General features: G+C 36.8%; 43 protein-coding genes. 33 read left to right on the top strand and 10 right to left on the bottom strand.

The genetic code is table 11. From position 1 onward, the window contains the following. The 12 genes from rpsE to rplQ all read left to right on the top strand — a co-directional run. Positions 1-423: 30S ribosomal protein S5 (gene rpsE, locus B3I52_RS05025; protein ID WP_293299352.1), on the top strand; the 423-nt coding region annotated here is incomplete at its 5' end. Positions 424-427: 4 nt separating this feature from the next. Next, positions 428-607: a 50S ribosomal protein L30 gene (rpmD, locus tag B3I52_RS05020; RefSeq protein WP_097132832.1), complete on the top strand. Its 180-nt coding sequence runs from the start codon at positions 428-430 to the stop codon at positions 605-607. Between the two features lie 104 nt (positions 608-711). Next, entirely contained in the window at positions 712-1158 is a 447-nt protein-coding gene (gene rplO / locus B3I52_RS05015) for a 50S ribosomal protein L15 (RefSeq protein ID WP_293299351.1), read from the top strand. A gap of 1 nt (position 1159) precedes the next feature. Beyond that, positions 1160-2500, top strand: a complete 1341-nt coding sequence (gene secY, locus B3I52_RS05010) for a preprotein translocase subunit SecY (protein WP_293299350.1) — start codon at positions 1160-1162, stop codon at positions 2498-2500. Then, on the top strand, positions 2500-3285 hold the full coding sequence (gene map / locus B3I52_RS05005; RefSeq protein WP_293299349.1) for a type I methionyl aminopeptidase: 786 nt from the start codon (positions 2500-2502) through the stop codon (positions 3283-3285). The genes secY and map overlap by 1 nt, the downstream gene beginning before the upstream one ends. 71 nt (positions 3286-3356) lie before the next feature. Further along, positions 3357-3575, top strand: coding sequence for a translation initiation factor IF-1 (infA, locus tag B3I52_RS05000; RefSeq protein WP_010599888.1), 219 nt, complete (start codon positions 3357-3359; stop codon positions 3573-3575). A gap of 84 nt (positions 3576-3659) precedes the next feature. Next, positions 3660-3776 (top strand): 50S ribosomal protein L36, encoded by a 117-nt coding sequence (rpmJ, locus tag B3I52_RS04995; protein ID WP_113638047.1) that lies wholly within the window; start codon positions 3660-3662, stop codon positions 3774-3776. A gap of 73 nt (positions 3777-3849) precedes the next feature. Then, the gene (gene rpsM, locus B3I52_RS04990; RefSeq protein WP_293299348.1) at positions 3850-4227 is read left to right on the top strand and encodes a 30S ribosomal protein S13; all 378 of its coding nucleotides are present in this window, start codon (positions 3850-3852) and stop codon (positions 4225-4227) included. Positions 4228-4380: 153 nt separating this feature from the next. Then, positions 4381-4770, top strand: a complete 390-nt coding sequence (gene rpsK / locus B3I52_RS04985; RefSeq protein WP_138721993.1) for a 30S ribosomal protein S11 — start codon at positions 4381-4383, stop codon at positions 4768-4770. Positions 4771-4837: 67 nt separating this feature from the next. After that, the gene (rpsD, locus tag B3I52_RS04980; RefSeq protein WP_293299347.1) at positions 4838-5446 is read left to right on the top strand and encodes a 30S ribosomal protein S4; all 609 of its coding nucleotides are present in this window, start codon (positions 4838-4840) and stop codon (positions 5444-5446) included. A 78-nt stretch (positions 5447-5524) separates the two neighbouring features. Further along, positions 5525-6517, top strand: a complete 993-nt coding sequence (locus B3I52_RS04975; RefSeq protein WP_293299346.1) for a DNA-directed RNA polymerase subunit alpha — start codon at positions 5525-5527, stop codon at positions 6515-6517. A 128-nt stretch (positions 6518-6645) separates the two neighbouring features. Further along, positions 6646-7200 carry a 50S ribosomal protein L17 gene (gene rplQ / locus B3I52_RS04970; protein WP_293299345.1) on the top strand — a complete coding sequence of 185 codons (555 nt, stop codon included), beginning with the start codon at positions 6646-6648 and terminating at the stop codon, positions 7198-7200. 61 nt (positions 7201-7261) lie between these two features. Here the strand turns inward: rplQ and B3I52_RS04965 are convergent, their stop codons facing one another. Beyond that, positions 7262-7819, bottom strand: coding sequence for a GNAT family N-acetyltransferase (locus B3I52_RS04965; protein WP_293299344.1), 558 nt, complete (start codon positions 7817-7819; stop codon positions 7262-7264). 11 nt (positions 7820-7830) lie between these two features. Further along, positions 7831-8526, bottom strand: a complete 696-nt coding sequence (gene pepE, locus B3I52_RS04960) for a dipeptidase PepE (protein WP_293299343.1) — start codon at positions 8524-8526, stop codon at positions 7831-7833. A 118-nt stretch (positions 8527-8644) separates the two neighbouring features. Between pepE and B3I52_RS04955 the strand changes: the two genes are divergently transcribed. Both B3I52_RS04955 and dnaK read left to right on the top strand, forming a co-directional pair. Then, a complete protein-coding gene (locus B3I52_RS04955) occupies positions 8645-9847 on the top strand; it encodes a class I SAM-dependent methyltransferase (RefSeq protein ID WP_293299342.1) in 1203 nt (400 codons plus the stop codon). A gap of 393 nt (positions 9848-10240) precedes the next feature. Beyond that, positions 10241-12148, top strand: coding sequence for a molecular chaperone DnaK (gene dnaK, locus B3I52_RS04950; RefSeq protein ID WP_293299341.1), 1908 nt, complete (start codon positions 10241-10243; stop codon positions 12146-12148). A 256-nt stretch (positions 12149-12404) separates the two neighbouring features. On the opposite strand, the gene B3I52_RS04945 is transcribed toward dnaK, so the two are convergent. Further along, entirely contained in the window at positions 12405-12665 is a 261-nt protein-coding gene (locus B3I52_RS04945; RefSeq protein WP_293299340.1) for a helix-turn-helix transcriptional regulator, read from the bottom strand. A gap of 235 nt (positions 12666-12900) precedes the next feature. On the opposite strand from B3I52_RS04945, the gene B3I52_RS04940 reads away from it, so the two are divergent. The 7 genes from B3I52_RS04940 (at position 12901) to B3I52_RS04910 (ending at position 21212) form a co-directional block, all read left to right on the top strand. Then, positions 12901-14484, top strand: a complete 1584-nt coding sequence (locus B3I52_RS04940) for a vitamin K epoxide reductase family protein (protein WP_293299339.1) — start codon at positions 12901-12903, stop codon at positions 14482-14484. A 159-nt stretch (positions 14485-14643) separates the two neighbouring features. Next, complete coding sequence (locus B3I52_RS04935; RefSeq protein WP_293299338.1) at positions 14644-14874, top strand: hypothetical protein; 231 nt, start codon at positions 14644-14646, stop codon at positions 14872-14874. Positions 14875-14917: 43 nt separating this feature from the next. Continuing rightward, positions 14918-15958: a TlpA family protein disulfide reductase gene (locus B3I52_RS04930; RefSeq protein ID WP_293299337.1), complete on the top strand. Its 1041-nt coding sequence runs from the start codon at positions 14918-14920 to the stop codon at positions 15956-15958. A 343-nt stretch (positions 15959-16301) separates the two neighbouring features. Then, positions 16302-16529: a hypothetical protein gene (locus B3I52_RS04925; protein WP_293299336.1), complete on the top strand. Its 228-nt coding sequence runs from the start codon at positions 16302-16304 to the stop codon at positions 16527-16529. A 53-nt stretch (positions 16530-16582) separates the two neighbouring features. Then, complete coding sequence (locus B3I52_RS04920) at positions 16583-17701, top strand: TlpA family protein disulfide reductase (RefSeq protein WP_293299335.1); 1119 nt, start codon at positions 16583-16585, stop codon at positions 17699-17701. 11 nt (positions 17702-17712) lie between these two features. After that, on the top strand, positions 17713-19911 hold the full coding sequence (locus tag B3I52_RS04915) for a peptidase domain-containing ABC transporter (RefSeq protein WP_293299334.1): 2199 nt from the start codon (positions 17713-17715) through the stop codon (positions 19909-19911). Positions 19912-20054: 143 nt separating this feature from the next. Then, complete coding sequence (locus B3I52_RS04910; protein WP_293299333.1) at positions 20055-21212, top strand: HlyD family secretion protein; 1158 nt, start codon at positions 20055-20057, stop codon at positions 21210-21212. On the opposite strand, the gene B3I52_RS04905 is transcribed toward B3I52_RS04910, so the two are convergent. Continuing rightward, the gene (locus B3I52_RS04905; protein ID WP_293299332.1) at positions 21196-22311 is read right to left on the bottom strand and encodes a phosphotransferase enzyme family protein; all 1116 of its coding nucleotides are present in this window, start codon (positions 22309-22311) and stop codon (positions 21196-21198) included. The genes B3I52_RS04910 and B3I52_RS04905 overlap by 17 nt on opposite strands. Beyond that, complete coding sequence (locus tag B3I52_RS04900) at positions 22302-23201, bottom strand: nucleotidyltransferase family protein (protein ID WP_293299331.1); 900 nt, start codon at positions 23199-23201, stop codon at positions 22302-22304. Before B3I52_RS04900 ends, B3I52_RS04905 begins: the two co-directional genes overlap by 10 nt. A gap of 734 nt (positions 23202-23935) precedes the next feature. On the opposite strand from B3I52_RS04900, the gene B3I52_RS04895 reads away from it, so the two are divergent. From B3I52_RS04895 to B3I52_RS04885, 3 genes are all read left to right on the top strand, one after another. After that, on the top strand, positions 23936-26878 hold the full coding sequence (locus B3I52_RS04895) for an FAD-binding and (Fe-S)-binding domain-containing protein (RefSeq protein ID WP_293299330.1): 2943 nt from the start codon (positions 23936-23938) through the stop codon (positions 26876-26878). A gap of 4 nt (positions 26879-26882) precedes the next feature. Beyond that, a complete protein-coding gene (locus B3I52_RS04890; protein WP_293299329.1) occupies positions 26883-27470 on the top strand; it encodes a Crp/Fnr family transcriptional regulator in 588 nt (195 codons plus the stop codon). Between the two features lie 68 nt (positions 27471-27538). Then, positions 27539-28135, top strand: coding sequence for a DinB family protein (locus tag B3I52_RS04885; protein WP_293299328.1), 597 nt, complete (start codon positions 27539-27541; stop codon positions 28133-28135). A gap of 280 nt (positions 28136-28415) precedes the next feature. On the opposite strand, the gene B3I52_RS04880 is transcribed toward B3I52_RS04885, so the two are convergent. Together B3I52_RS04880 and B3I52_RS04875 are read right to left on the bottom strand one after the other, a co-directional pair. Beyond that, positions 28416-28946, bottom strand: a complete 531-nt coding sequence (locus B3I52_RS04880) for a ferritin (RefSeq protein WP_293299327.1) — start codon at positions 28944-28946, stop codon at positions 28416-28418. A 95-nt stretch (positions 28947-29041) separates the two neighbouring features. Next, positions 29042-29413, bottom strand: a complete 372-nt coding sequence (locus B3I52_RS04875; RefSeq protein ID WP_293299326.1) for a hypothetical protein — start codon at positions 29411-29413, stop codon at positions 29042-29044. A 376-nt stretch (positions 29414-29789) separates the two neighbouring features. Here B3I52_RS04875 and B3I52_RS04870 point away from each other — a divergent pair, with 376 nt between their 5' ends. Continuing rightward, positions 29790-30188 (top strand): hypothetical protein, encoded by a 399-nt coding sequence (locus B3I52_RS04870; protein ID WP_293299325.1) that lies wholly within the window; start codon positions 29790-29792, stop codon positions 30186-30188. Positions 30189-30300: 112 nt separating this feature from the next. Here the strand turns inward: B3I52_RS04870 and B3I52_RS04865 are convergent, their stop codons facing one another. After that, positions 30301-31950 (bottom strand): Type 1 glutamine amidotransferase-like domain-containing protein, encoded by a 1650-nt coding sequence (locus B3I52_RS04865; protein WP_293299324.1) that lies wholly within the window; start codon positions 31948-31950, stop codon positions 30301-30303. Between the two features lie 125 nt (positions 31951-32075). After that, the gene (locus tag B3I52_RS04860) at positions 32076-33905 is read right to left on the bottom strand and encodes a DNA polymerase III subunit gamma/tau (protein ID WP_293299323.1); all 1830 of its coding nucleotides are present in this window, start codon (positions 33903-33905) and stop codon (positions 32076-32078) included. Positions 33906-34250: 345 nt separating this feature from the next. Between B3I52_RS04860 and rpsF the strand changes: the two genes are divergently transcribed. From rpsF to B3I52_RS04825, 7 genes are all read left to right on the top strand, one after another. Then, the gene (gene rpsF, locus B3I52_RS04855; RefSeq protein ID WP_293299322.1) at positions 34251-34613 is read left to right on the top strand and encodes a 30S ribosomal protein S6; all 363 of its coding nucleotides are present in this window, start codon (positions 34251-34253) and stop codon (positions 34611-34613) included. Continuing rightward, a complete protein-coding gene (gene rpsR, locus B3I52_RS04850) occupies positions 34613-34876 on the top strand; it encodes a 30S ribosomal protein S18 (RefSeq protein ID WP_097132857.1) in 264 nt (87 codons plus the stop codon). Before rpsF ends, rpsR begins: the two co-directional genes overlap by 1 nt. A gap of 10 nt (positions 34877-34886) precedes the next feature. Next, the gene (rplI, locus tag B3I52_RS04845; RefSeq protein ID WP_293299321.1) at positions 34887-35330 is read left to right on the top strand and encodes a 50S ribosomal protein L9; all 444 of its coding nucleotides are present in this window, start codon (positions 34887-34889) and stop codon (positions 35328-35330) included. 129 nt (positions 35331-35459) lie between these two features. Further along, entirely contained in the window at positions 35460-35837 is a 378-nt protein-coding gene (locus tag B3I52_RS04840; RefSeq protein WP_293299320.1) for a septal ring lytic transglycosylase RlpA family protein, read from the top strand. A gap of 400 nt (positions 35838-36237) precedes the next feature. Next, positions 36238-37209: a ribonucleoside-diphosphate reductase small subunit gene (locus tag B3I52_RS04835; protein ID WP_293299319.1), complete on the top strand. Its 972-nt coding sequence runs from the start codon at positions 36238-36240 to the stop codon at positions 37207-37209. Between the two features lie 105 nt (positions 37210-37314). Continuing rightward, a complete protein-coding gene (locus tag B3I52_RS04830; protein ID WP_293299318.1) occupies positions 37315-39699 on the top strand; it encodes a ribonucleoside-diphosphate reductase subunit alpha in 2385 nt (794 codons plus the stop codon). A 182-nt stretch (positions 39700-39881) separates the two neighbouring features. Continuing rightward, a complete protein-coding gene (locus B3I52_RS04825) occupies positions 39882-40103 on the top strand; it encodes a cysteine-rich CWC family protein (protein WP_293299317.1) in 222 nt (73 codons plus the stop codon). Here the strand turns inward: B3I52_RS04825 and B3I52_RS04820 are convergent. Next, positions 40100-41569, bottom strand: coding sequence for an ABC transporter substrate-binding protein (locus tag B3I52_RS04820; protein WP_293299316.1), 1470 nt, complete (start codon positions 41567-41569; stop codon positions 40100-40102). The two genes, B3I52_RS04825 and B3I52_RS04820, sit on opposite strands and share 4 nt — an antisense overlap. A 210-nt stretch (positions 41570-41779) precedes the next feature. On the opposite strand from B3I52_RS04820, the gene B3I52_RS04815 reads away from it, so the two are divergent. Next, a complete protein-coding gene (locus tag B3I52_RS04815) occupies positions 41780-42232 on the top strand; it encodes a hypothetical protein (RefSeq protein ID WP_293299315.1) in 453 nt (150 codons plus the stop codon). The last annotated feature ends 38 nt before the right edge of the window (positions 42233-42270 follow it).

Below are 42270 nucleotides of genomic sequence, written 5' to 3'. Positions count from 1 at the left end.
GGTCGTACTTTCAGCTTTTCAGCTATCGTAGTTGTAGGTGATGAGAACGGCGTTGTAGGTTACGGTTTAGGCAAAGCTAAAGAGGTTACTGAAGCTATCGCTAAAGGTGTAGATGATGCAAAGAAAAACTTGGTAAAAGTTCCTTTGTTGAATGGTACTGTACCTCACGAGCAAATCGGTAAATATTCTGGAGGTTTTGTGTTAATTAAGCCTGCTGCTGTAGGTACTGGAGTAATTGCTGGTGGTGCGATGCGTGCCGTGCTAGAAAGTGCTGGTATCCACAACGTATTGGCTAAATCAAAAGGTTCATCAAATCCTCACAACGTGGTAAAAGCTACTGTTGATGCATTAACCAAAATGCGTGATGCTTATACCGTAGCTCAAAACCGTGGTGTAGATTTAAACAAAGTTTTTAACGGATAAGATCATGGCTAAAATTAAAATCACTCAAGTAAAAAGCGTTATCGATAGAAGCGAGCGCCAAAAGAGAACCATGAAAGCTTTAGGTTTATCTAAGTTAAACCAAAGTGTCGAGGTTGAGGCAAATGCTGCAATCATTGGCATGGTTAGAAAAGTTAATCACTTAGTAGCTATCGAAGCTATATAATATTATTATCAGAATTTGCTTAAGATTTATATCTTAGGCAAATTTTTTTGTTTAATCGTTGTTTCCTGATTAGTGAAAGCGAAGGGGCAACATAAAAGTTTATTATGAACTTAAGTAATTTAAAACCTGCAAAAGGTGCTGTAAAAGCAAGTAAGAGAATTGGTCGTGGTCAAGGTTCTGGCCGTGGTGGTACATCAACACGTGGACACAAAGGAGCTGGCTCACGCTCTGGTTACTCATCAAAAGTTGGTTTCGAAGGTGGTCAAATGCCTTTACAACGTCGTGTGCCTAAAGTTGGTTTCAAGCCAATTAACCGTACCGAGTATGTTGGTGTAAACTTAGATGTATTACAAGGATTAGCTGAAAAATTTAACTTAACTACCGTAAATTTTGCTACATTGCAAGACCATGGTTTAGCTTCTAAAAACGATTTGGTGAAAATCCTAGGTCGTGGAGAAGTTAAAGCTAAATTAGAAGTTACAGCTCATGCTTTTTCTGCAAGCGCACAAAAAGCAATTGAAGCTGCTGGAGGCTCAATCGTAAAATTGTAAAATGAAGAAGCTATTTACTACTTTAAGTAATATTTGGAAAATTGAAGAATTAAAAGAGCGTATATTATTTACGCTCATGATTCTTGTAATCTACAGACTTGTTTGTCAGGTTGTGTTGCCAGGTGTAGATCCTGCAATGCTTTCTAATGCTCAAAAATCGGGTTTGTTAGGTTTGTTAGATATGTTTGCAGGGGGTGCTTTCTCTAAAGCATCAATAGTGGCCTTAGGTGTAATGCCTTATATCTCTGCATCCATTGTGGTGCAGTTATTAGGAATAGCGGTACCTACCTTCCAAAAAATGCAGAAAGAAGGAGAAAGCGGCCGTAAAAAATTAACGCAGTACACTCGTTACCTAACTGTAGCCATTACCATTGTTCAAGCAATAGGTTATGTTAAAACACAGGTGCCTACAGAGGCAATTGTGATTAACCATACTTTGTTCTATTTCTTGTCGGCAATTGTATTAACCTCGGGTACCCTGTTTGTGATGTGGTTAGGAGAGAAAATTACCGATAAAGGTATTGGTAACGGTACCTCATTAATCATTATGGTGGGTATCATTGCTCGTTTGCCAATTGCAATAAGCCAAGAGATAACTTCTGTATTTGCAGGCAATGATGGTGGTCTAATTAGGCTGGTATTAGAGATTGTAGCTTTATATGCCATTGTTATATTTACTATTCTAATTGTGCAGGGCGTACGTAAAGTGCCAGTACAATATGCTAAGCGAATTGTAGGTAATAAGCAGGTTGGTGGTGTAAGACAATATATCCCTCTAAAAGTAAATGCTGCAGGCGTTATGCCTATCATTTTTGCGCAAGCATTAATGTTTGTGCCAAGTGCTTTAATTGGTTTGTTCCCTAATTTGCAAGAAAGTTGGTTACACCAATATTCAGATATCACTTCGTTAACTTATAGCTTAACGTTTGCTTTCTTGATTATAGCATTTACCTTCTTCTATACGGCCATTACCGTTAATCCAACGCAGATGTCTGACGATATGAAGAAAAATGGCGGCTTTATTCCGGGCATAAAACCAGGATTGGCAACCTCTTCATTTATTGATGACGTGGTGTCTAAGATTACTTTCCCAGGATCACTGTTTTTAGCAGCCATTGCTATTATTCCTTCATTGGCCGTTAAGCTTGGAATTCAACAGGAATTTGCCCATTTCTTTGGCGGTACCTCGTTGTTAATTTTGGTAGGTGTGGTATTAGATACGCTACAACAAATAGAAAGTTATTTATTAATGCGCCATTACGATGGTTTAATGAAAACAGGTAGAGTAACCGGTCGTTCGGGCATTCCATCTGCTACAAGCACCAGTGGAGCTGCATTATAATGTCTAAAATCTATTACAAGTCTTCCGAAGAGGTTGAATTAATTAGAGAAAGCGCTTTGCTTGTTTCTAAAACTTTGGCCGAAGTAGCCAAGGTAATTAAACCTGGGATTACAACAATAGCATTAGATAAGCTGGCATACGAGTTTATTAAAGATAACGGTGCTGTGCCAGCTTTTCTAAATTATGGCGGGTTTCCTTATTCTCTTTGTATTTCCCCTAATGAGCAGGTGGTGCATGGGTTTCCAAGTGATTATGTGATTAAAGAAGGAGATCTGATCTCTGTAGATTGTGGCGTAATTAAGAACAACTATTTTGGAGATTCTGCCTATACATTTACCATCGGAGAAATTAACGAAGAGCAGAAGAAGCTTGTAAAAGTTACCCAAGAATGTTTAGCTTTTGCCATAGAAAAGGCGGTAGTTGGTATGCGCATAGGCGATGTTGCCCATGCAGTACAATTTCATGCCGAAGCTAATGGTTTTGGTGTAGTAAGAGAATTGGTAGGGCACGGTGTTGGAGTGAAGTTGCATGAAAAACCCGAAGTACCGAATTATGGTAAAAGAGGTAGCGGAATTAAATTAGAAGAGGGCATGGTGTTGGCCATAGAGCCAATGATCAATGCCGGAACGGCGGCCGTTAAATTCTGGAGCGACGGATGGACAGTAACTGCTAAAGACAACAAACCATCGGCACATTTTGAACATACTGTTGCTATAAAAAGAGGCAAAGCAGACGTTTTAAGCACTTTTTCTTTGATAGAAGAAGTTTTAGCAGAAAAAAGGTAAATAATTGAAAAATAATATTTAATTTTGCAACCCTGTTTAGTAGCAGCTAATTAAGTAAAAATCAATAGAATATGGCTAAACAAGCCTCAATTGAACAAGACGGAGTAATAAGAGAAGCATTATCTAATGCCATGTTTAGGGTAGAACTTGAAAATGGACATGAGATTATTGCGCATATATCAGGTAAGATGAGGATGCACTACATCAAAATTTTGCCTGGAGATAAAGTAAAATTGGAGATGTCGCCTTATGATTTAACAAAAGGCAGGATCACTTATAGATACAAATAAAAATGCAACCATCACAAGCGGCCGTCTTTAGTTTTAAAATAGCTTGTGATAGCTTCATTACCAAAGAGAGAAAATAAAAGAGCAATGAAAGTTAGGTCATCAATTAAAAAGCGTAGCGCTGATTGTAAGATTATTCGTCGTAAAGGGAAACTTTACATCATTAACAAGAAGAATCCGAAATATAAGCAACGTCAGGGATAATTAAAAACATTGGAACGAGTTCCGCACAACGGTGGCCCGCCGTTCGGTCGTTCATTAAAAAACAAATAGAAAAATGGCAAGGATTTCAGGTGTTGATTTACCAAGAAACAAAAGAGGAGAGATTGGTCTGACTTATATCTACGGAATAGGTAAAACCACTGCACAACGTATTTTAAATACTGCAGGTATCGATCTTAACAAAAAAGTGCAAGATTGGTCTGATGATGAGTTATCGGCTATCCGTACAATGATTAACGACGAGATTAAAGTAGAAGGCGCTTTACGTTCTGAGGTTCAATTAAACATTAAACGTTTAATGGATATTGGTTGCTACAGAGGCCTACGTCACAGAAAAGGTTTACCTGTTCGTGGTCAACGTACTAAAAACAACTCTCGTACTCGTAAAGGAAAGAGAAAAACAGTTGCTAACAAGAAAAAAGCATCTAAATAATAAATGATAGATATGAGAACTGAGATATGAGAAGTGAGAACTTCTTGTAGATCTTCTCAAATCTGGAATAGAAGATAAAAAATAGATGTAGAGTGCCGGGAAGGGGAAGGTCTCTTATCTCAATTCTCACATCTAAAAAATCTAAAAGAAAAAATGGCTAAAAGTAAAAAAGTTACCAAAAAACGTCTTGTTGTGATTGAGCCAGTAGGCCAAGCTCACATCAATGCTACGTTCAACAACATCATTGTTACCTTAACAAACACTAACGGACAAACCATTTCATGGTCTTCTGCTGGTAAAATGGGTTTCAAAGGTTCTAAAAAGAACACGCCTTATGCTGCAGGTCAAGCTGCATCAGACTGTGGTAAAGTTGCTTTCGATTTAGGTTTACGTAAAGTAGATGTTTTCGTTAAAGGTCCTGGTTCAGGTCGTGAGTCGGCTATCAGAACTTTGCAAGTAGCAGGTATCGAAGTATTGTCTATCAAAGACATCACTCCACTTCCACACAATGGTTGTCGTCCTCCAAAGAAAAGAAGAGTTTAATTAATTATTTTTTAAAGCTAAGAGTCTGCAGCTTCAGGTTGTATGATACTTTAAAATCACAAACAAAATGGCAAGATACACCGGACCAAAGTCCAAAATCGCCCGTAAGTTCAGAGAGCCAATTTTTGGCCCTGATAAAGTACTAGACAGAAAAAACTATCCTCCAGGCCAACACGGCGCTTCTAAAAGAAGAGGAAAGCAGTCTGAGTACGCAGTACAGTTAATGGAAAAACAAAAAGTAAAATACACTTATGGTGTGTTAGAAAAACAGTTCCGTAACTTGTTTACTAAAGCTTCTTCACGTCAAGGTATTACTGGTGATAACTTATTGCAATTACTAGAAGCACGTTTAGATAATACAGTATATAGATTAGGTATTGCGCCAACCCGTTCAGGTGCTCGACAATTAGTTAGCCACAAGCACATTACTGTAAACGGCGAAACAGTTAATATTCCTTCGTACCAATTAAGAGCTGGTGATGTTGTTGCGGTAAGAGAGAAATCAAAATCTCTTGAAGCAATTTCAAACTCAGTAGCTGGCAGAACAATCAACAAATTTTCTTGGTTAGATTGGAACGCTAAAGAATTATCGGGTAAATTCTTGTCATATCCAAATCGTGACGAAATTCCTGAGAACATTAAGGAAAACCTTATAGTCGAGTTATACTCGAAGTAATCATAACGGTTAAGGCCCTAGTGGCTTTAACCTTTTTATGTTACACAACATTAATAAACGATCTAAAAACATTAATAAATGGCAATTTTAGCATTTCAGAAACCAGATAAGGTAATCATGCAGAAATCAACGGATTTCGATGGTCAATTTGAATTTCGTCCTTTAGAGCCCGGTTTCGGTGTAACCATTGGTAATGCCCTAAGAAGAATTTTACTTTCTTCTTTAGAAGGCTTTGCTATTACCAGTATTCGTTTTTCAGGCGTTTCTCATGAGTTTTCTACTATCAAAGGTGTAGTTGAAGATTTAACAGAAATCATCCTTAACTTAAAGCAAGTGCGTTTTAAGAAAGTAGGCGAATCTGGCGATTCTGAAAAAATCTTTATCATCATAAATGGTCAAGATCAATTCTTAGCAGGAGATATTACTAAATTCTCTAACAATTTTGAGGTTTTAAACCCAGAGTTGGTAGTTTGTAACATGGAAAAATCAGTTACTTTGGAGGTTGAACTAACCGTAAACAAAGGGCGTGGTTATGTACCTGCAGAAGAGAACAAAATTTCTGATAGCGTAGTTGGTGTAATTGCAATCGATTCGATTTTTACGCCAATGAAAAATGTGAAATATACGATTGAAAACTATCGTGTTGAGCAAAAAACGGATTACGAGAAATTAGTTTTAGATATTTCTACTGATGGATCTATCCACCCAGAAGAAGCTTTGAAAGAAGCAGCTAAGATTTTAATCCAACACTTTATGTTGTTCTCTGATGAGAACTTAGTGTTAGAATCTCAAGCTAAAGAAGAAACTAAAGAGGTTGATGAGGAAATTTTGCACATGCGTAAAATCCTTAAAACTGAATTGGTTGATCTAGATCTTTCTGTACGTGCATTGAACTGCTTAAAAGCGGCTGATATCCGTACTTTGGCTGATCTAGTTTCTTACGATGTAGCTGATATGTTAAAATTCAGAAACTTCGGTAAGAAATCATTAACTGAAATCCAAGAATTGGTAAAATCTAAACAATTATCGTTTGGAATGAACCTTTCTAAATTTAAGTTAGACGAAGAGTAAAAAGGTTGTAAGTTTTACGTATTACGCATCACTTATAATGTATTACTTAAAGAATTAAAATTAATTCACTGTGTGTAATTCCCTCAGATTAAGTTCAAAGAGACGGTACACACTTTATAAACAAAAAAATGAGACACGGTAAAAAACACAACCACTTAGGAAGAACTACTTCGCACAGAAAAGCGATGTTGGCTAATATGGCTTCTTCTTTGATTACGCACAAAAGAATTACTACTACATTGGCTAAAGCAAAAGCTTTACGCGTTTATGTAGAGCCAATCATCACTAAATCTAAAAACGATACTACTCACTCACGTCGTACAGTATTTGCTTACTTGCAAGACAAAGAGGTAGTAACAGAGTTGTTCCGTGATGTTGCTGCTAAAGTAGCTAACCGTCCAGGTGGTTATACTCGTATTATCAAATTAAACAACCGTTTGGGTGATAATGCAGAAATGGCTTTAATCGAATTGGTAGATTATAACGAGGTGTACGGAAAAGATGCAGCAGCTGCTGAAAAGAAAACTACTCGTAGAGGTAGATCAAAAGCTAAAAAAGCTGATGCTCCTGCTACAGAAGTGAAAGAAGAGGCAGCTCCAGTTGTTGAGGCCAAAGAAGAAGTTGCTGAAGAAGCAGCTCCTGAAGCACCAGCTGCTGACGATGCAGAAGAGCAAAAAGCGTAATCTGTCTAACTTATTATGCTTAAAACCCTTTAGGAAAGCCCTAAAGGGTTTTTTGTTGGTGTTACTTTTTGATTTGTAGGTGTTCTAGCTTTTTGCCCACCAATGTTTTTTCGCCAACTGGTTCAAATCCTAATTTTAGATAAAGTCTTTTAGCTTTGGGGTTTTCTTGATCTACTAGCAGGCCCAATGTTTCTTTCCGGTGCTTAACATATTCGTTAATTAAGAAATGAAATATTTTTGAACCGATACCTTTGCCCTGCTGGTTTGGGTTTACGCCCACACAATCAATGTAGTATTCTCCTGCTTGGGTTTCGTCTTCGGGGGTAAACGATCTGTTAAATAAGGTTTTTATCTTTTGGGCAACGGGTTCGCGTAATTCGGCTAATTTGCCTCCATTGTAAACTAAGGCGGCGGCAACAAGTTCATTTTCAATTTCTACCACCCAACAGTTTTGGTAAGAATATTGATTGTTAGGCGCTGCTATTAAACTGCTAAGAAAGTGCAATGCTTTTTCTTTAGAATTTTCGCCAATAAACTGGTAGGTAATTTCTTCCATGGCCAAAAAAATGTAATTGGCTATAGTTGTAGCTTCTTCGGCTTTTGCTCTTCTAATAATCATTTTAGGGTAAGTTAAAATAAGATTGTACCAGCAGTGATTTCGTAAGGTGCTTTGCCTTGTTCAAATATTCTGGTTAGTTGGGTGCCTTCTACAGTAATTTTATGGTTCATTACTCTAATCCAATTGCCTTCTCTCAAACCAATTACTTTAAGGTTGTTTTGCGTTAGAAATTCTAAAATTCTAGTTTCTCGGGTTTCGCCATTGTGTTTAAGCTCTGTTTGCGGATCTAAGTAATGCGGGTTGATATTGAAAGGTACCAAGCCCATACAATCGAAACTTGGTGGATAAACGATAGGCATATCATTAGTAGTTTTCATGTTAATGCCCCCAATGTTGCTGCCTGCACTACAACCTAAATAAGGTTTGCCTTTTTCTACGTTTTCTTTGAGAATGTTCATCAAGCCTAGTTCGTGCAGTATTTTTACCAATAAGAAAGTGTTGCCACCGCCAGTAAAATATCCTTTAGCATTGTTTAGCGCCCCGGTTTGGTCTTCAAATTCATGCAATCCTTTTACGCTAATACCTATCTCAGCGAAAAACTCGGCAGCTTTTTGTGTGTACTCGTTATGAGATATTCCTCCTGGCCTAGCAAAAGGAATAAAAATAATTTCATCTACTCCTTTAAATAAAGTGATGATTTCGGATTTAAGATAGGCAAGATATTGTTCCCCAAATAGGGTAGATGTGGATGCTAGTATGATGTTCATAAACCAGATTGATTTGTAAAATGTTCAAAGATAGGAGGTGTTGGACAAGAAATGACCAATATTCGGTTATTATTAAGTTTTAGTGTATTATTTTTGCTTCTTATAATTTAGTATCACCATGAACAAACAGAGCGACATCTTATTTTTAGCACAGCTAGAGGAAAGCTTAAAAAACGCAACTTTTGTAAAGTTGGCATTGGGCAATTACAAAGGCAGTGACGAGCCCTTGAAACAGCTATATGTAAGGCCGGTAGTAATTAAGAATAAAAAAATGTTGGCCTTTAACTTTCGCTATCAAACAAGAGATATTTTTAAAAATTCTACAGAACAAGAGGGAATTAAACTAATTGAAGATTATTTAGCTAACGGATTTCATATCGCTACTTTGTTTACTACTACACAAGAGCATATTTTAGAGAAGAATGCTAAAGGCGTATTTAGGGTGCGAACTAAATTACTGGCGGAAAAAAAAGAAGCGAGTTTAAGCCATAACAAAGAGAAAAAACGTTTGATTTTGGCAAAAGACAATATTTACTTGCAAGAATTGGGTTTGACAGGAGAAGATGGTGCAGTTTTTAAAAATGCCCAGGATAAGTACAAGCAGATCAATCAGTATATTGAGATCTTAAGCTCGTTAATAAAGGAGTTTCAGGTTGGTACGATTAATACTGTAGTAGATATGGGTTCTGGTAAAGGATATTTGACTTTCGCTTTGTACGATTATCTGCTGAATCATCAGCAGAAAGCAAATGTAGTGGGTGTAGAGTTTAGAAAAGATTTGGTTGATTTATGTAACGCTATTGCCGCTAAGGCTAAGTTCGACCAGCTTTCTTTTGTGGAGGGAACTATTGAAAGTTACCATAGCGATAAAATTAATTTACTAATTGCCCTACATGCTTGCGACACGGCTACGGACGATGCAATTTACAAAGGCATAAAAGCGAATGCGGAACTGATTGTTGTTGCGCCCTGCTGCCATAAGCAAATTCGTAGGGAGATAGAAAAAGGCAAAGCGAAGAATGAGCTAAACTTTTTAACCAAACATGGTATATTCTTAGAAAGACAGGCAGAAATGGTAACGGATGGTCTGCGTGCTTTAATTTTGGAATACTTTGGCTATAAAACAAAGGTTTTTGAGTTTGTATCTGATATGCACACGCCTAAGAATGTTTTGGTGGTAGGAATTAGGAATAAGGAGCAAGGAGTAAAGACTAAAGACCAAAGCCCAAAGACTAAAGCTGATATTTTACAGAAGATAAAAGATACCAAGACTTATTTTGGTATTGGTTACCATCATTTGGAAAGGTTGCTAGGCCTATAAGGCGTTAAAAGGCAGTGATTTTTGTTAATTAAACCTGATGGTAGCGGTTATACTTTTTGTTAGTTGTTCGAGAAAGATTGCTTCTCCGAATGGTCGGAGCAGGCTGTCGTGCCTTCTCGCAATGACGCGAAAGTGAGTAGGTATCGAACAAAAAGATAGGAGCGAACAGCAGGGCTAGCTTAGCGATGAAATACTGGCAATCATTTTCCACTCATTTTTAGACTTTAAACTTTTTACTTTTAACTCAATTTCTGCCAAGCTGTCAGCAGTAATCTTGGTTTTTCTTCACATTTTAGCAGTTTTTTGAGGTTAAAATCTGCCAAAAGCCTATTGGCATAAGGCTTGTTGAATAGCAGATATAACTAAAAAATAACAAAAGAAATATATAATAAAATGGGAAAAATAATTGGTATAGACTTAGGAACTACGAACTCTTGTGTTTCGGTAATGGAGGGTAACGAGCCTGTTGTTATTGCAAACGCGGAAGGTAAACGTACTACGCCATCTATTGTTGCTTTTACGGAAAACGGTGAGCGCAAAGTGGGCGAGCCTGCAAAACGTCAGGCAATCACAAACCCAACAAAAACAATCTACTCTATTAAACGCTTTATGGGTAGCAGTTTCGGTGAGGTTGATAAAGAAATTGGACGCGTACCTTATAAAGTGGTAAAAGGCGATAACAACACGCCACGTGTAGAAATTGACGATAGAAAATATACGCCACAAGAAATTTCGGCAATGGTTTTACAGAAAATGAAAAAAACTGCTGAAGATTTCTTAGGTCAAGAAGTTACAGAAGCCGTAATTACGGTGCCTGCTTACTTTAACGATGCGCAACGTCAAGCTACAAAAGAGGCCGGTGAAATTGCAGGTTTAACAGTGAAACGTATCATTAACGAGCCTACTGCCGCTGCTTTAGCTTATGGTTTAGATAAAGCACACAAAGACATGAAAATTGTGGTGTTTGACTGTGGTGGTGGTACGCATGACGTTTCTGTATTAGAATTAGGTGATGGTGTTTTTGAAGTAAAAGCTACTGACGGTGATACGCACTTGGGCGGTGATGACTTTGACCACGTATTAATTGAGTGGTTGGCAGAAGAGTTTAAAGCAGAAAACGGTATGGACTTGCACAAAGATCCAATGGCGTTACAACGTTTAAAAGAAGCTGCTGAAAAAGCTAAAATTGAGCTTTCTAGCACTACTTCTACCGAAATTAACTTGCCTTACATCACTGCCGATGCTAGCGGTCCTAAACACTTGGTACGTACTTTAAGCCGTGCAAAATTTGAGCAACTAGCTGCTGACTTGATTAAACGTACTATCGATCCTTGTAAATCTGCTTTGAAAAACGCTGGTTTATCTGTTGGCGATATTGATGAAATTATCTTGGTAGGTGGTTCTACTCGTATTCCTGCTATTCAGGATGCGGTTAAAGCTTTCTTTGGAAAAGAGCCTTCTAAAGGTGTAAACCCTGATGAGGTGGTGGCAATTGGTGCTGCTATTCAAGGTGGTGTATTAACTGGTGAAGTTAAAGATGTATTATTGTTAGATGTTACGCCACTTTCTTTAGGTATCGAAACTATGGGCGGTGTAATGACTAAATTAATTGAGGCTAACACAACCATTCCTTCTAAGAAAACAGAAACTTTCTCTACTGCGGCAGATAACCAACCATCAGTAGAAATCCACATCTTACAAGGTGAGCGTCCAATGGCTAATCAAAACCGTACAATTGGCCGTTTCATGTTAGACGGAATTCCGCCAGCGCCACGTGGTGTGCCTCAAATTGAAGTTGCTTTTGATATTGATGCGAACGGTATTTTAAATGTAAGCGCTAAAGATAAAGCTACTGGTAAAGAGCAAAAAATTCGTATCGAGGCTTCGTCTGGTTTAACTGATGCTGAAATTCAAAAAATGAAGCAAGAAGCTGAAGCTAACGCAGAAGCTGATGCTAAAGCAAAAGAAGAAGCTGATAAAATTAACAGTGCTGATGCCTTAATTTTCTCGACCGAGAAACAATTGAAAGAGTTTGGCGATAAATTATCTGCCGATAAAAAAGCTCCAATTGAAGATGGTTTGAAAAAACTGAAAGATGCACACGCTGCTCGTAACTTCGCTGATATTGAAGCTGCACAAACTGAGTTGCAAAATGCTTGGAATGCTGCCTCTGAAGAGATGTACAAAGCAGGTCAGGACGGACAGCCACAAGGAGATGCTGCACAAGCAGAACCACAACAAGGTGGCGATACCGTAACTGATGTTGATTATGAAGAAGTAAAAGACGACGATAAAAAGTAAAAGTTGGAAAGTCCGAAGTCCGATGACGGAAGTCTGAAAGCTTAAAGACCTAAAGATAGAAAGCGTTGCTGATTAATTTCAGTAACGCTTTTTTGTTGGTGCTTATCGTTATTGCGAGGAGGAACGGCAGCCTGCTCCGACCATTCGGAGAAGCAATCTTAAAGCGATGACCGTTAGCACTAGTCCAATAAATTGCATAAAACAACATCTATTAAAACTGATGAAAAAACATAGACTAGCGAATAAAGATTGTATGTTAAGTGACAGGTTTACTTTTTACTAGTCTTTCGGTAGTGGCACAAAGCAAGTAACGTTCAAATTCTAGGCATAAAGCAAGGTAGTTAAACTCCATGCCGTAAAACTTGGCAATTTTAACTGCAAGTGCAATGGTAAGCTGGGTTTGGTTCTCTTCTAATCTGGCGTAGGTAGATCTTTCTATATTCAAATAATATGCTACCGATTTTTGACTGATTGCTTTGTATTCTCTTAGTTTTTTTAAAACATTTCCAATATTCATAAACGCAAAATTTAGTTAGTATAATTGAAGTTACTACATTATGCTTTAAGAATGAAATTAAATGTAAGTAGTTGTATTGTTTGTGGTTATGGTTTTTATTGAAAAGCTAAGATAGTTGATTTCAATCCCCTCTCTCATAAAAAAAACTTTTAATTTTCTAAATTTTGTGCAAATTTTACACATTTTTTGTTTTTGTATAGTTGCGTTGTAAATTGGAATAACCAACCAAATAAATATGAAATTAATTGCTCACCTCCCCCACAATGCTATTGAAGTACCTAGACTATTGTTAAAGGAATTAAGCATAAAAGTAAGTGATTTTAGCTTAAGGAATAAACTAGAAGATCACCCAGATTTTCCGAGTTTAATGGCTGTGAGCGATTGTTTTACAGCGTGGAATATGCCAAATGCAGGCTATCTTATAAAAAAGGAAAGCTATAAGGTAGAAGAATTGCAATTTCCATTTATTGCACAAAGTCCTGCAAATGGAGGTTTATTAATGTTAATCCATGAAATTGTTAATGGTAAAGTAACCTACAGCGATGAAAAAGTTAAAAGAAAACAAATCACGGAACAAGAGTTTTTAGAAAGATGGAGTGGGGTATTACTTCACGTAGAAAAAATACCAAAAAGCGGAGAGGAGAAATATTCTAGTGAGCAGTTTATAGGAACGCTTAATAATTTAAAAATACCTGCACTTATTACATTTGTTACATTGGCCATTTTGGTTAGTTTAAATTTTAGTACGCTTGGTTTAGGTTACACCTTTCTACTTATTTTAAAATTTATTGGCTTAGGTATTTCTGCTTTACTGTTAACTCATAGTATAAATGCTAATAATCCATTGATACAAAATCTATGTAGCTTAGGTAAAAAAAATAACTGCAATGCTATTTTAAAATCTGATGCGGCAAAAGCCACTTCGTGGTTAAGCTGGGCTGAAGTAGGTTTTTTCTATTTTGCGGGCACTTTCCTTGCTTTACTATTTGTTCCTTCTTCTATATCAATACTGATTTTATTTAATGTTTGCGCTTTGCCTTACACAGTTTGGTCTATTTATTATCAGTTCAGCCATAAGAATTGGTGCCTATTGTGTTGTACTGTACAAGTTGTTTTATGGCTAGAATTTTTTGCCGCTTTGAGTTCTAATTCTTGGACTTTGAACCTTGCAGTTCCGTCTTCAATTTTTGGCCTAGTGTCAAGTTTTATAGTGCCAGTTTTATTATGGTTTATCTTAAAACCCGAATTGCAAAAAGCTGCAGAATATAATTTGTTAAAAAGGCAATTGAAAAAGTTTAAATACAATAGCGAGTTGTTTGGGCATGCGCTTACTAAACAGCCACGTTATGCTGTGCCTAATGAACTAGCGCCAATAACCCTTGGAGATCCAGCAGCACAAACCATTATTACCATGGTAAGTAATCCCTTTTGCGGCCCATGTGCAAAGGCTCACGAAACGTTAGATAAATGGTTGAAAACAAGAAAGGACATTCAACTGAAAATAGTGTTCACAACGGCCGACCATGATGATGACCAAAGAACAAAGGTAGCACGCCACATAACAGCCTTAAACTTAACCAACAATGTAGCATTGGTAGAAAAAGCCCTGAACCAATGGTATGCACAGCGTGAGAAAAAATACGATGAGTGGGCAAAACATTATCCGGTTAATATTGGAGAAGAAGTAAGCAAAACCACCAAAAAACAAAAGCAATGGTGCCAGATGACCGAAATTACCTTTACGCCAACCATATTGGTTAACGGATATAAAATACCGGAACCCTATAGATTAGAAGATATACCATATCTGATAGGTTAGCTAAAGAAATACCCAAAATTCGCGGATAGGGTAAAAGGGGCAGCCCGGTTGCAAACGACACTGCCCCAACAACGAGTAAGCACGTATATGCGTACCGTCTAAGTAAACCTGCGTGAAGGTTTACAAAACCTTAGTTAAAACAAATTTAAAACTTAAAAAATGAAAAGTTTAGAATTAAACGAAAAAGCATTTGCTGGAGCAACTTTGCTTAGCAGGGCCGAAATGAAAAAAGTAATGGGAGGATTGGAAGACTTAGGAACCAGTGGCGATTGTGAGAATGAATGTTATAACAATTCTGATTGTACAAATGGTACTACTTGTGTCCCTTATGATTTTGGTTCTAGCTGTCCTGGTAGAACAATTTACAAATGTACAAACAACCATGCCTAAGGCAATAGTCGGGTTGTAGACCCGACTATCTTATATCACTTTTATGAAAAAGACAACTTTTATCACGCTTATAATGGTGTTTAGGCTAACATACACCTTTGCACAAGATAGTCTTTGGATACAGGGCACCATTGATGAACGGTTTAATAATAAGGAAATCAAATTGTACAAGTACATCGGGCATAAAAATTCAATGGCGACAGCATTAGAGCTAGTCGATACCATTATCAATGGCAGTTTCGGTTTTAAATTTGCAGCCAAAACAGCAGAATCTTATAAGTTGATATGCCAAGACTATAAGAAGAACGCAGATGGATATTATTCAACAAAAATAACCGGGTTGCTTGCCGATACTGGAGTCGTTAAAATCCAGATAGACTCCATGTTTAACAAGGTATTGGCAGAAGGAAAATTACAATGGAATAAAGAACGGGATTCGCTGGCATATTACCTTAGGGGCGATTTGTTTGACCCCACCCAGATTAACAAAGCAGAGGTTACCTTTATAAAAAAGCATCTGCAAAACCCCTTTAGTGGACAGCTTTTATTCGAACTATATAATAAAATAGAGGATAAGATATTAGATTCCCTTACCAAAATACTGCCGTCAAAACAATTTGAAAGTTCTACAGGTATGTTCATTAAATTTTTAACAGACAGTGTAATTGTAGGAAAATCTTTAGCATATTTCCAGTTACCAGACACTTTAGGCACAATGATAAATAGTAAAACTCTTTTGGGCAAATATGTACTGTTTGATTTTTGGGCCTCATGGTGCGTGCCGTGTAGGGCAGAAAACCCTTATATAAAACAGATATATAAAAAGTACAAAAACAAGTTACAGATTGTTCAGATTTCGTTTGATAAGGATAAAGACAAATGGTTGGAAGCAATCGGCAAAGACGGGTTGCAACCATTTATACATATTTCTGATTTGAAGAACTGGGACAGTCTTTTGTCCAAAAAGTTTAATATCATGAGTATTCCAGCAAATTTAATTGTGGATCCCAATGGAAAAATAATTGCTAGAAATTTGAGAGGGAAAAAAATGTTAGAAGAAGTAAGAAAATTAATAAATAAATAGCATTGCTTTTTGGATATTGATCTGCATTCTAAAATATTTAGGAGGTAAGGGTCTGTAAAACAAGTTAATGAAATGGATTACGGTTCTGCCTGCTTACGTATGATAATAAATTTATATGTGGTTGGTGTTATCACCATTCCACGCATTGAACTAAAAAGTAAAACAATGTGGTGATAACACCGATCGTAAGAAAAAATACTTTTAAGTCTAGATGTTAAAAAAGGGGCAGCACTATTGCAAGCGAGACTGCCCCAACAACGAGTAAGGGCGTTTACCCTCACCGCCGTAAGCAGGCCAGCGTGGAAGGCCTGCAAAAACTTAAACATCCAAATTTATAAAAATTATGAACAAGCAAAATTTACTCAGCCGTGCTGAGATGAAAAAAGTAATGGGAGGGTATGCAATGCCTGAAGAAGTGGGGAAAGACTGCGCCTTTGCAATATGTAGTTATCGCGGAGCAGGTGGTGAATGGGTCTCAGGATCATGTGGGAGTTCAATAAATGGAGAACAATGCCGCTGTATTGCTCAGGACGGATCATCTAGTGTGCCATTTTCTGGCTGTTTAGCTTGATTTTTTCAATTTTTATACCCACGATATTCGTGGGTATATCTAAAGAATTTTATATGCGATATTTATTTTATTTTTTACTTCTCATATATCCTAGCTATGTAGAAGCTCAACATATTTTTTCTCTGAAAATCAAAACCACGAAGGATTTTGAAGGGGATAAATTCCTTATTGCTATTTTAGATAAAGACCAACGAAAAGTATTGAAAAAAGATAGCTTAACTGTCAAAAACGGTCAGCTGTTCTATGATGGCACAATCAATGAAGAAGTTGCCTTTGTCTCCGTCTCAAAAGTTAAAAGCAAACTATCTAAAATCATAATAATAAATTCTGGAGAAAATAATCTTATACTTTCGAATACTACCATTCCGATAGCTGGATATGCTCCTCTAAACATCACAGGCAATAAAGGCATAGCAGTTCTAGACAGCCTACATCAAATAAGGGATAAATATTACGATAAGTTTAGTATCGCTGAAGGAGGTGCGAGGGTATTAACCAAAGAAGGAATTGCTGAGTTAAACGAAAAACAAATGGATTATTTAAAAAATTATCCTGATAACTATTTTTCTGCTTTACTTCTATATGAATTAAGCTTATACAACTTTCGTAAGGACTATCAATTATATGTTAAAAATACATATGATAATTTTTCTGAAATTGCAAAAAAGAGTGACATCGGTAAGGTTTTATCAGACAACATAGCTAACTATTTTCTAGTAAATAAAAATACATTAGTAGAAAAGAAAGTTCCGTTCTTTCGTGTTGAAAAATATGATGGTTCAATATTTAAAAATGAAACGCTAAATGGAGATATATATTTAATTGTTTTTTCAGCCACTTGGTGTGTCCCATGTAAACAAGAGTTACCCATTTTAAAAAGCATTTATAAAAAATATAGCAGTAAAGGTCTTAAAGTAGTTTATTTTAATGAAGACGATGATATTGGCAAATGGAATTTACATATTAAAGACAACGATTTAGCCGCATGGATAAACGTATCTGAGAAAAAGAAAGCAAGGGATGGAATAATTAGCAAGAAATTTGGCGTCTATAGCGTACCTGCATATTTCTTGATTGATAAGAACGCTAATATCATTTATAATTCAAATATTGATCAAGAGGGCAGATTAAACAAATTAGCAAAAGCTATTGACAAAGTTTATAGTAAATAACAATTATATCATTGAAAACCTTCCCTTTTTACAAACAACCTGATCAAATGGACTGCGGTCCAACTTGCTTACGCATGATAGCGAAGCATTATGGTAAAAATTTCAGTTTACAAAGATTAAGAGATATAGCAGGCATCAACAAAGAAGGTGTTTCTTTATTAGGTATTAGTGAGGCCGCCGAGAAAATAGGCTTCCGTATTATGGGCAGTAGGTTAACCTTGCAACAACTAACAGAAACAGATTTTCCTGTTATTTTACATTGGAACCAAAATCATTTTGTTATTCTATTTAAAATTAAAACAACAAAGGCTAATGGCGTTTATCATATTGCAGATCCGGCTAAAGGGATTATTCAATATACAGAGACCGAGTTTTTAAAACATTGGCTAAGTACTCACAATAATGGACATAGCCAAGGTATTGCTTTAATGCTTTCGACAACGCCTGCTTTTTATGAGCAAGAGGGAGACAAAAAAACGGCATTAGATTTTGGGTTTTTATTACGTTACTTGTACCAATACAAGCAGTTGGTGTTACAACTCTTTGTTGGTTTGGGTGTTGGTAGTTTGTTACAGCTTATAATACCTTTCTTAACACAATCTGTTGTAGATATTGGTATTAATACTAAAAATCTCAATTTTATTTACATTGTACTTATTGCCCAAACTATGTTATTTATTGGGCGTATAAGTGTAGATTTTATTCGCTCTTGGATATTGTTGCACATTAGCACCCGTGTAAATATCTCTATTCTTACTGATTTCCTTATTAAGTTAATGAAATTGCCTATGAGCTTTTTCGATACAAAAATGACTGGAGATATTATGCAGCGCATGAACGACCAAAAACGTATCGAGAGCTTTTTAACAGGTTCTACTTTAAGTACTATTTTTTCGCTGTTTAATCTGTTAGTTTTCACTTTGGTTTTGGCATATTACAATATCAATATCTTCTTTATTTTTTTGGTAAGTAGTGTGCTTTATTCCTTGTGGGTAATTGCTTTTCTAAAGCGGCGCAGGGAATTAGATTTTAAACGATTTGACATCTCCTCTAAAAATCAAAGTAGTATTGTGCAATTAATTGACGGTATGCAAGAGATTAAGCTTAATAATTGCGAACAGCAAAAACGCTGGGAATGGGAGCATTTACAAGCTGGATTATTTAGGTTTAGTATTAAAAGCCTTTCGCTTGGCCAAGTGCAACAGACAGGAGCTTTTTTTATCAACGAAGGGAAAAATATACTCATTACTTTTTTAGTGGCTAAAGCTGTAATAGATGGTCAACTTACTTTAGGTGGTATGATGGCGATTCAGTATATTGTAGGGCAGGTGAATAGCCCCATTGAACAATTGCTTGGTTTTATACAACAAATGCAAGATGCTAAGATTAGTCTAGAAAGATTAAATGAAATTCATGAGATGGAAGAAGAGGAGCCTGTAGATAAGGTTTTTTTGAAAAACCTTCCCTTAGATCAATCTATCAGCTTGCAAAATGTAACTTTTTTTTATCCAGGAGCTGGTAATGAGCCTGTGTTAAATGAAATTAACCTAAATATTCCACAAGGTAAAACAACCGCTATTGTGGGTATGAGTGGTAGTGGAAAAACAACTATTCTAAAATTATTGCTAAGGTTTTATAGCCTGCAAAAAGGGGAGATAAAAGTTGGTGCGGGAAATTTGGACCAAATTGGCTTTGGTTTTTGGCGTAGCCAATGTGGAACGGTAATGCAAGATGGCTTTATTTTTTCTGATACGATAGCTAAAAACATTACAGTTGCTGATGAATATCCAGATATGGATAAGTTAAAACATGCCATAAAAGTGGCTAACATTGGAGATCTGACTGAGGGTTTGCCTTTAGGGCTAAATACAAAAATTGGAGCAGAAGGTAACGGAATTAGTCAGGGACAGAAGCAACGTATATTAATAGCACGTGCTGTTTATAAAGATCCGGCTTACATTTTCTTTGATGAAGCTACCAATGCACTTGATGCCAATAATGAGCACGTCATTATGCAAAATTTAGAAGCTTTTTTTGAAGGACGAACAGTAGTGGTGGTAGCTCATCGATTAAGTACGGTCAAAAATGCCGATAATATTGTGGTGTTGGATAAAGGTAAAATTGTTGAGGAAGGAACGCATGAACAATTAACAAAATTAAGAGGAGAGTATTATCATTTGGTAAAAAACCAACTAGAGCTGGGCAATTAATTTAAACTTTATTTATGCCAAGAGAAGAAAAGATATTGCTAAACAGAAATAGCGAAGAAATTAACGAAATTATTACCGCCGTACCTTCGTGGATTTTACGTTGGGGCATCACTCTAATTTTTTCTATTTTATTGTTAATTATTTTGGCTTCGGCCCTAATACGTTATCCAGATATTGTAAAAGCACCGTTAAAAATTAATTCATTAAATGCTCCTAAAGAAATAATTACTCATCAGCAAGGGAAATTAATTAAACTATTAGTTAGAGATAATCAGTTTGTGCAAAATCGTCAAGCTTTGGCCTTTTTAGAGAGTACAGCTAAGCATGAAGATGTGTTAAAGTTGCAGAAGCAACTAGAGGTTTTAACAATTCAAGTAGAAAATAATACAGGTAAGAAGCTCGAGACAATATTGCCGAAAGGTTTAGCTTTGGGAGAATTGCAGACCTCGTATCAAAATTTTTATCAAGAATTTATACAATTCTCTAATACGCAAGAAGGAGGCTTTTATCTTGCTCAAAGAGCATATTTACAAAAAGACCTCAATGAGATTAGTAAATTGGAACAGCAAATTCTAAAACAAAAACAAATACAGGAAAAAGAGTATGCTAACATTGCCGAAGAATATGAAAGTTATCAGAAACTGAAGAGTAAAAATGTAATTTCTAATAGTGAATTTAAGCAGCAAGAAAATAAATATTTGTCGGGTAAATATCCACTAGAGCAAACAGCAACAGCTCTAATTAATAATCGTACTAGTTTACTTGCAAAGCAAAAAGAATTAGCCACTTTAGAAAATACCATAATAGAGCAACAAAGTAAGTTTATACAAGCACTAAATAGTATGAAAACAGAAATAGATAAATGGCTATTGAATTATGTGGTTAGTGCTACTATGGATGGCAAAGTTAGCTATGTCGGAATTTTACAAGAAAATCAAAATGTAAAGGCTGGAGAAGAGTTATTTATTGTAAACCCGGGGAGTAATGATTTTTTTGGAGAAGTACAAATACCGCAATTTAATATGGGAAAAGTTGGTATGGGACAAAAAGTACTCGTTAAATTGCGAAGCTATCCTTTTGAGGAGTACGGTGCTATTGATGGAAAAATTAGCTATTTGACAGATGCAGCTTTGAAGGATAGTATATTTTTTGCCAAGATTGATTTTCAAAAAATACCCCTAGAAAATAAAGAGCAGCCTATTGTACTAAAACCAGGTATGATGGCCGATGCGGAAATTATCACAAAGGAAAGCTCTTTATTACAAAGGTTTTTACACAATATTGTTAAGCTATTCGATTAGTTGAAAAAATGCTTTTTAAGCCTTGTTCTTTCAGAAGACAATCATCAATTAATTGTTGTAGTTGGTCTTCGTCCTTTATCAATTCTTCCAACAATTTAAACTGATTTCTTGCCCTATCCAAGTTTTGCTCAGCATAACTGATAGGGTAGTAGATACTCCCGTTTAAGAAATCGGTTAAAAAACGCAGCGCCTGCATGTAAATGATGTATTTGCCGCTAAAAAGCAGCATTTCTTTTTCTGTGGCTGTTAAAATACTCCCCATTTCAGATAGGTAGCCTTCTATCATGGCCGAAAAATAAGGTACTCGAATCCTAATCTTCGACAAATCTTTCTCGTTTTCAGAAAACTCACAAAGATAGGTACGCATCATGTCCCCCAAATCAGAAATAAACTTGCCGGGCATTAGCGTATCTAGGTCTATCACGCACACACCTTCGTAAGTGTCCTTGTTAAGCAATACGTTGCTAATTTTAGTGTCGTGGTGCATTACCCTATTGGGTAAATCGCCTTTTTCATTGAATTGGTTGTATTGCCATACAATATGTTCAAATTTAAGCGCAGCCTCAACTTCTGGTTGCGCTTTAACAGTTTGCTTACTGTTTGCTAAAGCATTTTTAAACTGATTAAAACGCAGTTCTAAATCGTGAAAACCAATAATTGTTGGCGTTAACGTACTGCTATCAAAACCATTTAGTAATCTGCTGAGTTTGCCAAATTGTTTTGCCGCTTCGTAGGCTTGCTTTGGCGATGTTAGCGTATCTAAGGCCACGGTATCAGCTATAAAAGGAGATAGCCTCCAGTAGTTATCGTTAAGAACTACCATGGTGTTGCCTGTGATTGTTTGCAAAGGAGCGGGAAAAAGATAAGATGCGTCTTGGTTGCTTAAATAAGTGGCAACAAGCTTAATGTTTGTTGCAATTGCCTGTGGGTTCTGGAAAACATTTGCATTAATTTTTTGCAAGATATATGCTTTTCCATTGTCTAAATGAGTTAACAAATAGGTGCTGTTAATGTGTCCAGAACCTATTTGTTTTATTTTGATGTTTTTGCGAGTTAAGCCATAAGCTTTTAATACATTTTCATCAATAGTTAATTCCATAGTTTTTCGGGGTAATTACCTTTTTTTATAAGCTCATCAATACTTGCTTGAACCAACGGCTTATCTTCTTTGTAGGTAACTCCAAACCATTGGTTGTCGGTTGGTACTACTTTAAAAGAAGCTTTTTGGGTATTAACCAGATGCTCGCCCATGAGAGGGATAAAAAACTCGGCTTTGGGTTTGTCTTTATTTTCTAGGGCAAAAATTTTAAACAAATCTTCTGTTATTTGGAATACGGCAGGCGTAAATCCCCAAAAATTCATAGATACTGGTGTATCGAAATCAAGTGGAGTTTCGGTGCCTTCTTCTTCAAATACAATAGCGTTGTCTTTTTTGTAAACCTTTGTTCTTTCCACAATTTCTGTCAAATTTCCCGCTTCATCAGTTTTACAGACACCTCTTGATACGGCGCCAAAGTCTGATAAGGTTTTGCCAATTTTGTAGCCGATAATTGAATAGTTTTTATCGTTTACCTCTGTGGTAAGAAAATCTGCCATCTTCTTAAAGGCATCGTAGCCATAAAAATCATCGGCATTAATTACGCAGAAAGGTTCTTTAACAATCTTTCTTCCCGATAGAATAGCGTGTGCCGTACCCCATGGTTTTTCTCTGTAAATTTCTTCCTCAATACCAAATTGTTTAAGGTCGAAATTTTGAAAAACGTAATCTACTTCAATTTTGCCTTTTAACTTTGCATCGAAAATAGACTTAAAGTTATCGGCAAACTCTTCTTTGATGATAAATACAACTTTTCCAAATCCAGCTTTAATTGCATCATATATAGAATAATCGATAATGGTTTCTCCATTAGGGCCAAAACCATCAATTTGTTTCATGCTACCATAACGACTAGCCATACCGGCTGCCAAAATAAGTAAGGTTGGTCTCATTAACTATTTAGTTTTTAAGTGAATATTTATTTGTAGCCAAAGTTAACTTTTAGAATGTAAAAAAGCCTATCAACTTTTAATTAGTTGTAAGTATTTGCGTTTGATAAGCCTATTGTGTTGCATCCTTTTTTGTTATCGAAGCTTATAACCTGTTTAAATTTATCTAATAATTTGTTTATGCTGCTTTTCGGCTGCAACTTTGTTGTGTTTTTTTGAATTATAAGCCTCGCTATCTCTTCAAAAAACCCGCCTCGTTTCGCTCAAAAATAAGCGATAAACATTTTTACGACATAAATTAAACAGGCCTTAAATTTTATATTCACCTGCCCTTTTATCGTTATTCTACGGTGGTTAATATTTCAATAAGCATTTATTGGGCTTAATTTTTTCCTTATAAATCACTTTTAACGGTTTCTTGTATCTTTTAGCTTTTTTAAGCCATTAATACAATGATAAAATTTCAAATTAAAGTTTAAAAAAACGTGTATCAATCAAACGTTTGCGTGCTATTGTTTAATAAAAATTATAGGCAAACATATTTTTTTGAAAGGTGTAGTGTCTTATTTTTACTGTTACATCACCTAGCCAGCCTAAATTTTAATCAAATTTAGGCTGACTTTCAAAAGCCGAATAAAACAAACGTTTGTGTTAATTTTGAATTTAATTCCGGCATTGCGTCAATATTTGCGGTTTTTTGTTGTAGAAAGCGCAAGTAATTTTATTAATTTTACTGTGTGTTAAATCATCGTAATCTTTCCCCATTTTTCGAAACTTTAAGTGCTTGCCTTAACGGAGAGCTCTTTTTCGACAATTCACCAGAACACGAAGCGCAGAAATTAGTTTATTCTACTGATGCTTCGGTTTATCAAGAAAAGCCTTTGGCGGTAGCTGTGCCACAAACAACTGAGGACATCAAGAGCCTTATCGCTTTTGCAAACGAACACCGTTTAACGCTTATTCCAAGAGCTGCCGGTACTTCTTTGGCCGGGCAAGTAGTTGGCAACGGAGTTATTGTTGATATTTCTAAATACTTCAATCAGATATTGGAGATTAATGCAGAAGAACAGTACGTGAGGGTGCAACCGGGTGTAATTAGGGACGATTTGAATGTGGCATTACGCCCCTTCGGTTTGATGTTTGGTCCAGAAACTTCTACTGCCAATAGGGCGATGATTGGCGGAATGATTGGCAATAACTCTTGCGGTTTGCATTCTATTGTTTGGGGTGATACCAGACAGAATTTGCTAGAGGTGAAAGGATATTTAAGCAACGGACAGGAGGTAGTGTTCGGTAACCTCAACTTAGCCGAAGTAGCAGAAAAAGCAAAACTAAACAGCTTAGAAGGTGTAATTTACCAAGGGATTTCTGAAATGGTAAGCAATCCCGATAATATCGATGCGATAGAAAAAGGCTACCCAAAAAAGACGCTTACCAGAAGAAATACGGGATACGCATTAGATTTCCTAATTCCAGAGGAAGGGAAAGAAAATTTTAATATGTGCCAGCTGGTAGCAGGTTCGGAAGGAACATTGGTTTTTATCACCGAAGCAAAGCTGAAACTATTGCCGCTGCCGCCTAAAAAAGATGCACTGGTTTGTGTACATTTCAATTCACTGGCAGAATCGCTTTTGACGAATATTGTCATCTTGAAACATCAACCAATGGCTTCGGAGTTGGTAGATAAGTACATTATGGACTTTACCAAAGGCCATGCCGTTTATCAACATAACCGTTTTTTTATAGAAGGCGAGCCCGAAGCATTATTAATGGTAGAGTTTTTTGCCGAAACACAACAAGAGTTAGATGTTAAGACAACAGCCTTAATTGCAGATTTGAAATTAGCCGGTTTGGGCTATGCCTATCCGGTAGTTTACGGTGCGCAAGCTAAATTAGCTTGGGATGTACGTAAAGCAGGTTTAGGCTTAATTAGAAACTTGCCAGGAGACAACCAGCCCGTAAACCTAATTGAAGATTGTGCCGTTGCGCCAGAAGATTTACCAGCTTACATTGAAGAACTTAAAGAAATATTAGATAAGTACAATTTAAAAGCGTCGTATTATGCGCATGCCGGTGCAGGAGAACTACATGTAGAACCAATGATTAACCTAAAGACTTCGGCAGGAAAGGAGCTTTTTAGAACGGTTTTAAAGGAAACAGCTGCTTTGGTTAAAAAACACCAGGGTTCTTTAAGTGGCGAGCATGGCGATGGTCGTTTACGTGGAGAATTTATTAAGGATGTATTGGGCGAAAAAGTGTACGGACTTTTAAAGGAAGTAAAGCAGCTATTCGATCCGCTTGGTGTTTTCAATGCCAATAAGATTGTAGATACGCCACCAATGAACGAATTTTTGCGTTACGAAACCGATAAGAAAATTAAGCCTATCAAAACTATTTTCGATTTCTCTAAGAGTGAAAGTATTTTAAGGCTGGCCGAAAAATGTTCTGGTTCGGGCGATTGTAGGAAAACGCATGTGAGCGGCGGTACCATGTGTCCATCTTACATGGCGACCCGACAAGAGAAAGATACCACCAGGGCAAGGGCTAATATTTTACGTCAGTTTTTAACCAATTCGCAAGGCGATAATCCTTTCAATCACAACGAAATTAAAGAGGTGATGGATTTGTGCTTGAGTTGTAAGGCTTGTAAATCAGAATGCCCGTCTAGTGTAGATGTGGCAAAGATGAAAGCCGAATTTTTACAGCATTACTACGACGCCAATGGCATCCCTTTCCGTACCCGAGTAATTGCCAATTTTACCAAATCGCAAGCTTTGGGCGCAATTTTTCCCGCCATTTATAATGCTTTAATTTCATACAATTTTACCAGTAAGCTAATTAAAAAAGTAATTGGTTTTGCACCAGAGAGATCGTTGCCAAAAGTTGGAAAAACAACTTTGCGTAGCTGGAAAAAACGACATGATAAAATGCAAGCTTCGCAAGTTAGAGAGAAAAAAGTTTACCTGTTTTGCGATGAATTTACCAATTATAACGATGTGGAGATTGGGATAACGGCGATTCAGCTTTTAGAAAAGTTAGGCTATGAAGTTGTCATCCCTCAGCACGAAGAAAGTGGTAGGACCTATTTGTCTAAAGGTTTGTTACGTGATGCCAAAGCCCTAGCAAATAAAAATGTAAGTTTATTGGCCGATTTGGTCAATGCCAATGAGCCATTATTGGGTGTCGAGCCATCTGCTTTACTTACCTTTAGAGATGAATATCCAGAATTGGTCGATGCTCATTTGGTGCAAAAAGCGAAAAACCTAGCACAAAATGCTTTCTTAATAGAAGAGTTCTTGCTACAAGAATTTGAAGCTAATAAAATCAGTGCTAATCAATTTACTTCCGATTATCAATTGGTGAAATTACACGGTCACTGTTATCAAAAGTCTTTAAATGCACTTACACCAACAGAGAAAATATTGGAAATGCCTGCCAATTACAAGGTAGAAATGATACCATCAGGCTGTTGCGGTATGGCGGGCTCGTTTGGTTACGAAAAAGAGCACTACGAAGTTTCGATGCAAGTAGGAGAGTTGGTGCTATTGCCCGAGGTGAGAAATGCGGCAGCAGATACCATAATTGCCGCTGCGGGAACAAGCTGTAGGCATCAAATTAAGGATGGAACAGAAAGAATAGCAAAGCATCCGGTAGAAATTTTGTGGGAAGCACTAAAGTAAGCCTATGCAAGAAGACAGTTTTCAGCACTTAGCGCAATTCGTTAAAGAGCATTTTGTTTTACCGGACAAGAGTGTTGCCGAATTTGTTTCGATTTGGTCTTCTTTTAGTGCGGTAAGAAAAGAATTGTTAACCCAAGAGGGCGAACAAGAGAAATATTTGTACTTTGTTTTGGAAGGTGTTCAACGAGTGTATGCTTTAAATAATGAAGGGAAAGAAGCAACTTTAATTTTTACCTATGCCCCATCTTTTGGTGGTGTATTGGATGCGATGATGACTTCGCAGAAATCTAAATACTATTATGAAACCTTAACTCCGTCCAGTTTTCTGAGGGCTCCAATAACAGAAGTTAAGAGGCTAATGCATAGAAACCCAGAAATTGCATCGATGATTAACATAGGAGTGAGCCAAGCTTTGGGAGGAGTTTTGGATAGATTAGTAGAGTTGCAACTGATGTCTTCGGAAGAAAAATTTAGAACATTATTAGCTCGAAGTCCACATATTCTTACTTTGGTACCTCATAAATATTTGGCAAGTTATCTCGGTATCGATGCTACCAATTTCAGCAAACTGATGAATAGCGTAAAAATTTAATCTTGGTAAATACCAATATTTATCTTTCAATGAGGCTTTAATTTTGCATCATTAAATGATACAACATTATGAGTGCAATAGACAAAAAAGCATTTATCGCAGACCTTTATCAAAGAACAGAAACAATTTTGGAAAAAGCGATAAAGGAATATCAAAATTTAGACCAACCTATGTTGAGTTTTTCTGCCAGTAAAGATAGTTGGAGCATAGCACAAGTATTATCGCATCTTAACTCTTACGGTAATTATTATTTGCCTAAAATGGAAGCAATTTTAGAAAAACCTATCGAATTTTCGACACAGGCTTACACGTCAAGTTGGTTGGGTACTTATTTTGTGAATATGATGGATGTGGGTAAAAGTAACAAACGCTATAAAGCGGCTAAGCAACATCAGCCAATAGTAGCAGATGTTTATGCTGAGGTGGCCGAATTTATCAGTCAGCAAGAGCGTATGCTAAGATGTATAAAAGCATTTTCGGGGGTAGATCTCAATAAAACAAAGATTGCTATTTCAATTGCTAAATTGGTAAAACTGAAACTTGGCGATGTACTTTGTTTTTTAATAACGCATACCGAGCGCCATGTAAGGCAAATTAAAAAGATACAAAGTGCACAAACCGATGGCTTATCCCAAAGGGCAATTCTTGCATCGTTTGGCCCTTAGGTATTTTTCGCAACAGTCTTTCTTCTTTTTGTCTTTTTTATCCTGTTTCGAACCTTTTTTCTTTTTATCTTTTTTAGACATATTGATATTTTAGCCACAGATGTAGGGTTTACATGATATTTTACCTGTGTATTTGTGGCTTACTTATCCCCTAAAATTAAACAAAAAAGGTGCATACTTGTTGTACACACCTTTCAATTATTGTTTCTTAATTAGTAGGTTATTGTAATTTTTATCCCGAATACTTGGGATTTCGCTAAGCGCTACTTTCTACTTTTATTTATGCCTCGCTGTTGTAAGAAATAGCCCCCACAGCTTTGTCAATTTGCCACCTGCCAGTGCCTTCTTCACCAATTACGTCGAACAATTCTACAGCTCTACGTGCTTTAATTTCTTCTTCACGTTGCTCTTTAAAGAACCAGTTTAAGAAATCTAAGGTTAAAAAATCGTTTTCTTTTTGGCAACGAGCGGCTATGTTTTTAATAGATTGGGTTACGCTTATTTCTTGCTCCAAAGCTTCTTCAAACACTTCTCTAAATGAGTTGTATTCTTGTTTAATGTTGCTTATTTCTGGTGTAACGGCATTACCACCCATATCAAGCACATATTTAAAGAACTTCATTTGGTGGTCTCTTTCTTCGTCTGCTTGCTTAAAGAAATAAGCTGCAGCACCCTCGTAACCATTTCTAGCGCACCACGAAGCCATTCCTAAATAAATAGCAGACGAATGAGCTTCCTTTTTTATTTGTTGGTTAATTAATGTCTCTACATCCTCAGAAATAGAACATTTAACTCTCATTATATCTTTCATGTTAAAAATCTCCTTTGTTAGAACATTACAAAGTTACAGCGATAATGTTCTGTAAAAGAAAATATTAGTAATTCGGAACGAGTCTAAGTCTTAGTTTAGGCGATGATACGAAACAGACGGTCGTGGATGATGTGGTTGAGCTCTAGCATGACGAAAGTGCCCTGTAAGATTTCTTTTAACTTAATAAGCTCTAATAAAGAAAGCACGTAAGAATGGTCGCAAGCACAAATGAAGATAATTTCTACATCGGCAGATTTGTCGCTGCTCAATAGTTTCTCTTCGATATTTATGTTGTAAACGGCTTTTTTTAGTTTTAATAGATTTCTGTAGTCGAAACGAGCCAACTTGCCTGCAAAATCAATATACCAGCATTTCTCCGAGTCTGATTGAAAAATAGCACCACTTTTGGTAGCGAATACTTCTTCGAATGAGGCAACAGGAAGTGATAATTCTTTGGTCTTTTGCATTGTTAACTAAGTTGTTCCTGCAAAATTAATATTATTTAGAATTAATACAAATAAAAACAAAAATTAAGGTCTCATTTTTACAGCATAATGCAATGTTCTTCGTTACTTATCAGACGTTAATAAATTGTATAGCTCTTTTTTGGAAGAAATAAGGGCGGTAATTTGGAAATTTGTTGCACTTAATTTTGTAAATTAGACCTGATTGAACGGATTAGCTCCCGACAGCAGGAGGGACTAGGAGTGAAAGCAGGACTGTTGGAGCCTAGTAGCATTTCCATTGCTCTTCAATTTAATAATAAAGTAGTTTTATTTTAACTGCAAATTAAAAACAAAAGCGAAACGAAACTGGTTTCTCTATAGATTAAAAAGTAGAACCATGGAAAATCAAAAACCAGCTAAAGATAAGCTGCATGCTAGCAACTTAGGCGAAACCAAAGATTTTAACGAACTTTCTTTTGATAAGCATAAAAACAGCTTCGAGTTTGATGTAAGGGATGAGGATAAAGATTATGACCATCCGCTGCCTTATGATACTTCGGCGCCAAACGGGGAAGATAGTATTTCTACTTACGACGAGTCGAACCCGTATGTGGGAAATGAATATGATGAAGATGCACAACTTGATGAGCAGATTGGTGGAAACGCGATGCATATTGACGAAACTGGCGAGAGTGTGCGGTTAGATCCTGCTGATAAGCTATTGGCTAAAACTGCTGAGGATTTTAGGGATGATTTGGATGAGGAAGGATACCCTAAGAATAATTTACCTAGCTAATGGCTATTTTAAATAAAAAAGGTACGGTGCAATTTTAAACAATAGTTTTTGGCTAAAGTAAAGTTGCCCCGTACCACGTAATTAGAAAAGGAGAGCTGAATTTTATATCAATTTAATCATTGATTGTTTGTTTTTTACCGGGTGCTATTATTACGGGTTTATCTTCAGCAGCTTTGTAAAGCATCACATTTCCCTTTCCTGAAACTTCAATGTCACCTTTTTTGATTTCCACGATAGCGCCTTTCGTTATGCCTACGCCTAATAAATTTGGGCTCTTTTGTTGTACGTTCTTCATACTTTTTAAGAACTTATTGGTAAGTGGGGCGTCAAATATCATGGTGTTACGAACCAGGCCATAGCCTTTGTTCCAACGGTAGTTTTCTGGGTCGCCAAATAAACGAGAAGCCATGATGGCTGCTCCAGAGCCCATGCCTGCAATAGTGCCGTTACGTTTTAATACATCAAAAAGTTCTTTGTGTAATAGCGAGTTTAAGTAGGTGTCTGCTAGTTGCCATTTTTCACTATCGCAAATCCAAACTGCTGTTGCGGTTCTTAAAGCTGTTGTAAACGATTTGGAATTGGCTTCGTTGTTATTAATTGAATGTAAAAAGGTAACGTTGGTAGCCCCTAATTTTTTAAGTTTATTTACCGTTTCTTCGTTTTTAGCTCTTTTAGTTTCATTGCCTGTAGAAAGTACAACAATAGCGGGTTGGGTAGTTGTTTCTGATTTTAGAAAGTGTTTTAACATATCATCAGAAACTTCTTTGTCTCCGTAAATGAGCAATTTTCCTTCAGGCGGGCCTATAGTTTCCCAATTAGCAGATGGATCTTTCCATTTTTTGTTCGCATCGTCCCATAAATCATTGGCCAAGGGTTGTGCTTGGTGGGTAACTTTTCGCGAACGCATGTCGAATTTATCACCCGGAAATAAATAGTATTGGGCTTTAGGTTTTGGCCAGCCCTTAAGTGAAGCATCGTAAATAGCCACTTTGCTGTCGCCTATTACCTCAAACTCGTTGCCTTTTACTTCAATAGCGGTTGCTTCATCAATGCCAATGCCTAATAGTTTAGGCTCAGCATTTAAAATTTTGGCTACGCTGCCCATTCTGTTTCTTCGTACATAGTGTTGCCCAATGGCCGAATCCTTAATAAAGCCTAGTCCTACCTTTTCTTCGCCACCACCATATAAAAATGAACCCTGTATAGAGGCGCCAGCCGAACTTCCAGCAACTACTCCTCCACGAGCCAATACATCGAACATGGCTTGATGCGTTCGCGTGTTTAAATAGGCTTTTGCTAAACGTTTTTGGAAACCTCCCGCAATATACACGGCTTTGGCTTTTAACAACGGTGCTATAAACTCTTCGGTATTGGCTTCGTCGCGGTTGTTGGTGTGTAGTATTACAATGTTTTTGGCTCCTGCTTTTACCAGTGCTGGATAGGCGGTATTGTTTTCATCTAATACATCGCCTGCTGTTGGAATCATTACAATTAATGCTTCAGGGTCTCCAACCATTTCAATAAAGTGTTTGAATATAGCAGGCACTGATGCGCCACCAACCACCAATAATGAGCCTTTAGGCGGGCCTAAAGTTTTCCAATTATCCGTAGGGTTTTTCCATTGCGCTTTGGCACTGAAACTTAGGGATAAGAGTAAGCTCGTTAATCCTATTAAAAAATATCTAAAAGAGTAATTTACACTATTTGCTGTATTTGAAAAAACGACAGGATGTTTACGTAATTTTAGTTTGGTCTGGTACATTATGATTTTTTTGTATAATACCTAGACAGTTGTAATAAATAGAAGGACCTTTACAGCAGGCTTTTTATGGGAATGGTAAGCTGCACAGTAGGAAAAAGCATTTTGGCTTTGTAATTTTGCCAGTTTTAAGGTAATAGGTCTAAATTAAAACGTTTACAAAATTCTTCTAGTTGTGGATTTTTTTCGACCAAATAGACGTATTTATCTTTGTTGGTGTAAATTCTGTCGCTTTGTTTGGGCTCTATTCTTTTAGAAAATAATTGAATATCAAAGTTGCTAAGATTGCCCCGTAAGAAATTTAGCAGTTCTATTTTTTCGGTTTGTAGTGTGCTTTCTAAAGGGGCATTTTCTACTAAAACGGTAATGTGTACTCCGTTTATGATGGGCTCGCTGCTAGTTAATAAGGTATATAGCTGTATTTTGTCTTCTTCTTTAGCTTTTTGGGCATATTGCTGCCAATAGCTTAAAAACTGCTCTTCTGTAAATTCTTGTTTTTGGTTGCCTTTTATATACTGCGGGCCTTTGTCTTCGCCATCGAGATTAATGCCGCTAGCTAAATCGGTTAACGAAGGGATTAAAGAACCTGAAGTGCCTTTGGTTAAAGGCTGTATCTTAATTGGCGAGGCAGGTGGTGTATTAACTTTAGGAGATTCCACTTTCGGCTGAGTTGTTTGTGGCGTTTGTTGGGCTACAGCAACGGGTGTTGTTGGTTCTTTTACGGCCGAAGCTGCGGAAATTTTAGGGCTTTCGGCTTTTGTTTCGCTTTGGTCTTTTGTCTTTAAGCTTTCAGCTTCTTTAGAACTAACTAAAGTTTTTTTTTTATCCTGATCTTGGTCAGTTGCGGTATTAGCGAGTTGAATTACAGCGGGGATATGGCACATTTTAATCAATGCCAGTTCTACCTGCAATCGTTGGTTTTTACTGTTTTTGTAATTAAGATCACACTGGTTAGCTAGGTTTAGTGCCGTTAAAATAAAACCTAAATTTGCGCTGTTGCTTTGCGCTAAGTATTTCTGCTTAATGTTTTCGCTAACTTCTAACAGCTGTATGGTTTGGTTGTCTTTGCCTACCAATAAATTTCTAAAGTGGCCAGCTAAACCGTTAATAAAATTGTTGCCGTCAAAGCCGTTGTTCAATATTTCATTGAAAAGTAGTAGTGTATTACTTACATCGCCACCGGTTAAAAAATCGGTAAGTTTAAAATAGTAGTCGTAATCTAAAATGTTCAGATTGGCAATTACTGCTTTGTAGGTTACATTTCTATTGGTGTAGCTAACAATTTGATCAAACATCGAAAGCGCATCACGCAAACCGCCATCAGCTTTTTGAGCGATGATATGCAAACCATCATTATCGGTAGCAATGCTTTCTCTTTCGGCAATTTTAGCCAGGTGGTTAGCTATGTCATCAACCTGTATTCTGTTAAAATCAAAAATCTGGCAACGAGATAAAATAGTTGGCAAGATCTTATGCTTTTCTGTAGTAGCTAAAATAAAGATAGCATAGGGAGGTGGTTCTTCTAGCGTTTTTAAAAATGCGTTAAACGCACTGGTAGAAAGCATGTGAACCTCATCTATGATGTAGATTTTATACTTGCCTGCTTGTGGCGGTATTCTTACTTGTTCAATCAAGCTTCTAATGTCATCAACAGAGTTGTTCGAGGCAGCATCTAGTTCATGAAAGTTAAAAGAATGTCCCGATTGGAAAGATTGGCAACTTTCGCAAGTGCCACAGGCTTCTTGTTCGGCAGTTAAACTGGTGCAGTTAATGGTTTTTGCTAAGATACGGGCACAGGTTGTTTTGCCTACGCCGCGTGGTCCACAAAACAAAAAAGCTTGCGCCAGTTGGTTGTTTTTAATAGCGTTTTTTAAAGTTCCGGTAATATGTTGCTGGCCAACTACGGTTTCGAACGTAGCTGGACGGTATTTACGGGCAGAAACAATAAAATTTTCCATTGCCACGAAAATAAGCAAATTTTGATAGTTACCGAGTGCAATATGTTATCTGTGGAAAAAAAAGATAGATTTAGGGATGTTTGTTGTTAAAATACCATGAAAGCGGTATTTTAATAATCCATTAAAAGCATTCTTTTTGCGGAAAACGACATCAAATGTTTCGTAAGTCTTTTAAATTGGTAAGGGTTTTTCTAGATTTTGTAATCTACTTATATCGTATTGTAAAGTAATTGCGCAATAAGCTTTATGTTTTTATAGAACAACGGTTTGATTTATAGAAATATATTCTTACATTTGCAGCCCGATTTATGCGGGAATAAATTAAAAAATTAATTAAATACAACAATGAATCAGTACGAAACTGTTATCGTTCTTACCCCGTTGTTATCTGAAGAAGCTGCAAAAGAAGCGTTAGCGAAATTTACAGCCATCATTAAAGATAACGGAGCCGAAATTATCGCCGAAGATAATTGGGGTTTGAGAAAATTAGCGTATCCGATTGACAAAAAAGCAAACGGATTCTTCCACCTTACAGAATATAAAGCTGACGGTGGATTAGTAAGCAAGTTAGAGCTAGAATTAAAACGCGATGAGCGTGTTTTACGTTTCTTAACTGTGAGATTAGATCGTCATGCAATTGCATACAGCGAGAAAAAACGCAGTGGTGCATTTAACAAAAAACCTAAGAAAGAGGAGGCTTCAGCGTAATGGCAAGAGATCAAATTCAATATGTTACTGCTCCAAAAGTGGAGGATAACAGGAAAAAATATTGCCGTTTCAAGAAAAACGGTATCAAATACATTGATTATAAAGACGCAAACTTTTTGTTGAAGTTCGTTAACGAGCAAGGTAAAATTTTACCTCGTCGTTTAACTGGTACTTCTTTGAAGTTTCAACGTAAAGTGGCTCAAGCGGTAAAACGTGCTCGTCACATCGGTTTGTTGCCTTTCGTTACTGACCAATTAAAATAGGAGCTGAGCAATGGAAATTATTTTAAAGCAAGATATCAAATCACTAGGTGAGAAAGATGATATCGTTACGGTAAAACCTGGTTTTGGTCGTAATTACTTAATTCCACAAGGTTTTGCAATTTTGGCAACGCCTTCTGCAAAAAAAGTATTAGCAGAAAACTTAAAGCAAGCTGCTTTTAAACAAGATAAAATTAAGAAAGATGCTGAAGGCGTAGCCGCTCAATTAGCTGATGTTAAATTAAGCATTGGTGCTAAAGCAGGCGAAACAGGAAAAATCTTTGGTGCGGTTAACACTATCCAAGTGGCCGACGCATTAAAAGCTAAAGGTTTTGAAGTTGATCGTCGTCGTATTACTTTTGAAACTGAGCCTAAAACTTTAGGCGAATATGTAGCAAACTTAAACTTACACAAAGAAGTTAAAGTAAAAGTTCCTTTCGAAGTAGTAGCGGAGTAATTTTAGCTTATAGAAACTTAAAGCCTCGAATTTAATTCGGGGCTTTTGTTTTTTAAAACAAGCTTTTATTATATTTGAAGCCCATCAAATAATAGGGATAAATAAATTATACCTTAAAAGATCCGTAATATGAGGATATTGTTGTTCTTGGTCTTGAGTTTGATAACGGTTGCAGCAAAATCGCAAGGACAGGTTATAAAAGCTGCCGACACGATAAAAAAAACTATTTATACTACCTACTATGCCAAAAAGTTCGAAGGTAGAAAAACAACTAGTGGCGAACGTTATAGGGGAGCTAAATTTACTGCTGCACACCGCACCCTTCCTTTTGGTACCCTCGTTAAAGTAAGAAACCTTCGCACGGACAAAACCATTGAAGTAAGAATAAACGATAGAGGGCCTTTTAGCAAAAAATTCTCTTTAGATATCTCCAGATCGGCCGCTAAAGCCTTAGGCATTTATCGTTTAGGCTATGCAAAAGTAGAAATCTCCTATGTGCTAAAGTGAAATTATAGCATAGAATTTCATTCCAAAGACTTTCAGTCTTATTTTTAAATTACTAACACTTTTTTAGATTCTCTAAGCGCTAAAAAAGAAATGATTAGCTTTTTTTCTACCCCTTTCTTCTCTAATTTCTTATAGATATCGACACTTGACGGGTTGCATGTTAACAACTTTAAGCCGTAAAAAATGCCTTTACTTTTATATTTGTTATACAGAGTTCTTTAATAGAAAACACCTAAATTATTGTTTAACTAATTGTTGTTTAGCGTATTGAAAAGAGGATTTTTTTAACTTTTTTTTCAATGTAGTCTAAGTAAGGCCTTTTAGACGGTTTAATTTAGCGAGAGAACTAAAGTAATGTGTTTGCTGTAACGGTATTTAAAAGAATGTAAAAAGAGTGATCATGGAAGATGAATTATTACTAAGAGAAAACAAAGATCGTTTTGTGCTTTTGCCTATTAAGTTTCCGGCTATTTGGGAAATGTACAAAAAGAGTGAAGCTAGTTTTTGGACTGCAGAAGAAATTGACTTGTCTGACGATATTAAACACTGGGAAAACCTGAACAGTGGCGAGCGTCATTTCATTTCGCACATTTTGGCATTTTTTGCGGCAAGTGATGGCATTGTAAATGAAAACTTAGCGGTAAACTTCATGAGCGAAGTTCAAATTCCTGAAGCACGTTGCTATTATGGTTTCCAGATCATGATGGAAAATATCCACTCGGAGACTTATGCCTTGTTAATTGATACTTATGTAAAAGACCCAGAAGAGAAAGATAGGCTGTTCCATGCTATCGAAACTGTTCCTGCGGTTAAGAAAAAAGCAGAATGGGCATTGCGCTGGATCGATAATGGAACATTTGCCGAACGCTTGGTAGCTTTTGCCGCGGTAGAAGGTATTTTCTTCAGCGGTAGTTTCTGTTCTATTTTCTGGCTAAAAAAACGTGGCTTAATGCCAGGTTTAACTTTCAGTAACGAATTAATTTCTAGAGACGAGGGTTCGCACTGCGAATTTGCCTGCTTGCTGTACAGTATGTTGCAAAACAAGCTGAGCGAAGAGCAGGTACATACCATCATTAAAGATGCAGTAGAAATTGAGAAAGATTTCATCACCGATGCTTTACCAGTTAAACTAATTGGGATGAATGCAGATTTGATGAAGCAATACATAGAGTTTGTTGCCGATAGATGGTTGGCTGAACTTGGCTACTCAAAAGTTTATAACGCTACCAACCCATTCGATTTTATGGAAATGATTTCGCTACAAGGTAAAACTAATTTCTTTGAAAAACGCGTGGGCGATTACCAAAAAAGTGGCGTGTTAACTTCTTCGGAAGATAAAGCACAGGCTTTTTCATTGGATGAAGACTTTTAGAGAATAATGATAAAATTATAAAATGATTGAGTGATAGAATAGGCCATGCTTTGCGAATATTCTATCATTTACTCATTCAAAATTCAATAATTAAATTTTGTAAGGATGTTTGTAATAAAAAGAGATGGCCGTAAAGAAGCGGTAAAATTTGATAAGATTACAGCTCGGATAGAGAAGCTGTGCTATGGTTTTAATGCTGAATTGGTAGATCCTATTGATGTTGCTAGAAAAGTAATTGAAGGATTGTATGATGGGGTAACCACATCAGAGCTAGATAATTTAGCAGCAGAAACGGCAGCGTCTTTAACTACAAAACATCCCGACTATGCCTTGTTGGCTTCGCGTATTGCCGTATCTAACTTGCATAAAAATACCTTAAAATCTTTTTCTAAAACCATGGAGCAGTTGTATAATTACATTGATCCAAAAACAGGGAAAGATTCTGCTTTAATTGCCGATGATATTTGGAAAGTTATTCAAGATAATGCAGAAATTTTAGACAGTACCATTATCTACGATAGGGATTTTGGTTTCGATTACTTCGGTTTCAAAACCTTAGAAAAATCTTACCTGCTAAAGGTTAACGGCAAAATTGTAGAGCGTCCGCAACATTTGTTTATGCGTGTTGCTGTGGGCATCCATAAAGAAGATATCGAAAGTGCAATAGCAACTTATAACTTAATGAGCGAGCGTTGGTTTACCCATGCAACACCTACGTTATTTAATGCAGCTACGCCAAAACCTCAAATGTCATCGTGTTTCTTGTTAACCATGCAAGACGACAGCATTGAAGGTATTTACGATACTTTAAAACAAACCGCTAAGATTTCTCAAAGCGCTGGCGGTATTGGTTTAAGCATTCACAACATTCGTGCTACGGGCGCTTACATTGGCGGTACCAACGGCACCAGTAATGGTATTGTGCCAATGCTACGCGTATTTAACGATACTGCTCGTTACGTAGATCAAGGTGGTGGTAAACGTAAAGGTGCCTTTGCAATTTATTTAGAGCCTTGGCATGCTGATGTTTTTGAATTTTTAGACCTGCGTAAAAACCATGGTAAGGAAGAAATGCGTGCCCGTGATTTGTTCTACGCACTTTGGATTAACGATTTGTTTATGCAACGTGTAGAAGAAAATGGCGATTGGAGCTTATTCTCGCCAGACGAAGCACCAGGCTTAGCAGATTGCCACAGCGAAGAGTTTAATAAGCTTTATGTGAAATATGAACAAGAAGGCAGAGCTCGTAAAGTAGTTAAAGCACAAGAGCTTTGGTTTGCCATTTTAGATTCGCAAATTGAAACTGGAACGCCTTATTTGTTGTACAAAGATGCGGCCAATGCGAAATCGAACCAACAAAACTTGGGTACAATTAAGTCATCTAACTTATGTACCGAAATTATCGAGTACACTTCTAAAGACGAAGTGGCAGTTTGTAACTTAGCTTCGTTAGCATTACCTCGTTTTGTAATTAATGGCGAGTTTGATCACCAAAAGCTATACGATGTAACTTATCAAGCAGCATTGAACTTGAATAAAATCATCGATCATAACTATTATCCGGTGCCAGAGGCAGCAAACTCCAACTTGCGTCACCGTCCAATTGGATTAGGGGTGCAAGGTTTGGCAGATGCATTTATTTTAATGCGTTATCCTTTTGAAAGTGATGCTGCTAAAAAGTTGAATAAGGATATTTTCGAAACCATTTATTTTGCCGCCATGACTGCTTCGGCAGATTTAGCAGAGAAGCATGGTGCTTACAAAACGTTCAAAGGTTCGCCATTATCAAAAGGCCAGTTCCAGTTTGACTTATGGAATGTTACCCCAGACAGTAACCGTTGGGATTGGGAAAGCTTGAGAAAGCGTGTAGTTAAAAAAGGGGTGTACAACTCCTTGTTAGTGGCGCCAATGCCTACCGCTTCAACTTCTCAAATTTTGGGTAACAACGAGTGTTTCGAACCTTACACTTCAAATATCTATACACGACGTGTATTAAGTGGCGAATTTATTGTAGTGAATAAGCACTTGCTGAAAGATTTAGTTGCTTTAGGTTTGTGGAACCCGCAAATGAAAGATAGAATTATCTTGGCTAACGGCTCTATCCAAGACATTGCAGAAATTCCAGATTATATTAAAGAACTGTACAAAACAGTTTGGGAAATTAAGATGAAGAACATCATCGACATGTCGGCCGATAGAGGTGCGTACATTTGCCAATCTCAATCGTTAAACTTGTTTATCAATGCGCCAAATACTTCAAAACTAACATCAATGCATTTCTATGCTTGGAAAAAAGGCTTGAAAACAGGTATGTACTACCTGCGTACACAAGCGGCTTCGCAAGCGGTTAAATTTACCGTGGAGAACCAAGGTGGTAAAGCTATTGAGGCGGTAATTCCTGCTAATATTCCTCAAAATCAAGTTGCAGAGGAAATTATAGACGGACCAGTTTGTACTATGGAAGAAGGTTGCATTAGCTGTTCGGGGTAAATCCCCTAAATCCCCTAAAGGGGGGCTAACGATGAAGCAATCTTAAAGCAATAATATTTAAGGTTCTGGATATAAAGTTCAGAACCTTACTTTTTGGATGTATTTTTGCTTTTAGTTTATTAGTTCATTTGGCATTAGTTTTAATCGGCAACTTCAAGGGAACTAATGAACACAATGAATTAATGAACAAATTATTCACCCATAGCAAACACGAAATCATAGCTTGCGAGCGATGTGGCACTCCTATTGAGTGTAAAGCAAATGCTTATACCAAATGTCAATGCAGCGTGGTACAATTAACAATTAATGAAGTGCAATACGTTAGCGAGCTTTACGATGGCTGTTTATGCGCCAAATGTTTATTAGCACTACAACAAGAATATCGTGAAACAATAAACTGTTAATCTTTTTTAACTCCCTTTAAAATCATTAAGCTTAACGGATTGTTGTTGTATCCGCTAATGTTGTTCTGTAGCATTACTACCGATTGGTCGTATAAAATCGGCACTACAGAAGCATGCTCTAATACCATGTTGTCCATTTTATGATAGAGTTCAAAACGTTTTTGAGGATTGTTCTCGTAATAACTTTGTTCGAAAAGTCGATCAAACTCTTTATTAAAATAACCGGTGTAGTTAGGGCCAAAAGGAACCTTGTTTTTAGAATAGAATACCGAGAGGTAGTTTTCGCCATCGGCATAGTCGGCAATCCATGAGCCCCTAAAAAAAACAACTTCATTTTTTGCCATCAAATCTCGTAAGCTGGCACTTGGGCTAACATCTACCTTAGCTTTTATGCCAATGTTTGCAAGTTCGCCCTGTATAAATTCAATTAAATCTTTGTAAGTAGTAGAAGTGCTTAATTTAATGGTAGGCATTCCTTTACCGTTTGGATAACCAGCTTCGGCAAGTAATTTGGCAGCTAGCGCTGGATTGTAGTCGTAGCCTTTCACCTTTGTGCTATCAAAACCGGGCATGCCCCTAGGTATAAAGCCCGAAGTTGCCGGTGTGCCAATGCTATTACGCAAGTATTTAATTAGTTTCTCTCTATCAATAGCGTAATTAATGGCCTGTCTAACTTTTTTAAACCGCAATGGCGAATTTTTAACGATTTCCTTATCCGGATCAACTAAGATACCAACATACTCGGTACACAGGTATGGGCCTTTGATCAGTTGAAATTTATTTTTGTATTTACTGGTCATTTTGCCACTTTTCGTTAAAATATCATCTCTGTAACTCCCGTCAACACTGTTAAAAAAATCAAGATCTTTTTTAAGGAAATTCATAAAAGCGCTCTGTTTATCGTTAATAAAACTAACTTTTACGGCGTCTAAGTAAGGCAGTTTATGGCCAGTACTATCTTTTTCAAAGTAATTATCATTTTTAAGTAGTACCAGCACTTCATCTTCTTTCCAATACTTAAATTTAAAAGGGCCGGTACCTACCGGATGGTTTCTAAAATCTTTACCATAGTGTTCTACTACCTCTTTGGGAACCACAAAGCAGTATTGTGCGGTAAGTAAACTTATAAAAGTAGGAAACGGTTTAAGTAATTTAATTTGAAAAGTGCTATCATTTAACGCTATAAAACTACTGGCATCTTTTACTTTGTCGCTAAAAATCCATCCTCCAGACGAGGCTACCTTTGGGTCGATTAGCCGGTTAAAACTATATACAAAATCTTCGGCTACCACTTTTCTGCCTTTGCCGTTTTTAAAAAGGGCATCGTCCTGAAAAAAAACATCGTTACGTAAATTAAAGGTATAGACGAGTCCGTCATTAGAAATTTGCCATGTTTTGGCAATGCAGGGAATGGTATTAAGGGCCGAATCTATCTGTACTAAGCCATTGAAAATTTGGTTCATCATCCAAATGGCATTTTGGTTGCGAGCAAATGCTGGGTCTAGCGAAGTGAGATTTTGATCTAGGTTGATATTGAATACTTTTTTGTTGTTGTGCTGGTTCTCTTTACAAGAAAACAGGATAATGAAACAACAAAAACAAAATATATTAAGCTTAATGGTGCGCATCGAAAAGGGAAATACTATTTTTGTGTACAAATTAATAAAATAATTCAGATGTCGTCTTTAAATGAACTTATAAATACCGAAAATAATGCAGCACTGCGTGAGGAATTGTTGGAGCGTTTAGCTATTGTTGAACATAAGATTAAGTTCATGGACAAAGTTCCGGTTTGCTTTTTAGATTCCAACGGAAAGCCACGTCTTGAGCTTTCGGCAATTGCCAAGTTGGGCGGAGCTGCGGTAACTACCGAGCCTATGGAAGCCGTTTATGTGGTTTTTCATGAGGAAACGAATTTGTTAGACGATTTGATGCGGAAAGTGCCTGTGCTACTTAATGAGGCATGGCCCGCTGTAAAGTTTAACAGGGTTTGTCTTCTGGCTGATGATTATCGCTTATTAAAACCAGAAGAAGCGGTAGCTTTGGTAGAAGATATTGCCGAAATGATACACCCAGGGCATTTTATTTTTGGCTACGAGGGAGACAAGTGGATTAGATTTACTGTTTAGGCATTAGTAACTAGTACCCGTAGTGCATTATAAATAAG

The organism is Pedobacter sp. UBA4863 (assembly GCF_002399615.1).
Taxonomy (GTDB): Bacteria; Bacteroidota; Bacteroidia; order Sphingobacteriales; family Sphingobacteriaceae; genus Pedobacter.
This window is presented reverse-complemented; position numbering and strand designations above follow the sequence as displayed.

Bases quoted from the DNA above. Each gene is read 5' to 3' on its own strand.
- B3I52_RS04815 (WP_293299315.1), top strand. From the start codon at position 41,780: ATGTCGTCTTTAAATGAACTTATAAATACCGAAAATAATGCAGCACTG.
- rpsK (WP_138721993.1), top strand. From the start codon at position 4,381: ATGGCTAAAAGTAAAAAAGTTACCAAAAAACGTCTTGTTGTGATTGAG.
- B3I52_RS04830 (WP_293299318.1), top strand. From the start codon at position 37,315: ATGTTTGTAATAAAAAGAGATGGCCGTAAAGAAGCGGTAAAATTTGAT.
- B3I52_RS04955 (WP_293299342.1), top strand. From the start codon at position 8,645: ATGAACAAACAGAGCGACATCTTATTTTTAGCACAGCTAGAGGAAAGC.
- B3I52_RS04920 (WP_293299335.1), top strand. From the start codon at position 16,583: ATGCGATATTTATTTTATTTTTTACTTCTCATATATCCTAGCTATGTA.
- rplO (WP_293299351.1), top strand. From the start codon at position 712: ATGAACTTAAGTAATTTAAAACCTGCAAAAGGTGCTGTAAAAGCAAGT.
- rpmD (WP_097132832.1), top strand. From the start codon at position 428: ATGGCTAAAATTAAAATCACTCAAGTAAAAAGCGTTATCGATAGAAGC.
- B3I52_RS04900 (WP_293299331.1), bottom strand. From the start codon at position 23,201: ATGAGACCAACCTTACTTATTTTGGCAGCCGGTATGGCTAGTCGTTAT.
- rpsR (WP_097132857.1), top strand. From the start codon at position 34,613: ATGGCAAGAGATCAAATTCAATATGTTACTGCTCCAAAAGTGGAGGAT.
- B3I52_RS04945 (WP_293299340.1), bottom strand. From the start codon at position 12,665: ATGAATATTGGAAATGTTTTAAAAAAACTAAGAGAATACAAAGCAATC.
- B3I52_RS04860 (WP_293299323.1), bottom strand. From the start codon at position 33,905: ATGGAAAATTTTATTGTTTCTGCCCGTAAATACCGTCCAGCTACGTTC.
- B3I52_RS04940 (WP_293299339.1), top strand. From the start codon at position 12,901: ATGAAATTAATTGCTCACCTCCCCCACAATGCTATTGAAGTACCTAGA.
- rpsD (WP_293299347.1), top strand. From the start codon at position 4,838: ATGGCAAGATACACCGGACCAAAGTCCAAAATCGCCCGTAAGTTCAGA.
- map (WP_293299349.1), top strand. From the start codon at position 2,500: ATGTCTAAAATCTATTACAAGTCTTCCGAAGAGGTTGAATTAATTAGA.
- B3I52_RS04870 (WP_293299325.1), top strand. From the start codon at position 29,790: ATGGAAAATCAAAAACCAGCTAAAGATAAGCTGCATGCTAGCAACTTA.
- dnaK (WP_293299341.1), top strand. From the start codon at position 10,241: ATGGGAAAAATAATTGGTATAGACTTAGGAACTACGAACTCTTGTGTT.
- rpmJ (WP_113638047.1), top strand. From the start codon at position 3,660: ATGAAAGTTAGGTCATCAATTAAAAAGCGTAGCGCTGATTGTAAGATT.
- B3I52_RS04880 (WP_293299327.1), bottom strand. From the start codon at position 28,946: ATGAAAGATATAATGAGAGTTAAATGTTCTATTTCTGAGGATGTAGAG.
- rplQ (WP_293299345.1), top strand. From the start codon at position 6,646: ATGAGACACGGTAAAAAACACAACCACTTAGGAAGAACTACTTCGCAC.
- B3I52_RS04825 (WP_293299317.1), top strand. From the start codon at position 39,882: ATGAACAAATTATTCACCCATAGCAAACACGAAATCATAGCTTGCGAG.
- B3I52_RS04965 (WP_293299344.1), bottom strand. From the start codon at position 7,819: ATGATTATTAGAAGAGCAAAAGCCGAAGAAGCTACAACTATAGCCAAT.
- B3I52_RS04885 (WP_293299328.1), top strand. From the start codon at position 27,539: ATGAGTGCAATAGACAAAAAAGCATTTATCGCAGACCTTTATCAAAGA.
- B3I52_RS04975 (WP_293299346.1), top strand. From the start codon at position 5,525: ATGGCAATTTTAGCATTTCAGAAACCAGATAAGGTAATCATGCAGAAA.
- rpsM (WP_293299348.1), top strand. From the start codon at position 3,850: ATGGCAAGGATTTCAGGTGTTGATTTACCAAGAAACAAAAGAGGAGAG.
- B3I52_RS04875 (WP_293299326.1), bottom strand. From the start codon at position 29,413: ATGCAAAAGACCAAAGAATTATCACTTCCTGTTGCCTCATTCGAAGAA.
- B3I52_RS04865 (WP_293299324.1), bottom strand. From the start codon at position 31,950: ATGTACCAGACCAAACTAAAATTACGTAAACATCCTGTCGTTTTTTCA.
- B3I52_RS04835 (WP_293299319.1), top strand. From the start codon at position 36,238: ATGGAAGATGAATTATTACTAAGAGAAAACAAAGATCGTTTTGTGCTT.
- B3I52_RS04890 (WP_293299329.1), top strand. From the start codon at position 26,883: ATGCAAGAAGACAGTTTTCAGCACTTAGCGCAATTCGTTAAAGAGCAT.
- B3I52_RS04820 (WP_293299316.1), bottom strand. From the start codon at position 41,569: ATGATGAACCAAATTTTCAATGGCTTAGTACAGATAGATTCGGCCCTT.
- B3I52_RS04905 (WP_293299332.1), bottom strand. From the start codon at position 22,311: ATGGAATTAACTATTGATGAAAATGTATTAAAAGCTTATGGCTTAACT.
- B3I52_RS04840 (WP_293299320.1), top strand. From the start codon at position 35,460: ATGAGGATATTGTTGTTCTTGGTCTTGAGTTTGATAACGGTTGCAGCA.
- pepE (WP_293299343.1), bottom strand. From the start codon at position 8,526: ATGAACATCATACTAGCATCCACATCTACCCTATTTGGGGAACAATAT.
- secY (WP_293299350.1), top strand. From the start codon at position 1,160: ATGAAGAAGCTATTTACTACTTTAAGTAATATTTGGAAAATTGAAGAA.
- B3I52_RS04925 (WP_293299336.1), top strand. From the start codon at position 16,302: ATGAACAAGCAAAATTTACTCAGCCGTGCTGAGATGAAAAAAGTAATG.
- B3I52_RS04930 (WP_293299337.1), top strand. From the start codon at position 14,918: ATGAAAAAGACAACTTTTATCACGCTTATAATGGTGTTTAGGCTAACA.
- B3I52_RS04935 (WP_293299338.1), top strand. From the start codon at position 14,644: ATGAAAAGTTTAGAATTAAACGAAAAAGCATTTGCTGGAGCAACTTTG.
- rplI (WP_293299321.1), top strand. From the start codon at position 34,887: ATGGAAATTATTTTAAAGCAAGATATCAAATCACTAGGTGAGAAAGAT.
- rpsF (WP_293299322.1), top strand. From the start codon at position 34,251: ATGAATCAGTACGAAACTGTTATCGTTCTTACCCCGTTGTTATCTGAA.
- infA (WP_010599888.1), top strand. From the start codon at position 3,357: ATGGCTAAACAAGCCTCAATTGAACAAGACGGAGTAATAAGAGAAGCA.